Origin of the sequence: Litoribrevibacter albus (assembly GCF_030159995.1) — a bacterium.
Classification (GTDB): Bacteria; Pseudomonadota; Gammaproteobacteria; order Pseudomonadales; family Litoribrevibacteraceae; genus Litoribrevibacter; species Litoribrevibacter albus.
The window spans coordinates 634,386-691,065 of sequence record NZ_BSNM01000016.1; the positions used below are offsets into that span (position 1 = coordinate 634,386).

Annotated in this window: 60 protein-coding genes (2 of these 60 only partly in view); 30 read left to right on the forward strand and 30 right to left on the reverse strand. The window is 46.7% G+C overall.

Annotated elements, in window-relative coordinates:
- Both ubiA and QQL66_RS17465 read right to left on the reverse strand, forming a co-directional pair.
- Positions 1–531: the 5' portion of a 4-hydroxybenzoate octaprenyltransferase gene (ubiA, locus tag QQL66_RS17460; RefSeq protein ID WP_431356924.1), read on the reverse strand. The gene continues 351 nt to the left of window position 1, outside the view; 531 of the gene's 882 nt are visible here — the first part of the coding sequence; it begins with the start codon at positions 529–531; its stop codon lies off the left edge, out of view.
- A 43-nt stretch (positions 532–574) separates the two neighbouring features.
- Positions 575–1,093 carry a chorismate--pyruvate lyase family protein gene (locus QQL66_RS17465; RefSeq protein WP_284383162.1) on the reverse strand — a complete coding sequence of 173 codons (519 nt, stop codon included), beginning with the start codon at positions 1,091–1,093 and terminating at the stop codon, positions 575–577.
- 248 nt (positions 1,094–1,341) lie between these two features.
- Here QQL66_RS17465 and QQL66_RS17470 point away from each other — a divergent pair, with 248 nt between their 5' ends.
- From QQL66_RS17470 to QQL66_RS17480, 3 genes are all read left to right on the forward strand, one after another.
- Positions 1,342–1,509: a rubredoxin gene (locus QQL66_RS17470; RefSeq protein WP_284383163.1), complete on the forward strand. Its 168-nt coding sequence runs from the start codon at positions 1,342–1,344 to the stop codon at positions 1,507–1,509.
- A gap of 129 nt (positions 1,510–1,638) precedes the next feature.
- Complete coding sequence (locus QQL66_RS17475) at positions 1,639–2,796, forward strand: NAD(P)/FAD-dependent oxidoreductase (RefSeq protein ID WP_284383164.1); 1,158 nt, start codon at positions 1,639–1,641, stop codon at positions 2,794–2,796.
- Between the two features lie 231 nt (positions 2,797–3,027).
- Positions 3,028–3,300, forward strand: coding sequence for an HU family DNA-binding protein (locus tag QQL66_RS17480; RefSeq protein ID WP_284383165.1), 273 nt, complete (start codon positions 3,028–3,030; stop codon positions 3,298–3,300).
- A 48-nt stretch (positions 3,301–3,348) separates the two neighbouring features.
- On the opposite strand, the gene QQL66_RS17485 is transcribed toward QQL66_RS17480, so the two are convergent.
- From QQL66_RS17485 to ectA, 8 genes are all read right to left on the reverse strand, one after another.
- Positions 3,349–4,905 carry a BCCT family transporter gene (locus QQL66_RS17485; RefSeq protein WP_284383167.1) on the reverse strand — a complete coding sequence of 519 codons (1,557 nt, stop codon included), beginning with the start codon at positions 4,903–4,905 and terminating at the stop codon, positions 3,349–3,351.
- An 82-nt stretch (positions 4,906–4,987) separates the two neighbouring features.
- Positions 4,988–5,941 (reverse strand): tetratricopeptide repeat protein, encoded by a 954-nt coding sequence (locus QQL66_RS17490; RefSeq protein WP_284383168.1) that lies wholly within the window; start codon positions 5,939–5,941, stop codon positions 4,988–4,990.
- Entirely contained in the window at positions 5,926–7,365 is a 1,440-nt protein-coding gene (locus QQL66_RS17495) for an aspartate kinase (protein ID WP_284383169.1), read from the reverse strand. Before QQL66_RS17495 ends, QQL66_RS17490 begins: the two co-directional genes overlap by 16 nt.
- Positions 7,362–7,730, reverse strand: a complete 369-nt coding sequence (locus tag QQL66_RS17500; protein ID WP_284383170.1) for a hypothetical protein — start codon at positions 7,728–7,730, stop codon at positions 7,362–7,364. The genes QQL66_RS17495 and QQL66_RS17500 overlap by 4 nt, the downstream gene beginning before the upstream one ends.
- Before the next feature lie 8 nt (positions 7,731–7,738).
- Complete coding sequence (locus QQL66_RS17505; protein WP_284383171.1) at positions 7,739–8,656, reverse strand: phytanoyl-CoA dioxygenase family protein; 918 nt, start codon at positions 8,654–8,656, stop codon at positions 7,739–7,741.
- A gap of 108 nt (positions 8,657–8,764) precedes the next feature.
- Complete coding sequence (locus tag QQL66_RS17510; RefSeq protein WP_284383173.1) at positions 8,765–9,166, reverse strand: ectoine synthase; 402 nt, start codon at positions 9,164–9,166, stop codon at positions 8,765–8,767.
- A gap of 92 nt (positions 9,167–9,258) precedes the next feature.
- Positions 9,259–10,572 carry a diaminobutyrate--2-oxoglutarate transaminase gene (gene ectB, locus QQL66_RS17515; RefSeq protein ID WP_284383174.1) on the reverse strand — a complete coding sequence of 438 codons (1,314 nt, stop codon included), beginning with the start codon at positions 10,570–10,572 and terminating at the stop codon, positions 9,259–9,261.
- A 39-nt stretch (positions 10,573–10,611) separates the two neighbouring features.
- Entirely contained in the window at positions 10,612–11,130 is a 519-nt protein-coding gene (gene ectA / locus QQL66_RS17520) for a diaminobutyrate acetyltransferase (protein WP_284383175.1), read from the reverse strand.
- Between the two features lie 254 nt (positions 11,131–11,384).
- Here ectA and QQL66_RS17525 point away from each other — a divergent pair, with 254 nt between their 5' ends.
- From QQL66_RS17525 to QQL66_RS17535, 3 genes are all read left to right on the forward strand, one after another.
- Positions 11,385–11,822 (forward strand): chemotaxis protein CheW, encoded by a 438-nt coding sequence (locus QQL66_RS17525; protein ID WP_284383176.1) that lies wholly within the window; start codon positions 11,385–11,387, stop codon positions 11,820–11,822.
- A 77-nt stretch (positions 11,823–11,899) separates the two neighbouring features.
- On the forward strand, positions 11,900–12,451 hold the full coding sequence (locus tag QQL66_RS17530; protein WP_284383177.1) for a MarR family winged helix-turn-helix transcriptional regulator: 552 nt from the start codon (positions 11,900–11,902) through the stop codon (positions 12,449–12,451).
- A gap of 7 nt (positions 12,452–12,458) precedes the next feature.
- Positions 12,459–13,355, forward strand: coding sequence for a hypothetical protein (locus tag QQL66_RS17535; RefSeq protein ID WP_284383178.1), 897 nt, complete (start codon positions 12,459–12,461; stop codon positions 13,353–13,355).
- On the opposite strand, the gene QQL66_RS17540 is transcribed toward QQL66_RS17535, so the two are convergent.
- From QQL66_RS17540 to rph, 4 genes are all read right to left on the reverse strand, one after another.
- The gene (locus tag QQL66_RS17540; RefSeq protein WP_284383180.1) at positions 13,273–13,854 is read right to left on the reverse strand and encodes a MarR family winged helix-turn-helix transcriptional regulator; all 582 of its coding nucleotides are present in this window, start codon (positions 13,852–13,854) and stop codon (positions 13,273–13,275) included. The two genes, QQL66_RS17535 and QQL66_RS17540, sit on opposite strands and share 83 nt — an antisense overlap.
- Before the next feature lie 19 nt (positions 13,855–13,873).
- Entirely contained in the window at positions 13,874–15,271 is a 1,398-nt protein-coding gene (locus tag QQL66_RS17545) for an HDOD domain-containing protein (RefSeq protein WP_284383182.1), read from the reverse strand.
- 79 nt (positions 15,272–15,350) lie between these two features.
- Positions 15,351–17,258 carry a methyl-accepting chemotaxis protein gene (locus QQL66_RS17550; RefSeq protein WP_284383185.1) on the reverse strand — a complete coding sequence of 636 codons (1,908 nt, stop codon included), beginning with the start codon at positions 17,256–17,258 and terminating at the stop codon, positions 15,351–15,353.
- A 287-nt stretch (positions 17,259–17,545) separates the two neighbouring features.
- On the reverse strand, positions 17,546–18,265 hold the full coding sequence (rph, locus tag QQL66_RS17555) for a ribonuclease PH (protein ID WP_284383187.1): 720 nt from the start codon (positions 18,263–18,265) through the stop codon (positions 17,546–17,548).
- A 204-nt stretch (positions 18,266–18,469) separates the two neighbouring features.
- Between rph and QQL66_RS17560 the strand changes: the two genes are divergently transcribed.
- The 4 genes from QQL66_RS17560 (at position 18,470) to QQL66_RS17575 (ending at position 21,350) form a co-directional block, all read left to right on the forward strand.
- A complete protein-coding gene (locus tag QQL66_RS17560; RefSeq protein ID WP_284383189.1) occupies positions 18,470–19,336 on the forward strand; it encodes a YicC/YloC family endoribonuclease in 867 nt (288 codons plus the stop codon).
- A gap of 186 nt (positions 19,337–19,522) precedes the next feature.
- Entirely contained in the window at positions 19,523–20,764 is a 1,242-nt protein-coding gene (locus QQL66_RS17565; protein WP_284383192.1) for a tyrosine-type recombinase/integrase, read from the forward strand.
- On the forward strand, positions 20,761–21,111 hold the full coding sequence (locus QQL66_RS17570; RefSeq protein WP_284383193.1) for a hypothetical protein: 351 nt from the start codon (positions 20,761–20,763) through the stop codon (positions 21,109–21,111). Before QQL66_RS17565 ends, QQL66_RS17570 begins: the two co-directional genes overlap by 4 nt.
- A complete protein-coding gene (locus QQL66_RS17575) occupies positions 21,111–21,350 on the forward strand; it encodes a hypothetical protein (protein WP_284383194.1) in 240 nt (79 codons plus the stop codon). The genes QQL66_RS17570 and QQL66_RS17575 overlap by 1 nt, the downstream gene beginning before the upstream one ends.
- A gap of 122 nt (positions 21,351–21,472) precedes the next feature.
- On the opposite strand, the gene QQL66_RS17580 is transcribed toward QQL66_RS17575, so the two are convergent.
- Entirely contained in the window at positions 21,473–23,050 is a 1,578-nt protein-coding gene (locus QQL66_RS17580; RefSeq protein WP_284383195.1) for a hypothetical protein, read from the reverse strand.
- A 282-nt stretch (positions 23,051–23,332) separates the two neighbouring features.
- Entirely contained in the window at positions 23,333–23,599 is a 267-nt protein-coding gene (locus QQL66_RS17585; RefSeq protein ID WP_284383196.1) for an AlpA family phage regulatory protein, read from the reverse strand.
- A 120-nt stretch (positions 23,600–23,719) separates the two neighbouring features.
- On the opposite strand from QQL66_RS17585, the gene radC (QQL66_RS17590) reads away from it, so the two are divergent.
- Together radC (QQL66_RS17590) and QQL66_RS17595 are read left to right on the forward strand one after the other, a co-directional pair.
- A complete protein-coding gene (gene radC / locus QQL66_RS17590; RefSeq protein ID WP_284383199.1) occupies positions 23,720–24,196 on the forward strand; it encodes a RadC family protein in 477 nt (158 codons plus the stop codon).
- Between the two features lie 186 nt (positions 24,197–24,382).
- On the forward strand, positions 24,383–24,943 hold the full coding sequence (locus QQL66_RS17595; RefSeq protein WP_284383201.1) for a site-specific integrase: 561 nt from the start codon (positions 24,383–24,385) through the stop codon (positions 24,941–24,943).
- Between the two features lie 97 nt (positions 24,944–25,040).
- Here QQL66_RS17595 and QQL66_RS17600 read toward each other — a convergent pair whose 3' ends face one another.
- Both QQL66_RS17600 and QQL66_RS17605 read right to left on the reverse strand, forming a co-directional pair.
- Positions 25,041–25,727: an inovirus Gp2 family protein gene (locus tag QQL66_RS17600; RefSeq protein WP_284383203.1), complete on the reverse strand. Its 687-nt coding sequence runs from the start codon at positions 25,725–25,727 to the stop codon at positions 25,041–25,043.
- 358 nt (positions 25,728–26,085) lie between these two features.
- Entirely contained in the window at positions 26,086–26,505 is a 420-nt protein-coding gene (locus tag QQL66_RS17605; RefSeq protein ID WP_284383206.1) for a hypothetical protein, read from the reverse strand.
- An 88-nt stretch (positions 26,506–26,593) separates the two neighbouring features.
- Between QQL66_RS17605 and QQL66_RS17610 the strand changes: the two genes are divergently transcribed.
- The 7 genes from QQL66_RS17610 (at position 26,594) to rrtA (ending at position 33,470) form a co-directional block, all read left to right on the forward strand.
- Positions 26,594–27,508 (forward strand): hypothetical protein, encoded by a 915-nt coding sequence (locus tag QQL66_RS17610; protein ID WP_284383207.1) that lies wholly within the window; start codon positions 26,594–26,596, stop codon positions 27,506–27,508.
- A 210-nt stretch (positions 27,509–27,718) separates the two neighbouring features.
- Positions 27,719–28,333: a guanylate kinase gene (gene gmk, locus QQL66_RS17615; RefSeq protein WP_284383208.1), complete on the forward strand. Its 615-nt coding sequence runs from the start codon at positions 27,719–27,721 to the stop codon at positions 28,331–28,333.
- Between the two features lie 149 nt (positions 28,334–28,482).
- Positions 28,483–28,704, forward strand: a complete 222-nt coding sequence (gene rpoZ, locus QQL66_RS17620) for a DNA-directed RNA polymerase subunit omega (protein ID WP_284383210.1) — start codon at positions 28,483–28,485, stop codon at positions 28,702–28,704.
- A gap of 157 nt (positions 28,705–28,861) precedes the next feature.
- On the forward strand, positions 28,862–31,006 hold the full coding sequence (gene spoT, locus QQL66_RS17625; protein ID WP_284383212.1) for a bifunctional GTP diphosphokinase/guanosine-3',5'-bis pyrophosphate 3'-pyrophosphohydrolase: 2,145 nt from the start codon (positions 28,862–28,864) through the stop codon (positions 31,004–31,006).
- A 166-nt stretch (positions 31,007–31,172) separates the two neighbouring features.
- The gene (locus tag QQL66_RS17630; protein WP_284383214.1) at positions 31,173–31,586 is read left to right on the forward strand and encodes a RidA family protein; all 414 of its coding nucleotides are present in this window, start codon (positions 31,173–31,175) and stop codon (positions 31,584–31,586) included.
- 163 nt (positions 31,587–31,749) lie between these two features.
- Positions 31,750–32,808 carry a PLP-dependent cysteine synthase family protein gene (locus tag QQL66_RS17635; protein WP_284383215.1) on the forward strand — a complete coding sequence of 353 codons (1,059 nt, stop codon included), beginning with the start codon at positions 31,750–31,752 and terminating at the stop codon, positions 32,806–32,808.
- Between the two features lie 89 nt (positions 32,809–32,897).
- Positions 32,898–33,470 carry a rhombosortase gene (rrtA, locus tag QQL66_RS17640; protein ID WP_284383216.1) on the forward strand — a complete coding sequence of 191 codons (573 nt, stop codon included), beginning with the start codon at positions 32,898–32,900 and terminating at the stop codon, positions 33,468–33,470.
- 79 nt (positions 33,471–33,549) lie between these two features.
- Here rrtA and QQL66_RS17645 read toward each other — a convergent pair whose 3' ends face one another.
- A complete protein-coding gene (locus QQL66_RS17645; RefSeq protein ID WP_284383217.1) occupies positions 33,550–34,410 on the reverse strand; it encodes an NAD-dependent epimerase/dehydratase family protein in 861 nt (286 codons plus the stop codon).
- Positions 34,411–34,629: 219 nt separating this feature from the next.
- On the opposite strand from QQL66_RS17645, the gene QQL66_RS17650 reads away from it, so the two are divergent.
- The 3 genes from QQL66_RS17650 to QQL66_RS17660 all read left to right on the forward strand — a co-directional run bounded on the left by QQL66_RS17650 (position 34,630) and on the right by QQL66_RS17660 (position 38,301).
- On the forward strand, positions 34,630–35,535 hold the full coding sequence (locus QQL66_RS17650) for a hydrogen peroxide-inducible genes activator (RefSeq protein ID WP_284383218.1): 906 nt from the start codon (positions 34,630–34,632) through the stop codon (positions 35,533–35,535).
- A 14-nt stretch (positions 35,536–35,549) separates the two neighbouring features.
- On the forward strand, positions 35,550–37,670 hold the full coding sequence (gene recG, locus QQL66_RS17655) for an ATP-dependent DNA helicase RecG (RefSeq protein WP_284383219.1): 2,121 nt from the start codon (positions 35,550–35,552) through the stop codon (positions 37,668–37,670).
- Between the two features lie 121 nt (positions 37,671–37,791).
- On the forward strand, positions 37,792–38,301 hold the full coding sequence (locus QQL66_RS17660) for a hypothetical protein (RefSeq protein ID WP_284383220.1): 510 nt from the start codon (positions 37,792–37,794) through the stop codon (positions 38,299–38,301).
- A 160-nt stretch (positions 38,302–38,461) separates the two neighbouring features.
- Here the strand turns inward: QQL66_RS17660 and QQL66_RS17665 are convergent, their stop codons facing one another.
- A complete protein-coding gene (locus QQL66_RS17665; protein ID WP_284383221.1) occupies positions 38,462–39,763 on the reverse strand; it encodes an NAD(P)/FAD-dependent oxidoreductase in 1,302 nt (433 codons plus the stop codon).
- Between the two features lie 135 nt (positions 39,764–39,898).
- Between QQL66_RS17665 and QQL66_RS17670 the strand changes: the two genes are divergently transcribed.
- Complete coding sequence (locus QQL66_RS17670; RefSeq protein ID WP_284383222.1) at positions 39,899–40,870, forward strand: 2Fe-2S iron-sulfur cluster-binding protein; 972 nt, start codon at positions 39,899–39,901, stop codon at positions 40,868–40,870.
- A gap of 124 nt (positions 40,871–40,994) precedes the next feature.
- A complete protein-coding gene (locus QQL66_RS17675; protein WP_284383474.1) occupies positions 40,995–42,059 on the forward strand; it encodes a GGDEF domain-containing protein in 1,065 nt (354 codons plus the stop codon).
- Between the two features lie 49 nt (positions 42,060–42,108).
- Here the strand turns inward: QQL66_RS17675 and QQL66_RS17680 are convergent, their stop codons facing one another.
- Positions 42,109–42,909: an exodeoxyribonuclease III gene (locus QQL66_RS17680; protein ID WP_284383223.1), complete on the reverse strand. Its 801-nt coding sequence runs from the start codon at positions 42,907–42,909 to the stop codon at positions 42,109–42,111.
- Between the two features lie 177 nt (positions 42,910–43,086).
- On the opposite strand from QQL66_RS17680, the gene pyrE reads away from it, so the two are divergent.
- A complete protein-coding gene (gene pyrE, locus QQL66_RS17685) occupies positions 43,087–43,728 on the forward strand; it encodes an orotate phosphoribosyltransferase (protein WP_284383224.1) in 642 nt (213 codons plus the stop codon).
- 85 nt (positions 43,729–43,813) lie between these two features.
- Here pyrE and QQL66_RS17690 read toward each other — a convergent pair whose 3' ends face one another.
- Positions 43,814–44,587, reverse strand: a complete 774-nt coding sequence (locus QQL66_RS17690; RefSeq protein WP_284383225.1) for a sulfite exporter TauE/SafE family protein — start codon at positions 44,585–44,587, stop codon at positions 43,814–43,816.
- A 112-nt stretch (positions 44,588–44,699) separates the two neighbouring features.
- On the opposite strand from QQL66_RS17690, the gene QQL66_RS17695 reads away from it, so the two are divergent.
- Entirely contained in the window at positions 44,700–45,347 is a 648-nt protein-coding gene (locus QQL66_RS17695) for an ABC transporter ATPase (protein ID WP_284383226.1), read from the forward strand.
- 85 nt (positions 45,348–45,432) lie between these two features.
- Here the strand turns inward: QQL66_RS17695 and slmA are convergent, their stop codons facing one another.
- The 5 genes from slmA to coaBC all read right to left on the reverse strand — a co-directional run bounded on the left by slmA (position 45,433) and on the right by coaBC (position 51,626).
- Positions 45,433–46,032, reverse strand: coding sequence for a nucleoid occlusion factor SlmA (gene slmA, locus QQL66_RS17700; protein WP_284383227.1), 600 nt, complete (start codon positions 46,030–46,032; stop codon positions 45,433–45,435).
- A gap of 172 nt (positions 46,033–46,204) precedes the next feature.
- Entirely contained in the window at positions 46,205–47,110 is a 906-nt protein-coding gene (gene argB, locus QQL66_RS17705; protein ID WP_284383229.1) for an acetylglutamate kinase, read from the reverse strand.
- Positions 47,111–47,178: 68 nt separating this feature from the next.
- On the reverse strand, positions 47,179–49,734 hold the full coding sequence (locus QQL66_RS17710) for a phosphomannomutase/phosphoglucomutase (protein ID WP_284383230.1): 2,556 nt from the start codon (positions 49,732–49,734) through the stop codon (positions 47,179–47,181).
- 108 nt (positions 49,735–49,842) lie between these two features.
- The gene (gene dut / locus QQL66_RS17715; RefSeq protein WP_284383231.1) at positions 49,843–50,301 is read right to left on the reverse strand and encodes a dUTP diphosphatase; all 459 of its coding nucleotides are present in this window, start codon (positions 50,299–50,301) and stop codon (positions 49,843–49,845) included.
- A 110-nt stretch (positions 50,302–50,411) separates the two neighbouring features.
- Positions 50,412–51,626 (reverse strand): bifunctional phosphopantothenoylcysteine decarboxylase/phosphopantothenate--cysteine ligase CoaBC, encoded by a 1,215-nt coding sequence (coaBC, locus tag QQL66_RS17720; protein ID WP_284383476.1) that lies wholly within the window; start codon positions 51,624–51,626, stop codon positions 50,412–50,414.
- A gap of 152 nt (positions 51,627–51,778) precedes the next feature.
- Between coaBC and radC (QQL66_RS17725) the strand changes: the two genes are divergently transcribed.
- The 4 genes from radC (QQL66_RS17725) to QQL66_RS17740 all read left to right on the forward strand — a co-directional run bounded on the left by radC (QQL66_RS17725) (position 51,779) and on the right by QQL66_RS17740 (position 53,819).
- Positions 51,779–52,453, forward strand: a complete 675-nt coding sequence (gene radC / locus QQL66_RS17725; protein ID WP_284383234.1) for a RadC family protein — start codon at positions 51,779–51,781, stop codon at positions 52,451–52,453.
- A gap of 229 nt (positions 52,454–52,682) precedes the next feature.
- Entirely contained in the window at positions 52,683–52,919 is a 237-nt protein-coding gene (gene rpmB, locus QQL66_RS17730; protein ID WP_284383236.1) for a 50S ribosomal protein L28, read from the forward strand.
- Between the two features lie 12 nt (positions 52,920–52,931).
- Positions 52,932–53,087 (forward strand): 50S ribosomal protein L33, encoded by a 156-nt coding sequence (rpmG, locus tag QQL66_RS17735; RefSeq protein ID WP_284383238.1) that lies wholly within the window; start codon positions 52,932–52,934, stop codon positions 53,085–53,087.
- A gap of 135 nt (positions 53,088–53,222) precedes the next feature.
- Positions 53,223–53,819: a YhgN family NAAT transporter gene (locus QQL66_RS17740; protein ID WP_284383239.1), complete on the forward strand. Its 597-nt coding sequence runs from the start codon at positions 53,223–53,225 to the stop codon at positions 53,817–53,819.
- A gap of 48 nt (positions 53,820–53,867) precedes the next feature.
- On the opposite strand, the gene QQL66_RS17745 is transcribed toward QQL66_RS17740, so the two are convergent.
- From QQL66_RS17745 to QQL66_RS17755, 3 genes are all read right to left on the reverse strand, one after another.
- Positions 53,868–54,482, reverse strand: coding sequence for a trimeric intracellular cation channel family protein (locus tag QQL66_RS17745; RefSeq protein ID WP_284383240.1), 615 nt, complete (start codon positions 54,480–54,482; stop codon positions 53,868–53,870).
- Positions 54,483–54,503: 21 nt separating this feature from the next.
- Positions 54,504–56,489, reverse strand: a complete 1,986-nt coding sequence (locus QQL66_RS17750) for a hydantoinase/oxoprolinase family protein (protein ID WP_284383241.1) — start codon at positions 56,487–56,489, stop codon at positions 54,504–54,506.
- A 176-nt stretch (positions 56,490–56,665) separates the two neighbouring features.
- Positions 56,666–56,680: the final stretch of an HDOD domain-containing protein gene (locus tag QQL66_RS17755; RefSeq protein WP_284383242.1), read on the reverse strand. Its footprint extends 972 nt past the window's final position; only the last 15 of its 987 coding nucleotides appear in the window; the start codon falls outside the window, past its right edge; the stop codon is at positions 56,666–56,668.

The window sequence follows — 56,680 nt, forward strand, 5'->3', positions numbered from 1 at the left end:
CACATACAGCAGCCAGGTAACTTCCGACACTGTGTTGGTTTCTGCGGTGAATGCCATAGGAACCGCCCAGCCAAAGGCGGCACCGAGAAATGCTTGTGGGAAATAGGTGTAACGTTTCATGAACGGGTACAGAGAGGCTAAAAATAATGCCCCGAACGACATGTAGATTGTTTCTACATTCGTAAATAGCACCAGTACAAAGGATACACCCACTAAAAAGGCGAACAGGTATAAGGCTTCTTTGGCGGAAACTCTGCCGGAAGTCAGGGGTCGATCCTTGGTACGTCGCACATGCAAATCAAAATCACGGTCTGCGTAGTCATTGATGACACAACCGGCAGAGCGCATACAAATAACACCCAGGGTAAAAATCAGCAGGTTTGAAATGTGAGGAATGCCTTCAGCGGCCACCCAGAGTGCCCATAAGGTTGGCCATAGCAATAATAGAATGCCAATGGGCTTATCCAGTCGCATTAAACGCGCGTAGTCTGGTAATTGTTGACGAATATGAGGGGCTATTTTTTCCATCATGTCCTATCTGTACTCCATTTCGTTCAGGGGAATACTAGGTGGATTATTTTGAAAAGACAACGGGCATGAAGGTCTCTGTTACCAGCAATGTTTTTCGGCTAGCGTTGCAGGTAAAAATGGATCGCCGTCCCCAGTATTCCTGATGGTCCTGGCGATAGCGTCCGATTTCAAACTGGCTGCGTCGATAACGGGGATTGCTGAACAACAAGTGGCCCAAAGGTTTATCTCCCAGGTAGCGCAACTGAAGATCAGGACCATTTAATGTACTTAACGGCACAGCACTACGAGCAGACACCCATACAGTGCCGTCTACGACCAGGTCTACTTCCCGAATCCAGGCAAAGTGGGCAGCACAGCCTAATGATTTTCTTTCATGTGGAAACAGCTTGGCAACGCCTTCATAGCGCACGTTGACTGAGAAGGAATGCTGGCTACATCGAATCAGGCGCTTGGTTAATGAGTCTTTGTTGAGCAACCAGTCGCGTTGTGAATTGGACCAACGGGAGGCGAATTTCCTATATGCTGATGTCCAATGATGTATGTAGAGAGGTGTTCCTGGCATATATATCGATTGCCGATCCATGAAGATATAGTACAAAGAAGAACGGATTATACTGACTTTTATAGAAATTATCCTTTGTAGGATTGTAGGACAAAAGTGAGTGAATTAGAATGCGCTTACCAATTCCTGGTGATATAGTGCGGTCACTGCTTAGTCAGTTCCCTACTCTTGATGTTTAAAATCAAGGTAGAATGCGCGGCACTGTATCTCATAGAACAACATAATTACTAGAAGTTTGAGGAAGCTATATGAAAAAGTGGCAATGTGTCGTGTGTGGCTGGGTATATGATGAAGAGCTTGGGTGCCCTGAAGAAGGGCTTGCACCAGGCACTCGCTGGGAAGATGTACCGGACGACTGGGAATGTCCAGATTGCGGAGTTGGTAAAGAAGACTTCGAAATGATTGAAATTGCTTAACCCGCTACCCTTGGTGCAATTTCAGACACAAAGGAATGTTGCCAAAAGCAACCAGTGTCTTACTTAAAGATCCTCCTTGGAATGAAGCCTAATTTGAGGCTTTGTTTTTTTCTAACTAAGGGTGACTCCATGACAGACAAGAAAGAATTGCCGATCGTAATCCTGGGTTCTGGCCTAGCAGGATACGGCGTTGCTAAAGAGTTTCGGAAATTAAATACCGAAACACCGCTGCTGATTATTACCAATGACGATGGGCGTTCCTATTCCAAGCCTATGTTATCGGCGGGCTTTACCAAAGAAAAAACGGCTGCTGCGCTGGCGATGGCGACAGCAGGCGACATGGCTACCCAATTAAAAGCGTCTATTCGTACTCAAGCGGAAGTAACCTCCATTGACCCTGACGCGCACACCATTTCATTGGGTGAAGACACCATTGAATATTGCAAGTTGGTTATTGCTACTGGTGCTAAACCTCATAAAGCGCCTATGGAAGGCGATGGCTGCGACCTGGTCTTCTCCGTTAATGATCTGGTGGACTACGATCGTTTCCGCCAAGCGGCAATAGGTAAGAAGAAGGTTGTTATTGTTGGTGCCGGGTTGATTGGTTGTGAGTTTGCAAATGATCTGCGTAACGGTGGCTATGAAGTCGATGTTATTGCACCAAGCCAAACGGTATTGCCTTCCATGCTTCCAGAGCAACCGGCTCAAGCGTTGAGACAAGGGCTTGAAGAAGCGGGTGTTCGTTTTCATCTTGGAGCACTGGCGAATCGTGTTATTAAGAATGAAGATGGCGTAAAAGTATGCCTTTCAAATGGTGAAGAAATTGAGGCTGATCTGGTGTTGTCTGCCATTGGTCTTACACCGCGCGTTGAATTGGCAGGTAAAGCCGGATTGGCGTACCGCAAAGGTATTCTTGTTGACCGTACCTTACAGACATCTGAACAAGACATTTATGCACTAGGTGATTGTGCCGAAGTTGATGGTTTAGTGTTGCTTTATGTGTTGCCTTTGATGGCATCAGCACGAGCATTGGCTAAGACATTGAATGATGACATTACCGAAGTTCAATATGGTGCCATGCCGGTAGTTGTGAAGACTCCAGCGTGCCCTACTGTGATTGCAACACCGACGAATCAGGACGGTGAATGGGTTGTTGAAGGTGAAGGTCAGGATCTTAGCTGTAAGTTCCTTGATGCGGACGGCAAGCTTAAAGGCTTTGTGCTGACCGGAGCAAAAGTGGTGGATAAGTTGGCTTTGTCCAAGGAATTGCCGCCTATGCTGGGATAATTACCAGAGCGAATTGTCCTGCCGAAAAAGGGAATATCTGTGTAAGATGTTCCCTTTTTTTATTGCAATATTCCCCTCTCAGCCCCATGGCTAGGCCATTTTTCTAATTTTTTCTGGCAATTGAATCTTTTTGTTCTAGGCTCTATACATTCCATTTGGAATGATGTGTAATCAGAAATACTTAATTGATTGATTAAGTGCTACTTTGATAACAATAAAGAAGGGAACATTATGCGTAAGCCAGAACTTGCAGCTGCGATTGCAGAATCTACTGGACTATCTAAAACTAAAGCAAATGAAGTACTTACTGCCTTGACCGATGAGATTACTCGCGCAGTGAGCGATGGTAATGCAGTTCAGTTGATTGGCTTCGGGACGTTTGAAACACGTCGCCGTAACGAGCGTACCGGTAAGAATCCACAGACAGGTGAAGCAATTAAGATTCCAGCAAGCAACTATGTTGCGTTCAAAGCAGGTAAAGCATTGAAAGAAGCTGTGAATTAATTCGCGGTCGAATTCAGAAAAAGCCGGGCATTTGCCCGGCTTTTTTGTTTATGAATGCTTTAATTCAGCACTGAGTCCTTTATATAAACTCAAACACATCAGTAGTAGCACGACAGTAAAAGGTAGCCCAGTGGTAATGGCGCCGGCCTGTAAGGCGCTCAGCGCTTCTTTACCGCCTCCGTACAACAGTGCAATCGCGATTGCCCCTTCCATTGATGCCCAGAACACGCGTTGTGGAACTGGCGGATCAAGCTTCCCGCCCGCTGTAATGCTGTCGATCACCAAAGAGCCCGAGTCTGATGAAGTAATAAAGAACACCAGCACCAGTACGATGGCAATGAAGGATGAAATGGTGGCCAGCGGTAGATTTTCCAACATCTGGAACATCGCCAGACTGACACTGCTGATACCGCCAGCTAATTGACCAACGTTATTCATGGTCTGTTCAAGAGCAGAACCACCAAATACGGACATCCACACGATGGTGACTGCCACAGGCACCAATAATACGGCGGAAATGAATTGACGAACGGTACGGCCTTTCGAGATACGGGCAATGAATAAGCCCACAAACGGTGACCAGGAAATCCACCACGCCCAGTAGAAGACCGTCCAGCCGTGGAAGAATTTATCATCGTCACGACCGATCCAATTACTTAGAGGTATAATATTTTCAAGGTAGCCTAAGCTGGTGGTTCCCATATAGCTCAAAATAGTCAGCGTTGGGCCAACGATCAGTACAAACAGTAATAAGGTCAGTGCTAGCAGCATATTGATGTTGCTCAGAACTTTAACCCCGCCTTCCAGGCCACGGACAACAGAGATAATGGCGACACTGGTCACCGCAACAATAATGAAGATCTGGGTGGTGATGGTGTCCGGTGTATCGAATAAGAAATGCAGGCCGCTTGATGCTTGTTGGGCACCCAAGCCGAGTGACGTTGCTAAACCGAAGATGGTGGCGAGTACTGCCAGGACATCGATTACATCACCGAGACGACCCCATACGCGTTCTCCAAACAAAGGATAGAAGGCGGATCGAATGGTCAATGGCATGCCTTTGTTGAACGCAAAGAACGCCAGTGAAAGACCGACAATGGCGTAGATGGCCCAAGGGTGAAAGCCCCAGTGGAACATGGTGGCTGCCATTGCCATGCCTGCCCCTTCAGGGGTTTTGGCATCCACGTTTAAAGGCGTTCCCCACCAGTCGGTGTAATAGGCGACTGGCTCTGCGACGCTCCAAAACATCAGGCCGATACCCATACCGGCAGCAAAGAGCATGGCGAACCAGGAGGTCACGGAGAATTCTGTTTCGGCGTTTTTGCCACCGATTTTAATTCGGCCTGTAGGTAACAGCATGATGGCAAAGCAGAAGAGGATGAAGAGATTACTGGCGGACATAAACAACCAGTCGAAGTTGTTTATGGAAAAGGATTTAGCCGATTCAAGCAGGCTTTTGGCTTCCGTGGGCATAAACAGCGTGCCCGCGACGAATAGGATGACCAAGAGTGCGCTGACAACAAACACAGGGTTATGGATATCAAATCCTAACACTTCTATGTTGTTCTCACCGATCTCATGGTCGGTTTCAAATTGATTGGACATGACTCCCCCGATGTTTAGTCTATTTATATAGTGTACTAAACAATTCAGTTCTATGCATTTATGTAGAGGGAGTCAGGCTTTTTTACGCAGAAGGCGTCAGGGTTTTAAACTCCTCCAAATCGTGAAGAGGAACCAGTGCCTCATCGGACAGCATGTAGTCTTTATAGGTATCAGAGCGCTTTAATGCTTCCTGGAGGTATTGGATGGCTTCTTCTTTACGATCGAGTGCCGTATAGGCACAAGCCAGTTGATAAAAGGCGTGTCCGTTTTCCGGATCGATGGCTAATGCCTGATGACAGAGATTTGCGGCCCATTGGGGTTCGTTTAGCTCCAGAACGGCATCGGCCTTATAGGTAATGGCTTCGCAGTCTTCGGGTTTAAGCTTCAGGATTTGGTCATAGATGGAGATCTTATTGTGAATATTGTTATCTTGACCGGCTCTTAGCCACAAGGATTGAATTTCCTGAGTGAGTTCAATCTCGGCCTTGTTTTCCTTGATGTGGCGGGTTTTTTGGTTCAATTGCTTCTCGATGTAATACAAACGCTCTTCGTATTGTTTCACCAATTTGGCAATTTCTTCGTCCGCTAGGGAATGCACCTTGTCTTTGATCTCACGAATCGAGTTCCAGCCGACCAGAACAAGTACGGAACTGGCTGCCGCGATGAGGTAAAAGAAATAGGTAACGGTGTCGGTGGCGTAAGTCACGCCCCGATCAATCGAGTTGATTTCCCGATCGACGATTTGTTGAATTAACTCAGCCTTTTGTGCGCTGAGATCCACCCGCAATTGTTTCAGCTCATCCAATACATAGCGCTCAATGAATGGGCTGTAGAGTGGCTTTTCCAGCGATTCAACGGTTTCCTTCAAGGCTTGTTGCTGGTCTTGTTGCTGGTTTTGTTGGCTGTCCTGACGATTGGCTTGATGTTCCGGGGGTTGATCAGGTGTTGGGGCAGGGGCGGTCTCTGGGAGCGCCGGATTGGCGCTTCCCAGAGTAGAGATAATGAGCGTTAAGGTAAAAGCTATGATGCGAGGCATATGGCCTGTCCGTGGTCGTGAATTTCTACCAGTCGACTGTGAAGGGCCTGAATGGCTTTGTCGTAATCGGATTCGTTCAGAATGAATTGCATATCGACCTGCCTCATGGATTGATGCATCGCCAGCACCGAAATGTCTTGTTCAGCCAATGCATTAACGGCTTGAGCAAGAATGCCTGGTACTTGCATATCGCTGCCTATAGCTGAAACTATAGCAATCTTTTGCTGATTGATTTCGGCATCGGCGAACTCTTCTTGTAATGTTTTAACAATTCGCTTCACGGTTTTCAAATTAGTGGAGACATAATGGGTGATGGTGTTGGCGTTGATGTCCTTAGCCACCAGACCAGCTTTGAAGCGCTCTAGAACACTCAAGATACGGGTGTCGTAGTCGGCTAGATTGCCCGCCATGTCTTGGTCGAAGAGTTCAATGCCATATACGCCTTTACAGCCGGCGATGATTTCAACACGAGGAATGTCACTGACATAATCGCTGGTGATCAGTGTCCCGGTGTGTTCCGGTTCAAAGGTGTTTTTTACCCTAAGCGGAATATCGTTTTGGCGTAACCCTTTTGCAGCTTTCGGATGAATGGCTTCCATTCCTAGGTTAGCCAGTTGATCGGCGACGTCGTAGTTGGTGCGACCAATCGGTACCGCATTTTGCTCGCCCACTAAGCGAGGGTCGGCGCTACTGAGGTGGAATTCTTTGTGAATGATGGCTTCGGCCGCTTGCGTGACGACGGCGATACGACTGAAGGTCATTTCGCTGTAGCCTCGGTCAAAGGTCGACATTAAGCCAGTTTCAGAATGTGCGTAACCGGTTACGATAGGCAGTTCTTTGGTGAGATCAATCCCTGTGAAAGCTGCTGCAATGCGTTCATCCAGATCAACTTGTTTGTCGCTGTCCCAGCCGGTGAGATCAACAAATCGGGCATTAAAGCCGTCTTCCTGAAGCAAGTGTGCCATGTTCCAGGCGCTGTGTGCTTCGCCGATGCTGGCAAGCATTTCTCGTACGGTTGTCAGGTGCTCACTGAGTGAAAAGTGGCCATGCTGACAGAGGGTTTGCAGATTGCTCAGACATTCTCGGACATCAGAGATCCGACTTTCAATAAATGCATTCGCAGTCTGACGCAATTGAGGATTGATGAATAAATCCTGATTGATGGCAATCAGTTGGTACTGAAGGGTTTCCAGTTGGTCGAGCCAGTTGTTGTCATTAATGCTGTCGGCAAATAAGGCATAGATTCCTGGTTGACCGGTTTTCTTGTGTTCCAGCAACTTGTCGGTGATGCCGCCGTACGCCGAGACCACAAAAATACGACCATAAGGTGAATCCGATCCGTGCTTCTTGATGATGTTGTCACGCACGGCCGAATAATCGCTCATCGAAGTGCCGCCAATTTTTTCTACACTGTGTTGATTCATTGTTCACCTGTTTGTTCTGTGCATGCCAGTTCGATGCACTTTTGTTCTATGCACGACTCACAGCAACGGTTTGCCGGAGCGGACTTTAACTTGTACATGTCTATGGGGCTGCCGCACTGTTCACAGCGGCCAGCCTGATCGGTCTCAAGCCACACCAGAGATTGAGTCAATTCCAAAATCTCAAGTTGTGCGGTTTCGATGACTTTTTCTTCGACGCTTTGTCGCTCCTCTTTGGGAGACAAAGGCCAGCCTTGTTCAGGTTGGATCTGGCCAGCAGACTGAATGTTTTCGTTAATAAGCGCCTGTAAAAACTCAATCCTGAGCTCGATCAACTCCCTTAATTCATTGTGTTCGTTGGTTGTCATGGGAACCTCTACGGGATCGGGCGAATCGACCTCCTGGCTGCCAGAAACTCTGGGCGTGGAGGCGCTTCGTCAAACGGAGCAACCACTTTGTTGCTCAGTGCGTTGTAGACAAAAAACACATTGGATCTTGGGTGTGGCGAAATATTACTGTTTGATCCATGCAACGTATTGCTGTCAAACAGAATAAGACTGCCTGGTTGGCTGAGTGCCTGCACCATACCATATTGACTGACCAACCCCGAAATATTGGCGGGGTTCGGAATGCCTATTTGCTGCTCTTTAAGGGAGTCAATGTAATGGTGGGCAGGTGTTTGTTCGGTACAGCTGAGATAATGATGATGGGATCTCGGAACAAACATCAGTGGGCCGTTGGTTGACGTGTTTTCGGTCAGTGGAATCGACATACTTAATGCACGCATTCTGGGCATGCCGTCTTCAGTGTGCCAGGTTTCAAAATCCGAATGCCAGTTGAAGCCGTTTCCGTTGAAGCCGGGTTTGTAATTCACCCGGGACTGGTGAATGTAGATGTCATCGTTCAGTAGGTAGCGTGCTAATTCAATCAGGCGTGGATCTTCACTGAGCTCTTCGAAGCGTTTACTGAGAATATGCACTTCGAAAATAGAACGGACGTCCTGTTGGTCTTTTTCCAGAATGAATCGGTTATCAGCTGTCCGGGTGGAGAGTGAGCAAAGGTGATTGAGTTCATTCTTAAAGTCAGTGATCTCTTCGGGTGGAAATACATTCTTGATGATCAGGAAGCCGTTCTGTTGATAAAACTGAATGTCCTCACGGGAAATTGGAGGACGAACGGCATCATCAGAATATACACAAGGGTCTTGTCGTGGAATGATCTTCGCTGGTTGCCCTTTACGTGAAGGGTAAAGATCAAGATTAGAGTTCAGGGGGCTGAGCTCTGTGACAGACATAAAAATAATATCTCCTATGGTATGGTTTGGTTTGGTTTGGTTTGGTTTGTGTTGTGTTGGTATGGATCTCAATTCTTCCAGACTGATCGTCGTGGCTGACAGTAAAACCTAGTCGATGGTTTCTGCGGTCAGCTCGTAAGCGCCTTCTGCGTTATGGACTTCCTTGCCGTTCAGTGGCGGATTAAAGACGCAGGCCATTTTCATTTCAGAGAAAGCACGCAAAATGTGTTTGTCGTTCTTGTCCAGAATGTAAATCGTCCCTGGTGAAATCGGGTATACCTTGCCATCGGCGAGGGTCTCTACTTCTCCTTCCCCGGACATACAGAACACCGATTCCAGATGATTCTGATAGTGCATTTGGAAATCCGCACCTTTATAAATGGTGGTGATGTGGAATGAGAAGCCCATGTTGTCATCCTTCAATAACAAACGGGTGCTGTCCCAATTACCTTTTGGGTCTTTAATGAAACGGTTGTTTTGTTCTGCTTCTTGTAATGTTCGTACAATCATAATGTTCTTTTCATATCGAGATTAAAGTGAGTCACTGCCTGGTGGGTAACCCATTCGGCAGTGATTTACTTGATTTAAGGGGAGGAAGAGAATCAGGCCGCGTTGGTATTGTGGCTCTGATCGAAGTAATCGTACTCTTCAGGAATTGAATCCTCTTTCGCACACACCTCTTTAATGGCTTGCTCAACGATGTCGATGCCTTTCTTGAGGTCTTCATCGCTGATGATCAGCGGGCAAAGGAATTTCACAATGTGATCGTCGGCACCACTGGTCTCAATGATCAGGTTGCTTTGGAAGCACTTTTTGGTGATTTTGCTGGCCAGCTCGCCGTTGACGCAGTTAATGCCACGGAACATGCCTCGACCTTTTGCAGTGAAATTGCCTTCACCGTATTGGGAGGCGATGGCTTCAAGGCGTTGACCTATGTATTCGCCCTTGCGCTTAATTTCTTTCGAGAACGTGTCGTCCGCCCAGTAATGATCCAGGGCTTCTTTGGCCGTAACGAAGGCGAGGTTATTACCACGGAAAGTCCCGTTATGTTCGCCCGGTTTCCATTGATCAATTTCCGGTTTCATCAGTACTACGGCAAACGGTAAGCCGTAACCACCCAGTGATTTAGAGAGTGTGATGATGTCCGGCTCGATACCAGCTTCTTCAAAGCTAAAGTAATCGCCGGTTCGACCACAACCCGCCTGAATGTCATCAACAATAAGCAGGATGCCATGCTTACGACAGACCGTTTGAAGGTTTTGAAGCCATTCGACGCTTGCCGCATTGATACCACCTTCGCCCTGAACCGTTTCAACAATTACGGCCGCAGGCGAGTTAATGCCACTGCTGGAATCGCTTAGTACTTTATCCAGGTAGGCAGTGGTGTCGATGTCTTCGCCCAGATAACCGTCATATGGCATGCGATGTACACCGTTGAGGCTCACACCTGCGGCATTACGGTGATGAGAGTTACCGGTTGCAGCCAGTGAACCCAGGCTCACGCCGTGGAATCCGTTGGTAAAGGTGACAATGTTGGATTGACCGGTCACGTTACGGGCAATTTTCATCGCCGCTTCCACGGCATTGGTGCCTGTCGGACCGGTAAATTGAACGACGTATTCCATGCCGCGTGGCTTCAGAATGCGTTCATTAAAGGTTTCCAGGAACTCACCTTTTGCCTTGGTGTGCATATCCAAACCGTGGCTGATGCCGTCGTTTTGGATGTAGTTAATTAGCGCATCTTTGAACTTAGGGTTGTTGTGCCCATAATTCAGTGTTCCGGCGCCGGCCAGGAAGTCCAGGTATTGATTGCCCTCTTCGTCCCACATGTGTACGCCTTGTGCACGGTTAAAAACTCGTGGAAAAGAACGTGCGTAACTTTGTACTTCTGACTCAATCTCATCAAAAATCTTCATTTCTTAACTCCTTGGAGTGTCTTGATTCTGTTCAACTGCTTATGAATTCAGTGTCGCAACGTGTTCGGTTTGAAACGGCCCGATATGGACCAGGTGTTCCGTGTCGTGCTCGTTGTTCAGGTGACGAGCGCGATCAAATAAAACGGATCTCTCAAGCGGAGCGTTGAGTTCTCGTGCCAGACGTTCGAATAATTTCCAGGAGCCGGTATTCGACGCTGTGATTGATGTTTCGAGATGACTGATGTGAATACATTGCGGTCGTTGCAAGATGTGATTCAGCATCTTGGATGCCAGGCCAATGCCTCTTGCAGATGATGCAACGGCAACTTGCCAGATGAATAAGGTGTCAGGTCGTTGCGGGATGATGTAGCCGGAAATAAACCCAACCAGTTTTGAATTGTAGGTGGCAGCGACAGAGGTCGCAGCAAAGTGATGACTTTGTAATAGATTGCAGTACATGGAGTTTGTATCGAGTGGCGGACACTCAGAAACAAGCTTGTGTACGAGAGCACCCTGTTCTGCATTAGGTGCTTCAAGCGTAATGTTATCGATTTCCATTTTTATATGTCAAATATTTAGATTTCTAAATATTTAAATCCTGTGTTTTTGAAGAATTCGCGATATATTGTATGTAATTTACACTATTATGTCTAATTTGCTCGGATTTAGTGCAAATATAGTCGTAATTTTGATAAATTTCATTCGGGTTATAAATATTGTGTACTAAGTAAAATTAAGAAGTATAAGATTTATTAAGCATGAAAATGCTTATGATTGAAGGTTTTTATTTGTAGGTTTGTGGTTGAAATTTTATGGCTGAAAATAATTCTGATGGGCAATGGCTCAGCTTTATCATTGCTGATGAATGCTATGTGCATGATGTGACTTACATTAAAAGCATTGTGTTGTATGACGTACCGCAGGAAGTGCCGGGTGCGATTGATGGCATGGAAGGCATTCTCAATGTCCGTGGTGAGGCGATTTCCATTTTCTCCGGTCGACGTGTGTTGGGGATTCCAGCTGGTGAACCGAATGATCAGTGGCGGATTATTTTGTTCGACTACCCTGGCGGCAGTTTTGGCATCATCGTGGATGCTGTGGATTCATTGGTGAACTTCTCTGAGCGTGATATCGACAGAAATTCCCAACAATCTGAATCTGAACTTATACAGGGAACGATTCATTTTGATCAGCGGCTGATGATTGTTCTGGATTGTGGCAAAGCCTGTGTTCGTTGGTTAAATGAATAGGGCGCAATCCGTTATGGGCGGATCTGGGGGAATTGATTGTTTTTTACTTACCTCGGTAAATGGCTGAGGTATACTTCGTGAAACTAGAGAGAAGCGCTGTTTCAGAGGTTAATGAGTTGAAAAACATTGACGAAGTGTTGGTGGCACTGCGCCGTGTCATACGAGCAACGGATTTACATTCCAAGTATTTGTCCAAGACAACAGGTCTTACCGCCCCCCAGATTTTATTGCTGCAATCAATTCGCGATAAGGGTCAGGTGACGATCGGTGAGTTAGCGGCGGAAGTCAGTTTGAGTCAGGCAACGGTTACTACGATTTTGGATCGCCTGGAGAAGCGAAATTTCATCTATCGTGAACGTTCATCCACTGATAAACGTAAAGTGCATGCCTTTCTGACCGATCAGGGCAGCGAAGTGCTGAAAGATGCTCCGACCCCTCTGCAAGAAAGTTTTGCCAAGCAATTCAACGATCTTCATGAGTGGGAACAGACAATGATTATTGCTTCCCTGCAGCGAGTTGCATTCATGATGGATGCACAACACATCGATGCGTCTCCGGTATTGGATGTAGGAACCCTGGATCGCCAGATCACCAATCAAGATAAAATAGACGCTTTCGAATCTAAGTAATGCCTCAATGATCTTCGCGCAATGGATGCACCGACGTTGGCTGTTGATTTTTTCCCGGTTATTTTGGCTGGTGTTGGTCTCGGTTGTCTGGTCTTCGCCTTCGGTGTCGTTTGCCGGGACTGACTGTGATCGGTTATGCAAAGCGCAATGGGCGGTTCGTTTGTCGCCCAGTCCTGCCATTGTTGACCAGTTTGGTGTGCAAATGGAGGCTTGGGCAAGCCTGTTAATGGAGATCAGTGATGCGCCCACCTACCTCACTTATATGGACAGCTATCAGTTGATGGCGGCCAAAGACTTGAGTCAGTATGGTGCCCGTTACCTGAGGCGAAAGTTGAGGGGTAAAGAGCTGACGGAGTTATTTGACCATCTGAAAGACCAACAGGCGAAAGGGTTGGCAAAACAATTGAGTAACACGCTGACCGCTGATGAGGCGGAGGTCGATGCCTACATTCGGAAGTTGATGTGGGTTCGGATGCGTGAGGCGCGACGCTATCTGATTCGCCGGTTGGATGAGGTCTATGGCTTGTCCCGTCTTAGTTATCTGTTGCGCTATGAGAGTCGGGAGTTTGTTGGACAGTACATGCTTCAGCAAGCCGAACGCTGGAGTGTTGGTGTCGACCGCGCGGAACTTAAGTCCTTTCAGGATCAGATCAACGAATGGTTGATGTCAGAGATTGATGTCGACCCTAGTCAGTTTCAAACCAAGAATTATCATCAAGTGATCAGTCGATTAACCTATGTGCTGCGTAACGTCAGTGATCAGGAATTGAGAGAGGCCATTTCGTATTATCAGCACCCGAATTATCAGGTCATGCTGGAGCTTATTGAGAAGGCGTGGACTCTTCACTTTCAGCGTTTGAGGGTAAAAAACAGCCTTTCTGACCAAGACTCACCAGTTCAGTAAGTACTTCGCAGAAGTGCTCCAACTTTTCCTGACCAAATTTATCGAGCATGTGCTCATTAAACTGATCCAGCATCGGCTGGACTCGTGCTAACGCGTATCGCCCTTCCTCGGTAAGATGCAGAGTAAAGGCTCGCTTATCGACTTCTGAACGCTGCTTTTCGATAAGCCCTTTTTTGGCGAGACGCTCAACCATACCGGTGATAGCCGAGGTGTCGAGTCGCAGTCCTTTGGCCATGTCTTTCTGCTGACAACCGTCGTGCTTTTCCAAATAGAATAAGGCGCCAGCCTGTGGGCCGGAAATACCGGAGACCTGCATTAAGGCGCGGTCTACCTGTAGGCTCATCTTGTGTTGAGCCTGACTCAGTAAGAAATAAATACGTTTATCGTTTGCCATGAAGGGGTTAACTGACTCGTGATACTGCTGGGTCGAAATTGATAATGGATTATATGTTACCGAGCTTGCAGGAAGCTCAGCAACACAACGATCCGGTTGCTTCATGAGTATTACTTCATAAGTACTACTTCATGAGAGCTTGGGCCATATTCTTCAGATCGTTACTGGATTCAATGACCTTCTCAATGATTTCGTCTACATTCTCTGCTTTGAGGCCCAGTCTATCATAGAGCTCGGGTGGCACATAACCAGACGCCGCATTTCCGATGCCCCGCTCTTTCAATTTGGCTTTAGCCAGATAAATCAGATTGGCGTAAGCATGGAATTTTCCATCGTAGTTCGGGTCCAGTTGGTGTTTCAGGCCACAGCAAATTTCTTCCGGCATTTGCCAGTAATTCATCAGCCAGCTGCCAATCTGGTAACGGTTCACGTTCACTACTTTGTCATCAATGGCCACGTCAGGCAGGTGGCGGTTGACCTCCAGGTGACGGCACAGTTTTTCAAAGTGTGGTGGGAAAACATAGGCCAACACCAAATAGCCAATCTCATGCAACAAGCCAGAGAGGTAACTTAGACCGAACGACGGGCGTTTCTCACGAGGAATCGCGGTAACTAAACCACCGATGCAAGCAGCCACAAACACCGACTCGTACCAGAACGGGGTGTAGCCATTTGGTCCGTCTTTCGGCATCGGTAGGGTTTTGCCTAATGACAAGCCGAGCGACAGGTTCAGTACCATGTCGAAGCCCAGTACGCGCATACAGGCATCATGAACAGATCTTACTGTCCCCGGCGGGTTATAAATCGGTGACGAGGCCCAGCTGACGATTTGTGCCGCCAAACTTGGATCGGTTTCGATAATGCCGGTCAGCTTATCAATGTCTGCACTCGGATCGGTTCTCAAGCGGATAATTTGCTGAGCCGACGTTGGCAGGGGTGGGATTTCCATTGTTTCTTCCAGTCGTTGCTTCATTCGCGTTGGATTGAAGGCAACTACAGCATTTTGAATGCTGGCGCGATCCTGATCTGTGGTGGTGTTTTGGATACCACAGTTACGGATGTCTACTTGAGCGGTAATTTCTTCCGGACGGGCTTTCGGGCACAGCTTCATAAAGTCCCGGGTGTCGAGGCGAATCCAGTTGTTGTCTTTACCGGATTCAATGTACAGATACGGTAGCTCAAGTAGGCTTTTATCAATAATGACTTCAAGGCGTGTCAAGGCTGGCACAGCGGGCAGCGTTTCAACATTGATGGTCTGACAGATCCGGGTAATGGTGTCTTGCTTGGAGGGCGTCAGCGCACGGCCTGTTGCATTATTTAACAGTGTGAGGTCGAGAAAACTGTTGTATGGGGTAATGACCTGAACCTTGCCAATCTGATCGCCTAGTATGGTCGAGCGAGTACAATGGCGTAAAACTTGGTCTTCTTGAGTGAATCCATCGAGATTTTGTAATTCTTCTTCGATTGTGTATTCAATCTGATTCTTGGTAAGTAACAGCTTTAATGAGGCTGCAATTGACATATAAGCTCCAGCAAACAACGTCTTATGATCAACACCTGATCAAAAAAATAACTTACCTTAGTTTAGACCAAATCTTCAATTAGTTTTGGCTGGTATCGGTGATTATTCGCTGGATCTGCGTTTTTAGTTGCTGAATCGTCTCTTCAACGCGACGATTTTGCTCTTGAAAGGGGATATCCGATGGTGTGGTTTTCTGCAACTCGCCAATCAGTACGGTAAGTTCATTCACTAAGGCATGAACAGAGACAAAGTCAGTCGCATTGATGGACATCGGTGTAGATGCTTCTGACACCTGTTCTTTCAAGGCCGTCAGTTGCGTGGTGATGATGTCATTAACCTGGTGGGTGGCCGATAGCAGTTGCTTGATGTGACTTTCGACCGTTTGTGCCGCTTCGTGAGATTTATACGCCAGTTTGCGTACTTCATCGGCTACTACTGCAAAGCCCCGCCCTTGATCGCCTGCGCGTGCCGCTTCAATGGCGGCATTTAAAGCCAGCAGATTGGTTTGATCAGCGATTTCCTGAATGGTTTTAAGCTCGGTTTCCATGCCGGAGGTGGGTTCCAGAATCTGGTTCCAGGTATCGGAAAAGTCCATCTCGGTAACGCGTGAGCGCAGTGCCTGGATATAACCATCCTGCTCGGCTTCCCGTTCAGCCTGTTGGCTAAGCAGGTTTTGTTGTTCTGTTTCTATGCGAGTGATGTCCTCTGACAGCAGTGTTAAGGTGCGTTTGAGGTCTTGCTGCGCTTTCTGAAGTATGACCTGAGGCGTACTGTTTAACTCAGCGGCAGACACCGATTGTTGTTCTTCAAGTTGATCAACCAGTGATGCCAAATTATCGAGAGCTTCCTCTGTGACCACTGGTTCTGGGGGGGCTATAGAAACGGCGGTTGCTGTGCTCAATGTTTCATGGTCGTTAACTGCCGGGAATCGACTTCGATTGATTAGCCACAGAGCCACTATGATGGTAATCAGAGTGGCCATCAGACTGATTAACCAGGTCCAGACATTGGTATCGGCGCTAATCGGTTGCGGTTGGTGGTTTGCGGTCAGATCTACATTCCAGGTATTAAAAAAACGAACGCTGTTTGAAGCTGCATTCTCTGCAAGAGTTAGCTGGTACTGAGTGTCAGGCATGGGATGCGTTGAAATGGCGTTGGTCAAAGCGGTCATTGAAAAACTTAATGCAATGTAACCGAGGGTCTGACGATCCTGTTCCAACTTGGTCAGAATAAACGCTTGAGGCTGATTTCCTGCTGGCAGATAGTCGCCGAACGGAATGTTATGTACCTTCAAATTACTGTGTTTTTTGAGTCGTGTCTGTACATAATCGGCCAGATTGTTTTGCGCGGTGGTGACAGTCGAAAGATTCGTCCCCAGGTCGATGCGTTTGCTGGCGGAATAAATCACCCGCATGTTCTTGTTGATCAGCAATACGTCACTGGCACCGCTGAGTTTCACCATGCGTTCAAAGGCCGGATGGAAGGTACGATGAACTTTGTCGTAATCATCGCTGCCGCTGGGACCTTCGAAGCTCATAGCTTCTTTGGGTGGATAGATATTCCCGGCGAGGTAACGAATCTGTAATTGCTGGCCTACGTCATCCAGTGAGCTAAGCCATTGACCCGAGGAAACACTGGCGCTGCTGAACAGCGATGCTTTTTCTCGGCGATAAAAGGCATCCAAATGCTGGTCTTCACTGAGCTTCATATTTCTGAGAAACGATACGCCCATTTCAAAATGGGTGAAGGCATCTTGAGTCCAGCTTTGGTCGCTCAGTTCGGCAAGTGTTTGGGAGTAACGATTGAGTTGATCGGAGACTTGCTGAGTGATCAATTGATCGAAATGTGCACGTTCTTTCTGTTTACTCTGCTCAAGTTGTTCGGCAACAAACGTTGACTGGAAATGATTAATCGCCGTCGCTGAGATCGCTGCCGCAATCAGCATAACAATCGCAAGAATAAAGCTAATGCGCCAGCGTTCGGTCATATACAGTTCACAACCCAAAGAGTATCTAATTCGTCAGAAATTAAGTTTAGCTTGTTAATTCAGTGGTTTAGACGTTATCGGCCATCTAGGCGCGAAAGTTTAATGAAATGTCTGAAAGAAAAGTGTAGTTCAAGAGTAATGTTTTGTAGCGAGGGGAGGTCAGAGCACTGCCGGGCAGTTGCGCTCTTAGGCGAAGCTCAGGGCTAAGGTGGATTGCACCTTGGCCCTGCATCGCGTTGATTTGTTTGGCTGTCAGGCGCTGATGCGCGATATGTTCTGTATGAAACTTATTGCGCGTCTAAGGCTTGGCGTTGAACAGCGATGATTTCGCTGATGCCTTTCTTCGCCAGTTCCAACATAGCGGTTAACTCTTCAGGACGGAACGGCTCGCCTTCGGCGGTGCCCTGAATCTCAACAAAACCACCGTCTTCCGCCATGATCACATTCAAGTCGGTTTCCGCGTTTGAATCTTCCGGATAATCCAAATCCAATACTGCGTGCTCATTGTAGATCCCCACAGACACGGCGGCGATCATTTGCTTGATCGGGTTCTTCTTGATCATGCCTTCTTTCAGCATGTGGTTAACAGCGTCCATCATCGCCACACATGCACCAGTGATGGATGCTGTACGGGTGCCGCCGTCGGCCTGAATAACATCACAATCGATGGTGATGGAGTTTTCGCCCAAGGCTTCAAGATCGACTGCTGCACGAAGCGAACGACCGATCAAACGAGAAATTTCAACCGTACGACCGCTTTGCTTGCCTTTCGCCGCTTCACGCATCATGCGGCTGCCGGTAGAACGTGGCAACATGCCGTATTCTGCGGTAACCCAGCCTTGGCCCTGACCTTTCAGGAAGCCAGGAACGCGAGATTCCACGCTGGCGTTACAGATAACTTTGGTGTCCCCGAACTCAACCAAAACAGAGCCTTCCGCGTGACGGGTAAAGTTACGAGTGATTTTGATGTCTCTCAATTGGTCGGTAGAACGTCCGCTTGGGCGCATAGTGAATTCCTATAGTTGACTAAAATGAATCGATGAAAAGCGAAGCATTATAACATTGACCTGAAGTGTTGCCAGAAAAGCGCTACAATTCAGCTCACACTTTCTCCCTGATCTACTTATTTCCGGATCAGGGCGCTACGAATTATTGCTCGGAGTCGATCCACCGGATGAGATCCGACTCAGGTAAACACATTGGGAATCACTATGATACGCAGTATGACCGCCTTTGCTCGTGCCGAAGGCACCTTTGACTGGGGGACGCTGACTTGGGAACTAAAGTCGGTGAACCATCGTTATCTGGAAGTTTATCCAAAACTGGCGGAAGGCTATCGCGATTTGGAACAAGTGGTTCGTGAAACCGTAAGAAAGAACCTCAATCGAGGGAAGGTTGAGCTGCAATTAAAGGTTCAAACCAATGTGGATGCCAGTGCGGCTATTGAAGTGGACAGCGAACGGGCACAAGAAGTGATTAATGCCCTCTCCAAAATCAATGAGATGATGGACAAGCCGGGGTCGATCAGTCCTTCCGTGATTCTTAACTGGCCGGGCGTTCAGGTACTGCCGGAGCTGGATCGCAAAGCCATTCTGAACGATGCCGCGCAGGTGCTGAAAACGGCGTTGAATGAATTGACCGAAACCCGAGCTCGTGAAGGTGCGGAGCTGAAAACCTTCATTAAAACCCGTCTCGACAGTGTCTCTGACATCACCGCGCAAGTACGCGTCAAATTACCCGAGATTTTGCAAAAGCAACGCGAAAACCTGCAAGACAAACTCAATGAATTATCTGGCGAACTAGACAACCAGCGAGTCGAGCAAGAGATCGTTTTGTTGGCCCAAAAAGCCGATGTCGATGAAGAAGTAGATCGCCTCGACGCACACGTTGCGGAAGTCAGCCGTGTGCTGGATCAAAAAGGTCCGGTGGGACGTCGTCTGGATTTCTTGATGCAGGAAATGAATCGCGAAGCCAATACGCTTTCATCTAAGTCTATCGTCACCGAAACCACCCAATGCGCGGTGGAATTGAAGGTGTTGATCGAGCAGATGAGAGAGCAGATTCAGAATATTGAGTGATATCTACTTTAGTCTATGCTTGTATTTAAGTTATTGATTTTAAATGATTTAATTTGGTTTTAATTCTATCGGAGTCTATTGGGTTTTATCTGTTTCTATGAATTAATGGTGGGTATAGTGGTGGGTTTTTGTGTGATATGCTTTATTTAATTGGTGGGTATAATTAAATGAGCAAGAGTTACATAAATGGGAAAGCTAACTACTAAGGAAATAAACGCTAAGGCTAAAGGTGAGCCAGGACGTTTTGCGGATGGTGACGGGCTTTATTTCGTTGTCCCTAAGTCAGGCAAACCCTATTGGATGCTTCGCTATACATCCAACAAGAAACGGAAAGAAATGACGCTTGGTAAGCTAATGGATCTATCATTAGCTGAAGCTAGGCTAGAAGCTGCTACGCAGAAAAAACAGCTTAGAGATGGTGCTGACCCTCTCCTACTCAAAAGACGCTCTGATCAAGCTAAGATCTCTACTGTTGATGATCTTTTTGCTGATTGGCATAAAGGCTTGGTCAAGCGACTTAAATACCCCACTATTCCTGAGCGCATCTACCGTAAAGATATAGCGCCTGTAATAGGCGATTCAAAAGTTAGCTCCATTTCCCCAAGAGATATTCGAGAGATCATCCAGAGAGTGGTTGATAGTGGCCGCCCTACGGTTGCTAACGACACACTTATGTACTGTAAGCAGCTATTTAATCACGGCATAAAGCTAGATGTTGTTAACTCTAACCCTGCTGCTGCATTTTCTGTTGATGATGCTGGTGGTATGGAAAAAAGCAAGAGTAGAGCCCTATCCATAGATGAGCTTAAAGCGGTGTTTAAAATCTTTAGGGAGAACAGCGACAGCTTTACTCGTGATAATTATCTGGCGTGTGCTCTACTGGTGTTGTTGGGGGTAAGGAAAGGTGAGCTTACAGAAGCACCTTGGTCTGAGTTCGATCTTCAGGAAGGCGTTTGGTCGTTGCCTGCGGAAAGAAGTAAGTCGGGGGTGGGTATTGATATTCCGCTGCCTGAACTAGCTGTTAAATGGCTTAAGGAATTACAGGTCAGAGCTTGTGGTTCGGACTATGTCTTCCCTAATAGACGAAGCAGTAAGAGGCCTTATATGGGGTCTGATACCCTGAACAGAGCTATTACCAAGCTATTTGGGCATGAAGCAGGCAAGGACAAGCAGCCGCCCAATATGATGGGGGATATAGAGCACTTTACTGTCCATGATCTTCGTCGTACTTGTCGTACCTTACTTGCGGCACAAGGAACGCCCGGCCATGTGGCCGAGCGCTGCTTGAATCATAAGCTTAAAGGTGTTGAAGGTATCTATGATCGTTATGATTATTTTGAGGAGCGTAAAGAGGCTCTTTTGAGAATGTCTGAGTTATTTCATCGGGTTTTGCCTGAGGTTATTGATTTAGGGGGAGTAGAAAAGTGAAACAGTGGGTACATAGAAAGAGCTTAGTAATATTTTGGTTAACGCTATCCTCATATCTGATTACTCTGTTTTTTGCTTCTTATGTTGGTGTGTATCTTACATATGTGGCGGTACCTGTAATAGTAGTAACTGGTTCCCTTGCCTGGTTCTCTAGGTCTAATGAATATTCTAATTTTATAGGGGAGATTGAAGAGGAGTTGCAGATCGATAAAATTAATGGACTGCTGAAAAAGAAAGAGGACGTAAACAGCCTCGATATATCTAATGAAGAGAAGTTGGAGTTAAAAGCAATGCTTGATGCAAAGATACAAGTATTAGTTTCGGGTTCTAAAAGTCCGAGATCCTAATGACAGTATCGTTAAGAGAAAGGATTGCTATTGACTGTCAGCATGGTGGTGCTTGGCATATTATGAAAACAAGACTTGTTAGTGAGGCGTTAATGCCTGAATTCTTGGCTGAAGAATTCATATCTGATTTCAGGAGGTATTTGTGTGCCAAAAATTCAGAAAAAGCTTTGATTATTTTTGATGATTGGTTGAAGTATAAAGATGTTTCTAAGGCTAGGCTTCTTATGGCTATGATTTAGGTGTATATATTAACAGGTTATCTCAAGAAGCTGGTTTTTCAGATTCGTTTCTTTGGAGTTCACTTGGTGCGGCATGGTTTTTTTCATGCCACACAACTGAAGGTTCTCTTCTTGTGAGTGTCTCAGTAGGTAAAGACATTTACGTTGTAGGTTTTGGGTATCATATTATTCATTTTCTCTGTAAAGTTTGATATAGCAGCTTGTTTTTCTTTGGCTTGATTATGTCGTTTTAATTCATTTAATCGTGCAGCTTCTAATGCAAGCGCCTGTTGCCTTGCTCTCTCTTGTTGCTGCTGTGATTGTTGATACTTTAGGTTTTCAAGAGCTTGTATTCTTTGCTTTGTAAGTCGTTCAAGCTTGGATTTAATCTTTCTAGCTTGTTCCTGAGTTTTTGATTCATTACAAATATCTTTGTATTCCGCTAGGCTCATAAAATCAACAGTTACTGAGTCCAGACAAATTTTGTTCTTATATTCGCTCATAATTGATTGAGATTTCTTTTGTGCAATTAATGCTTTCTGATGAGATGCCATTGCATCCTTTACGATTGTGTCGGCTTTATTTATGTAGTGATTAGGTAAAGTGATAGGGGTGAATGAGTTATTAACATTTAATCCTGTTAAAAGAGCATTGTCGTTTTTCGATAGGCCTATAGACCACCCATTCTTTATACCTTGATTCTCCATCCAAATTGCTTGCTTCAAGCTGCTGGATGTGTCGAATTCATAGTTTTGATAGACGTACTGAAAGTTAGTATAAGCCTTATAAATCGCATAGTTTGTATGAAAGGGCGATCTCATTAGAGTCAGGGTTTCTTGATTCTTTTTGTCCATGGAGCCAGATTGTGATGTTAGGTTTATATCATTATCAGACTCAGTAATTGTAGTAACGACCATATAAGTTATAGAATCAGACTTAGTATCTATTATACCTTCAGATAACTTATTTTGTGTCAGGTCTAGATTTGAGTAGTAAACTGGATGCTTGTCTTTATAGACGGCGAGGCTCCAACTGTTCAATGAGGCCGACTTTACAAACTCCCTGCCAAGGCCATATGCGTAACCGTCTTTGCATTCTCCATCCCAAAAAAACTCTAGGTTAGTTCCTTTGTATGTAGGATTGTCAAATCCATGTGTGTAAACCTTACATTCAACCTTCTTGTTTTTAGCTTGTCGAAAAACGGGCTGCTTTGATGCGGATACATTAGTGTTATTTGAATGCTCAGATAATAGTTTTTCTTCAATTTCTTTTATTTTTGCTAATCCGTCGTTATTTATTTTTTGTTCTATCTTAGCGTATTGAGCATGAGTAACTTTCTTCTCTAGGTAAAAGAGATAAAAAAAGTTGTTGTAATATAATGGTTCTTGTGAGTATGAATCTTCATCTAAATTAAATATATGATTGCCCACATATGGAGTAATAGACATCGTATCCGCCCAATGTGCAGTGTCTATATTTGTGGCTTTTCCATTTACAGGTTGAGAATACTTAACCTGTATTTCTCTGAATTTATCAAAATGGTTGCTAGCGGAATTAATTTGATAAATCGCTGATTCTGCCTGGTATTTTTGCTGAAAAGCAATCGTTCTAACGTAGTATTTATAGTTGGATAAGTTCTTTTTATATGTGAGATTTGATACCCGATCATTTCCACATCCAAGAATAAGCAGGCTGAAAATAGCAATAATAAAATACTTCATTGAGTTGTCCTTGTTTTAATATATTTGCTAAATATCAAGATATGGAGGTTTCAGCTAATTTTTTGAGATCTGAGAATGACTTGTGTTAATAGGCTGCTTTTGTATCGACACGTAGCCCGCTAGCGATAGGGTAAAAAAGGGAATAATTAACTTTTTTTCTGCCATGTTTATAAAGTCCTTGTGCAGCTAGATATCCTTCTAATGAGTCTACCTGCTTCTAAGGACTCAGGTAAAGAGTGAGGGCTTTGAGAAGAGCCTTTCGGCTCTTTCGCTTTGGTTTGGCTATGGGGTGCTTAAGGCATCTGAGTCAGTCTTTCGTTCATCAGAAGATTCGATAGAATCAAAGTCTCGATCAGATATTTTGGTGGCAATCCACTCTTCCACTTCCTCTTCCACCCATGCAACAAAGTTTTTGCTGAGCTGTACTGCTGGTGGAAATTCGCCTTGCGTCATGTATTTGTAGATGGTTGATTTTGCAAGGCTGGTTTTGTTCATTACTTCGCTGATTCTGATTAGTCTCATGATTTTTAACTCCGTAGTTAGTGTCATGAGATTTCCGGGATCTGTAAAAGTCTACATGCTTACAGACCAAGAAGAGTCGATTGCAAAAAATTTCAGATACATATCATCAATGCGAATACACATCGATGAAAACTAAAGGAGACTGTTATGCGTAATCACTCCACACAAATGTACTTACTTGATCAGCCTGCTTCAGAACATCAGATCCTAGAAGAGGCAGCGATGATCATTGAGCAACGCCACCTCAGAGAAGGTATTTATGAAAATCCGGCTGCTACCAAGGAATTTCTTAACTTTAAGCTCCACCAGCATGAACGTGAGGTATTCAGCGTTATGTTGCTGGATAACCAACATCAGTTGATTGATTATCGTGAGTTATTCTTCGGGACTATCAATGCTGCAAGCGTCTATCCCAGAGAAGTGGTGAAAGCAGTAATAGATGCCAAAGCCTCTGCTGTAATCTTTGCTCATAATCACCCTTCAGGCATTACTGAGCCTTCGCAAGCAGATATCCAGATTACAAAGCATTTAACAGATGCGTTAAATCTGATCGATGTCCGGGTACTGGATCATATCGTCGTCGGTAAGGACTCTGTTTCATTTGCAGAGCGCGGCCTGCTTTAGGTCGATTAGTAACTTATATTCATTAATTTTCAGTGCGTCGATATCTCCCTTCAATATCAGTGTAAAGCTTAAATGCACAATTCATTGTTATGTGAACTTACGAAGCCCCGTTCTATGGGGCTTCGTTGCTTATGCTGTGCTTGAAGTGCCCATATCGGTGTATCTGACTAAAATAGGAGCTTTGCTATGTCTGAAGTAGATGCGGTGAAAGATTTAGATACGGTTCGGTTAATAGGTCTCTTATTAGAACGGCGCTTTAGTAAACAAGTCTCAGATGTTTGGCATATAGGGTTAAACCTAGCGCTGAGAATCTCTGATTTGTTATCAATTCGATTTGAGGATATTAGTGACGATAGATTGATTATTAGAGAAGGAAAAACTGGGAAGACTGCAAACATCCAGCTAAACCCCAAAGCTATAAGCATCATTAATAGGATTCAACAGGAGTACCCTAATCACGAATATATTTTTCAGTCTTATAGAAATCGCCAGTCGATTAACAGAGCTCCTCACCCTATCTCACGAAGGTATGTATCTAGAGCTTTTGCAGAGGTAGGTCAGGAACTAAAGTTGAATCTCGGAACCCATTCAATGAGGAAGACCAGAGGCTATCACTTGTATCAAAATACCAAAGATATTGGTCGGGTCATGAAAATGCTCAGGCATTCTTCGGAAGGTGTAACTCTGAGGTATATTGGAATCACTCAGGAGGACGTTGATAAGGATTTTGTGGAGCTGGAAATCTGATTGATGTTTCTTTTCACACCACATAGAACGAGGGCTCCGTTGCCCTCGATTCTATTTTTTTTGATGCCTACATTATCTTTAAAAAAGGCTTGTTTGGTTACTTTTGACTATAACCAATATTTCGTCCAGGATAGCCAAAAGCTTTCGTATCGGCCTTAGCAAGATAAGCTACTCGCCTAAAACATTCCCTTAGGCTTACCATAAAAGCATCATGCTCTTCTTGCGTGGGATTGGTCTTTTTATAGTTGATTGAATACGAACAATTCTTAGGAAAATATACTAAGCCGTCATACCACATGGTCTGCATTCCCAATGCGCTAGCCCAAGCCCTATTGATACGATTAGCCATATTCTCATCAATAGCTCCATATTTACCTACATTACGATAAGCGTCTCGATTCAAAAAAATTGCTACATGGAAATGAGGTTTGCGACTTTTATCTATCTCTCTTACCCATACAAATCGCATATAGCAATTATGGGTTCTTGTATTCATGCGTCCCTTCCGAATAAGGTCTGCTTCAATTATTTCCCTCATCGACTTCACAAACCGAGTCATCAATCCATTACTAAACAGATCTCCTGTGAAATGTTCAGGTATGCGAAGATCAAATCGAATAACCTGACTTCTTGGATACTCTTGGAGAGCCTTACGAAACACTTCGCTGATAATTTCTAGATATTCTCTTATGTAAGGCTGATGCTTCAACAGAAGAGGAAGTCCTAAGAAATCATTGCCTGTGAACTGGTTAAGATTACGGTTCTTTGGATGCTTTGTGTTCATGTTTAGCCTCTATGTAAATTAGAATCTGTACTTGTTGTACATAGAGGCTCTGATGTATGTATCTTTCTATGTGTCTGGTTAATAGCTTATCTAAATTTATTATTTCCTAAAGATGGCTTCTAAAAGAGCCATCTAGATTATAAAAAGACTAAACAATACTATTACTAACCGACAATTTTTGAGTCGTGAAGAGGCTTAAGGTATGAGAGTTTTGAGTTTAATGTCCTTCAACCCAATGGTTTGGATTACCCGATAGTTAGAGGCTGATATAACTATCGGGTATGGCGTAGAGGCCTTCCTGTTCTAGTGATGTGGTCGAAGCTAAAAATGTGTTCACTTGGACTGTGTGAAATATCAGCTAATACGCTGTAGATTGTCCTCTATAGCGCTTTTCGTATAGATCGCCTAATTCTTCACACAGCTTATTATAAACCTCGGTTAGCTCTTCACTTGTCAAAGGAAGAATTAACTCAGGCATCTCTCTTCTGTCTTTATTTGTTGAGCCGCGCATAATTCCTCCAGTTATTGATCTAACTTTTAGAATCATTTCATTCTGTCTTGTTAAGTCGTGAAGGCTGCTTAGTGCTCTAGGCAAGCGGCGAGCGCTGATTTTTTTGCTGAGCTTTCCTTGATCCCTAACATACTTAGCTAGGAACTCAGGTTCTAATGCAGAACCTTCTCCTGTCGCGTCCCAAAAAATATAGTTATCAGTCTGTATGAAAAATTGTGATTGTCCAGAAATTTTTCCTATAATTAGATTTACAGTAGCTTTTTCCATTTATAAGCCTTAAATAACAAGTAGTTATGATTTGTTGTATCTACGAAATTACTACGTTTTTTTATTAAATAAAAGATGAAAATAACTAATGTTTACTAATGATAAATCATCAATAAACAAACAAAAAGATAGCTCAATTCCAACGGATATTATATCTAATAGTAATGATATTAGAGAATTAATATGGCTATATCACGAGTTGTTTAGGTCTCGGCCGTATCGTCCAGTTGTGCATGTAGAGGCTAGAGATGAGTATTTTCAGGCTATTAATGAGGAGCTGCTGTCTCGGCACTTTAACTCTATTGAGGATAGGAATTTCTTTGTTAATGATGTTCGGTCTAAGTGCAGGAAAAGTCTCGTTCCGGATCATGCTTTGTCATGGATTGGAAAGAAAGATGAAAGGCTTAGTTTATGGTTGTGGTTTAGGCTGCGTTCTTCGGAGGGGCTTGAGTTTTCAAGTGAAGAAGTTGTATCTCAACAAACTCGTTACAGGAAGATAGTGACGTACTTTGATCGGCTGGAGGTGCCAAGGGCTGAAAAGCTTCGTATAATCTCTGACTTGAATAAGCAGTGGTCTACTAAGTGTAGTTTTAGTCAGGGACATTTAAGTTGGTTGGTTGATGGAGGAAAAGAATTAGGGTTGTGGGCTGTCAAGTATCTCAAGAAAAGAGATTTGGTTGGTGATTGTTATTTTTGTGCTCCAGAAATTTTAGTGCATTTCAAATCGCCTAGTCAGCAGGCTATTACAATAATGGATCAGCTTGAGTTACCCTTAGAAGATCTAACGGTTTTAGTTGAAAAAATGCACCGTGCATGGGTGCAAAAGGCTAGTAGGGATAGAAAAGTAAAGAAGCTTTCAGGAACTAAGCTTAAGGTATCTAAAGGTTCGTTAGCTAAGCTGAATGAGATATCTGAATTTTTAGGACATAATGATCTTAACCGAACCATTAATAGTCTTATCGATACGCAGTATGCGATTCTCAAAAGCGGGTGGAAAAAGTGAGTTCTTTATAAGTGCTTAATGAAATTCATATGGTGAGTGTATTGGTGGGTAATTGTTGTATTTTTCTAAGTAAAGATCATTTAACTAATTGAAATTATTTGTATTTGCTCTAAGTAATCAATATTAAGATTCAGAATATTGAATAATCACTATAGTTAAGCTGTAAGTATAGTTAAGTAGTAAGTTAGATTAGGTACGTTAGAGAAGATCATGAAACGCGGATCGTTATTTATTATTTCAGCGCCGTCAGGTGCAGGAAAAACCAGTTTGGTGGCCAAGCTGGTGGCAAGTCAGCCGGAAATTGAAGTCTCGGTGTCTCACACCACTCGTCCAATGCGCCCGGGTGAAGAGAACGGGGTGCATTATCATTTTGTGTCGAAAGCTGAGTTTGAGGCAGAGATTAACAACTCTAATTTCCTGGAGTTTGCCGAGGTATTTGGTAACTACTACGGAACCTCTCAAAAGGTGGTCGAGCAGAAGCTTGCCCAAGGCATTGATGTGATTTTGGAAATCGATTGGCAAGGCGCTGAGCAAGTACGTCGTTTGGTGCCTGAAGCGATTAGTATTTTTATCGTTCCTCCGTCGATTGATGAGTTGCGTAGTCGTTTGACCAATCGCGGTCAGGATGCTGACGATGTCATTGCTCGTCGTTTGTCGGAAGCGCAAACGGAAATGAGTCATTATCTGGAGTTTGATTATCTGGTGGTGAACGATGATTTTGAAACTGCATTGAGTCAGTTGCAGGCCATTTTTACGGCCAATCGTTTAACCATTGATAAGCAGCAATCGGCGCAACAGGTCCTAATGGCGGATTTGCTGGCTTAAAATGACATGGATCGCTCCCACTCTTAGCTAATTGTCTGGTATTTGTGCAATGGCTTAGATAAAATGTGGGGTCTTTCAGAATTTAGTCGATCACTGTGATGTAGCAAGTGGTCGATATTAACGAATCCAATAGTGGAGATTGCCCGGAAATGGCTCGAGTTACAGTAGAAGATTGCTTGGATCATGTAGATAACCGTTTTGAACTAGTGATGGTAGCGACCAAGCGCGCTCGCCAACTAGCTACAGGTGGTAAAGAGCCTACGGTACCTGAAGATAACGACAAGGTAACCGTAATTGCATTACGTGAGATTGCCGAAGGTACTATGACACCTGCGATGATCGAGGCAGAAGAACGCGCTTCTGCTGAGTAAGCATTACCCAACGCCGACTTCTTTAAGTCGGCGTTTTTGTCTCTGTTTTATATAGACTTTTCTAGACTCGTCACTGTAAATAGGTTATTTAAATAGGTCTGTTATATAGATTGATTTGTTTAGACAAGTTACACGCCGCATTTGAAGGTTTTCCAGATTGTTAACGATAGATGACTTTGCTACCCAACTAACCAGTTATTTACCGTCAGATAAGATTAATCTGGTTCGCAGAGCCTATTATTACGCAGAACAAGCCCACGAAGGCCAGAAACGCCGAAGTGGCGAGCCCTACGTTACCCATCCTCTGGAAGTTGCCCAGATTCTCTCCGAAATTCGCATGGACCATCAAAGTCTGATGGCGGCGATGTTGCATGACGTTATTGAAGATACCGAAGTGCCTAAAACGGCACTGTTAGAACAGTTTGGTGAAGAAGTCACCGAGATCGTGGACGGTGTTTCCAAGCTGACTCAGATTCATTTCGAGAGCAAAGAGCAGGCCCAGGCCGAAAATTTCCAGAAAATGGCGTTGGCGATGTCACGCGATATTCGTGTGATTCTGGTGAAGCTGGCCGACCGTATGCACAACATGCGGACGCTAGGCGCGCTGCGTCCGGACAAGCGTCGTCGAATTGCCCGTGAGACGCTCGATATCTATTCGCCGATTGCTCATCGTTTGGGGATCAATGACTTCCGCATCGAGTTGGAGGATCTCTGCTTCCAGGCGATGTATCCGATGCGCGCGCGGATGATTCAAAAAGCGGTAAATAAGATTTCCGGGCATCGTAAGGAAATAGTTGCCGACATTAAGCACGACATTGAAGATCGTCTTGAACGTGAAGGTTTGATCGGTCGTGTTGAAGGGCGTCAGAAACATCTCTACAGCATCTATCAGAAAATGGATCGGCACGAAAAGTCGTTCCATGAAATCATGGATGTGTTTGCGTTCCGGATTGTTACCGATACTGTCGACAGTTGTTATCGGGTCTTAGGGGTCATTCATAACCTTTTCAAGCCGGTTCCCGATCGTTTCAAAGATTACATTGCGATTCCGAAAGCCAACGGCTATCAGTCGCTACATACCACTCTGTTTGGTGTCTATCGCATTCCTATTGAAGTGCAAATCCGCACCGAAGAAATGGATGCGGTGGCGAATATGGGGATTGCCTCTCATTGGCTGTATAAGAACGACAATGAGGTGGATGAAGAAAATGGCCAGTTCCATAACCACCATGCGCGTGCCCGTCAGTGGGTCAAAGGGCTGCTGGAGATTCAGAAGAATGCCGGCAATCCGCTGGAGTTTATTGAGAACGTTAAGCTGGATCTGTTTCCTGACGAAGTCTATGTGTTCACTCCGAAAGGCGACATTCTTGAAATGCCGACCGGCGTAACGGCGGTCGACTTTGCGTATAACGTGCATACTGACATTGGCAACAGTTGTGTGGCCTGCCGGATTGACCGACATCTGGCACCGTTGAGTCAGCCGTTGCAATCGGGGCAGACGGTGGAAATCATTACCTCTCCGGGCGCACAACCGAATCCGGCGTGGTTGGACTTTGTGGTCACCGCCAAAGCGCGCAGTGCCATCCGACATTTCCTTAAGAATCAGAAACGTTCCGAGTCGATGGAATTGGGTCGTCGTCTGCTGAACAAGTCGTTGTACCATTTCGAATTGAATCTGGACGAACTGTCGACCAAAGTTATCGACAGTTGGTTGGATCAGGCAGGCATCAAAACACTGGATGATCTGCTCGAAGAAATCGGCCTGGGTAATCGCATGGCCTATCTCGTTGCCCGTCAGTTAATGGAACTGACCGAAACCGAGATGAATCAGCCTCAGGACGGAGTCGAGAACATTCCGGCTCCGCTGATGATTACCGGCACCGAAGGCATGGTCATCAAGTACGCCAAGTGTTGTCGTCCGATTCCTGGTGATCCGATTGTCGGTCATATGAGCTCAGGTCGAGGTTTGGTTATCCACAACGAAGCCTGTAAGAATCTCAACGAATTCCGAGGTAATACTGAGAAACTGGTGTCGCTGACCTGGAAGAAACAGTTGGAGCAGGAATTCTCGGTTGAGTTGAAAGTGGGCGTGGAGAACGTGCGTGGCGTGGTTGCCAGCATTGCGACGTCGGTCACTGAGGCAGATGCTAACATTGAATCCATTACGCTCGAAGATCACGATGCGCGTATCCGAGTGGTGGATCTGGTGATCAATGTTCAAGGCCGGGAGCATTTAGCGCGAGTGATGAAACGCCTGAAAGTAAACAAGGCCGTGGTCAGTATTTCACGCGAACGGGCCTAAACCAGATACGGCAATAGACGCGACGTATTGACGTACTGAAGAATCGAGTTGTTGAATAACCGAATCGCTGTATAACCGAATGAGTAAGATGCCTAGCCACAAGTGAACGTGAGAACGAGAGTGTGCTAGGTTGTGTTGAATTCTTTCAATTGTGAGAACGGAAATCATGTCAAACAAAGCCATCATTAAAACGGACAAAGCGCCTGAAGCCATTGGTACTTATTCACAGGCGGTGAAAGTGGGTACTACGGTGTATTTGTCGGGTCAGATTCCTCTGATTCCAGAGACTATGGAATTGGTTGATAGCGGGATCGAAGATCAGATCGAGCAGGTATTCAAGAACCTAACCGCCGTTGCTGAGGCTGCGGGTGGTACTTTGCAGGATATGGTGAAGTTAAACATCTTCCTAACTGATTTGGGTAACTTCGCTAAGGTTAATGAGATTATGGCGAAGCATTTTGTCGAGCCTTACCCTGCGCGTGCGGCCATTGAAATTTCGGCCTTGCCTAAAGGTGCTGGTGTGGAAATGGACGGTATCCTGGAAGTGGGTAGCTCGTCGTCTGATCACTTTTCAATGTAAGTAATTGAATGTAAGTGATTGAATATAAGAGATTGGTTCATAAACCTAATGAATTTGAACGCATGAGTGTCAGATGTTTAGGGTTCCAGAGAAGGGTGCTGAATTTCAGCGCCCTTTTTTGTTTCTATACTGTAGTCACACTTAATGAATGAGGGAGTCAGACATGGATGCGTGGGGCCAACTGGCAATTCAGGCGATTAATGCGGATTTCAATCGCTCTGCAGACACACATTTGATCAAACTGGATTTGCCGGTATTTAAAGACATAGACATTTATCTAAAGGACGAATCCACGCACCCTACCGGCAGCTTGAAACACCGTTTAGCGAGATCGCTGTTTTTGTACGGTCTATGTAACGGCTGGATCAAGGAAGGGACGACCATCATTGAGTCCTCCTCCGGCAGTACTGCCGTGTCTGAGGCCTACTTCGCCCGCTTATTAAACCTGCCTTTCATTGCGGTGATCCCCAAAACCACCTCCAAAGAAAAGATCGATAACATCATGTTTTACGGCGGGAAGTGCCATCTGGTTGAGCCCAAAGAAATTTATGACGAATCGCGCAGATTGGCCAAGGAACTGAACGGCCATTACATGGATCAGTTTACCTACGCCGAGCGGGCCACCGATTGGCGGGGAAACAACAACATTGCTCAGTCTATCTTCACTCAGATGGCAGCAGAGCCTTACCCGGTACCTCAATGGATTGTAATGAGTGCGGGCACTGGCGGCACCACCGCCACCGTCGGGCGCTACATTCGCTATGGGTGTTTTCCAACCAGACTGTGTTTGGCGGACCCGGAGAACTCGGTGTTTCTGGATTACTTTCTGACCGGCGACCCTGAATTGACGATTCCGACGGCGTCGAGGATCGAAGGCATTGGCCGGCCCCGGGTGGAGCCTTCTTTTATTCCATCGGTGATCGATCACTGCATGCGGGTACAGGATGTGGATGCCATTGCCACGATTCGGGTGTTGGAGAAACTGATTAATCGCAAGTGTGGCGGCTCCACCGGCACTAATCTCTACGCCACGTTAAGCTTAGTGGCTGAGATGCAGGCTAAAGGTGAATCGGGCAGTGTCGTGACGCTGATCTGTGATTCGGGGGAGCGCTATCTTGATACCTACTATAACGATAGCTGGTTGGAGCATTGTGGCTTGGATTTAACCGACAGTATCGCTAGAGTAGAACACCTCATTCATACGGGACAGTGGCCTTCGTGAGCCGTTCCTGTCTTTAATTCTGTCCCGAGCTGACTCTTGAGTGTAATTATTTAATGATGACTTTTGCGACCCAATTTAGGCTGTGGTTGATGGCGGCGCCTGTCTGTGTGCTGTTGTCTGCGTTGGTGATGTTTGCCGAGGCAAATTACGGCGCGGATTTGGCCTGGAAAAAAACGGCGATCCTTCAGGGCGAGTATTGGCGCTTACTGACGGGGCATTGGTTGCACCTGGGGTGGGTGCATTGGGCGATGAATCAATTGGGGTTGATGTTGATTTTGTGGTTATTTCCCCAGTTGTTGATCAAAGGCCGATGGGTGACCGGCGTTGTGGTGATCGGGCTCGGAGTGGCCGGCGGCTTGATGTTCACAGAGCTAGACGGCTATGTCGGGATGTCCGGAGTGTTATATGGCCTGGTTTTCTATGGATGCATGATCGATAACACCCTGCCCTTTAAAATCAAATGTTTGGTGTTAGCGGGCGTGATCTCCAAGGTGGTGGTCGAGCAACTTTGGCCTGAGGTCAATGCAGCTACCGCAGAACAAATTGGCGGTATGGTAGCCATTGATGCGCATCTCTTCGGGAGTCTATCCGGGTTTGCGTTAGGTGGTTTGGCCTGGTTTAAGCAACATCGCACGGAAGCTGCCCCCAAGCCTGTGACCTAATTTAATTCGCTGGTTTCTCAGACCGTTTTAACTCGCGGCTTAAAATCGTTGCATTAAGTGGTTGTGTTTATTGATTGTGTTAAATAGCTGCCAGCAAGGTGGGCATACCGTCTTTGTAGCTGGGGTAATGAAACTGAAAGCCTGTGCTCTTCATCAATTTATTGGAGATTCGTTTACTGCCGGTGCGTCCGGCGGCAATTCGTTCGGTAATCTCCACATTCAATTGCTTGGCCATCCATTTCTGAACTTCATGAATCGCTACCGGCTCATCATCACAAGCCAGATACACAGGCGCTAATGGCATCTTGTGTTGATGATGCTGAAGGATTAGATGGGCATAGAAACGAGCCAGATCATCCACATGAATCCGATTGCTGTAACAGACGGGCTCAGGCTCTGCGACCTTGCCTGATAACACCTGACCTATCATGCGTGTTCGACCAGGGCCATATAAGCCCGTGGCGCGAATCGCTGTGGTGGGCCAAGGAGAAGATTCGGCGACGGCTTCTGCGTCGAGCATCTTTTTGCCAGTAAATCGGGTGGGTTCTGTGGTGCTGCTCTCGTCCACCCATTCGTGCTGAGTCTGACCATAGACACTGGTGCTGGAACAGAAGAAATAATGAGCGACCGGAATCTGTTGTTCGATCAAGGCATTAATAAGCTGTTGTTGTGCATCGATGTAACTGGCTTGATAACCGGCTTCGGTGAGTTGATCGGCGGAGACACAGAAGATCACGTAATCCACCGCAGGCAATGAGATTGCGGGAGACTGCATATCCCAATTCAAGACCTGGACCGTCTTGTGCTGCTCAGGGCTACGACGAATGGCATGTAAAGCTAGTGGTTGCTGTGTTTCCTTTGCCGCTTCGGTAAGAGCGTCCGCAATGCGGTGCCCTATGTCACCAAACCCTGCAATTAGAACGGACAGTGGGGCTGCCATATCTGAACTCCTGCGTAATCCCTGATAATTGTGTTGCAGGTTATCTTAGAACGAAAGATTGCGCTTGTCTCTTTATCTATCAGAACCGATACTTCAATAGATTTTTTTAATATTTTGGCTTGTCTCTCTTTCTAAAACTGGTTATATATACAGTTTCGGCAGGCATTGTGTGCCTGATGATGAGAGCTTCCACCAAACCCGGTAAATGGACGAGCGACAATGACACTGACTGAGTTGAAATACCTAGTAACCCTCGCGCAAGAGCTGCACTTCGGTCGTGCTGCCAGTAAGTGTTTTGTGAGTCAGCCGACGCTCAGTGTGGCGATTAAGAAGTTGGAAGATGAGCTTGGGGTGTCCTTGTTCGAACGCAGCTCAGGATCGATTCGCCTGACCGAGGTAGGTCAGCAGGTTGTTCAGCAATCGGAGAAGGTACTGGCGGAAACCAAGCGTGTGCAGGAACTGGCACATGCGGGGAAAGATCAACTCAGTGGCCCGCTAAAAGTGGGCGCGATCTATACGGTCGGGCCGTATTTATTTCCGCACCTGGTTCCGGAGGTAAAGCGTCTTGCGCCGAACATGCCGTTGTACATTGAAGAGAACTACACGGCGGTGTTACGAGAGAAGTTGCGTCGGGGTGAATTGGATGCGATCTTCATTGCCTTGCCATTTCATGAACCCGAAGTCGTTACCCAGACCCTTTACGATGAGCCGTTTGAAGTGCTGATGCAGTCACAGCATCCGTTAGCGAAGAAGAAATCGTTGGCCATCGAAGACTTAACCAGTGAAGACGTAATGCTGTTGGGAGAAGGCCATTGTATGCGTGATCAGATTCTGGAGTTTTGTCCGAAGTTGATTGAGCGTAACCGCGATACCAACACGCGCATTGCCGAAGGCAGCTCCATTGAAACTTTGCGTCACATGGTGGCGTCTGGCATTGGCATTACCTTGCTGCCGTACACCGCCACCGGCATCAGCAGCTATTCGGAAGACGTCGTCACTACCCGCCCCTTATCGAATCCTCAGCCGTATCGTTCGATTGCCTTGGCCTGGCGAGTGAGTTTTGCCCGTCCGAAGGCGATTGATATTTTGACACAGGCAACGCGTCAGTGTCGGGTGGTTTCCTAACGGGAAAATACGTCATGTCTCAGCCACTCGCTTCGATTTCGGTAAGCCAGTTAAAAGGGGTTGGCCCGCAACTGGCTGAAAAGCTCCAGGGTTTCGGGTTATCAAGTTACGAAGATCTGTTGTTTCACCTGCCGTTGCGCTATCAGGATCGGACTCGTGTTTATCCCATTGGCAGTTTGTCTCCTGGTATGGATGTGGTGATTGAAGCGGAAGTGGTGTTGGCCGATGTGATCATGCGACGTCGCCGGAGCCTGTTGTGTAAAGTGCGCGACGGCTCAGGATTTATGACCTTACGTTTCTTTCACTTTTCCGCCGCACAAAAGAATCAAATGGTGCCGGGTGCCAGAATGCGTTGTTACGGTTCGGTTCGACCTGGGCCGAACGGTTTGGAGATGGTGCATCCTGAATACCAGATCATCAAAGATGAGCAGAGCAAGCCTGTTGAAGACCATCTGACGCCGCTTTACCCTCTCACCGAAGGCATTCAACAGCCAAGAATGCGGAGCTTCTGTGAACAGGCTCTGATGAAGCTTAACCCCTATTCGATTCTTGATTTCCTACCGGATGAGTTACTGCAGCACTGGAATCTGCCCAGTCTCCATGACAGTCTGCGATTGCTGCATACCCCACCGCCGGACGTGGATCAGACTGCCATTCAGGACGGCATGCATCCGGCTCAGCGTCGTTTGGCCTTTGAAGAGTTACTCGCGCAACATTTGAGTTTGCTGCGCTTGCGTCATAAAACGCGAAAAGATCAGGCCAAGGTATTAGGAATTGTCCCTGAAACCCGACAAGCCTTTATGAATCAACTGGGCTTTGCATTCACCAATGCTCAGGCCCGAGTGATTCAGGAAGTGGCAGAGGATCTGGCGTCGGGTCACCCGATGCTGCGTTTAGTGCAAGGCGATGTAGGCTCTGGAAAAACAGCGGTGGCGGCGTTGGCGATGCTCTATGCGGTCAGTTCTGGACAACAGGCGGCAATTATGGCGCCGACCGAGATCTTAGCCGAGCAGCACTATCAACAGTTCTGCGAATGGTTTGAGCCGCTCAATATCAAGGTGGGCTGGCTGGCCGGTAAGGTCAAAGGAAAGAAACGCGAAGCAACGCTGGCGCAGTTAGCGAACGGCGAATACGACGTGATGGTTGGCACGCACGCGTTGTTCCAGAAAGACGTGGTCTTTGATCGCTTAGCGTTGGTGGTGATTGATGAACAGCACCGCTTCGGAGTTGATCAACGGATGGCGTTACGGGATAAGGGCATCATGAGCGATCAGCAACTGGAGGACGATCAGAGTCATCACATTCAGCACCTCCGCCCCCATCAGTTGGTGATGACGGCAACGCCGATTCCTCGAACTCTGGCCATGGCTGCGTATGCGGATTTGGATGTTTCCGTGATTGATGAGTTACCACCGGGCCGAACGCCGGTTGAGACTGTGGCGATCTCTGATCAGCGGCGGGATCAGGTGATTGATCGATTGCGTTCCAGTTGTCAGCAAGGGCGACAAGCTTATTGGGTCTGTACCCTGATTGAAGAAAATGAAGAGATGGAAGCGCAGGCGGCGGAAGACGCATGTGCCCTCTTGCAGCAGGCCTTGCCGGATGTCTCTGTGGCCTTGGTGCATGGCCGTATGAAACCGAAGGAGAAAGCCGAGGTAATGGCGGCTTTCAAAGCGGGTGATATTCAGGTGCTGGTGGCCACCACAGTGATTGAAGTGGGGGTGAATGTGCCCAATGCCAGTGTGATGGTAATCGAAAATCCTGAACGACTGGGCTTGGCGCAACTTCATCAGCTTCGAGGACGGGTTGGGCGTGGTGCCACGGAATCCTTCTGTGTGCTGCTCTATCATGCGCCGTTATCCAATCATGGCAAAGCGCGTCTGCAAGTGATGCGGGAGACCAGTGACGGCTTCAAAATCGCTGAGAAAGACCTCGAAATCCGAGGGCCGGGGGAGGTCATGGGCACCCGTCAAACGGGTTTGGTGAGTATGCGTGTGGCGGATTTATTGCGCGACAAAGACATGCTCAATGATGTTAAAACGGCGGCCGATTGGCTGATCCGCAATGCGCCTAATCGAGTGAACCCTCTTATTCGCCGTTGGCTTGGCCATGGGGATCGTTACGCCGAGGTGTAGCCATTAGAACACCAAATCAGCAAATATGTGCCATGCTTAGAGAATAACGTGACAAAATAAAAAATATTGGTTGAAGCTGATGTAGGAGGAATTGCCTTCAATACGCTAGAGGCTGAAGCTCATGGATGAGAAAGAATATTTAGAAGTAACGGCAGCGAACACCTTCTGTAAAGCCTATTCGGGTTTGTATCAGGTGCAAGCCGCGTTCGACCATTTAAACATGCCACGCAAACCGGATGTCACTGTCTGTATTGATGGTGAACCGCAAGATCTGGAAATCGCTCATCTGTACAGTAACGAAGAAGAAGCCAAACAACTCAAGAGTTTGGTGGATTCATCCTTCTCCACCGATACATTGCTGTCGGCTCGGAGCATGGTGCCATTGTCACCCTTGCAAACCAATTTACTGGATGCCTTGTCTGAACTGCTCAATAAGAAATCGAAGAAGTATTACCGAAGCCGTCAACCCTGGTTGGTAATCAGGAATGCTTCGCCAAAATGGAACCGACGGGATTTTGAAGTGGCCATGGCGGCGCTGAAGGTGCCTAAGGTACACCCCTTTCATGAAATCTGGCTGATCCCTGATTTGGCGGGCAAGCAAGGTTTGATTCGTCTCTACCCTAAATCCTGATATCTGAGCGTTCTTTCCTGACGATATATTATTTAGTGTTCAGACTTACTGTATCTGCGAGCTTGATTGCTCAGCAGCCGCTTTCCAGCAGCTGATGAGCTTTAATCACTAAACGATACGTCTATGCAAACTGAGTTGGCTCAGCTATTTGACCGATGATCTAGTGCAGCTTCAAGCGAGGGCGAATCACGCGATTGATTCGACCAGAAAGGCCAATCAGCAAGGTCTTAAAGTAACCGTGCAGGGCAATCTGGTGCAGTCGATACAAGGAGATATACACAATGCGTGCAATGCGTCCTTCAACCATCATTGAGCCTTTGGTGAGATTCCCCATCAAGCTACCTACCGTTGAATAGCGACTCAACGACACCAGCGAGCCATGATCATGGTAGGTGTAATCGCTTTGTGGCTTATCTTTGTAACGGTTCATGATGTTCTTGTAGACATGGCTGGCCTGTTGGTGAGCGGCCTGGGCACGTGGTGGTACGGGCTTGCCATTGTCCTGTAAGAGAAAGGAACAATCGCCGATGGCATAGATGTCGTCATCGCGAGTGGTTTGCAGCGTTGTTTTAACGTGCAATTGATTGACTCGATTGGTTTCTAAGCCGGCAATGTCTTTTAAGAATTCAGGGGCCTTAACGCCGGCGGCCCACACTCTCAAGTCAGACTTAATCAGCGAGCCGTCTTTGGTTTCAAAGCCTTGATCGGTGATTTGAGTAATCATGGTGTTGGTGGAAACCGTAACCCCCAAACCTTCCAACTCACGATGCGCGGCAGAGGAAATGCGTGGCGGTAATGCCGGCAGAATGCGTTCACCTGCTTCAATCACAGTGACTTTCAACTGCTCTTGTTTGAGGTTATCCAATCCATAGGCGGCTAACTGTTCTGCGGTGTTGTGCAGCTCTGCGGCAAGCTCGACACCGGTGGCTCCGGCTCCGACGATGCCGATATTCAAGGTGAAATCGTCACGGCCTTTGGCTTCGGCGTTGGCTTTCAGATAGGTGTTGAGGAGTTTCTTGTGGAAGCGCTCGGCTTGAACACGGCTGTCGAGGAAGTAGCAGTTCTCTGCAGCGCCTTGCGTGCCAAAGTCGTTGGTAACACTGCCAATGGCCATCACTAACAGGTCGTAATTGAGGCGGCGTTCGGGAAGAACTTCTTTGTCGCCTTCCATGATGGGGGAAAGAATAATTTCTTTCTTATCTCGGTCTAGCCCGGCCATGCGTCCGAGGTGAAAGCTGAACCCGTGGTTATAAGCGTGTGCTCGATAACTGAGTTCGTCGATCCCTGAGTCCATGGAGCCGGTGGCGACTTCGTGGAGGAGGGGTTTCCATAGGTGGGTATCGCTGGCATCGACCAGCTTTACGGTAGCGTGCCCTTTTTTGCCTAGCTTGTTACCAAGTTTGGTTGCTAGTTCGAGGCCGCCTGCTCCACCACCGACAATCACTATCTTTTGTTTTATCATGGTGATATCCCAGTAGAAAATTTGGGGTCATTATATCTGAGATCCAAACAAACCAGAATTAAAATGCACTCTTATAGTGCTGATTGTTCTTAATGTGTCTGGAAAAGTTACATTTATTTCGATAGGAAGAGCCTCATGCCTAAGCTGACTTTCCAACAAGAGACGTTTGAAATCACCCCTTCAAAGAGTGTGTTGGAAAACTTGTTGGATCGGGGATATTTGATTCCGAACTCGTGTCGGGCGGGGATTTGTCAGGCGTGTAAGGTCAAACTGGTAAGCGGTGCTGTGTTGCCCCAAGCACAGCAGGGGTTGCCTGCCACACAAGTGAATGCCGGCATATTTCTCGCCTGTTGCTGTTTTCCTTCCGATGATTTGGCCGTTGAGCTGGTGGATGCGTCGAGTGTCAGTCATGAGGCTGAAGTACTGGATCACTTCATGCTGAATCAGGATGTGCTTTGCGTTCGTTTGGAAACGGATTTCAAGTGGCAGGCCGGTCAGGTTATTAACTGTATCAAAGACGATACCGTGATTCGCAGCTATTCCATTGCCAGTCGGTCGGCCGATGGCATGATTGAGTTACATATACGCATCTACCCGCACGGTCGGTTTGGTCAATGGATTAAACATAAGGTTGCCATCGGCGATTCACTTCGGATTGAAGCGCCGTTCGGCGATTGCGTCTATGACCCCGCCAGTTATCAACAGCCTCTGGTGATGGTCGCTACCGGCACCGGATTAGCACCGATTTACGGCGTATTGAAAGATGCGCTGGCTAATCATCACCAAGCACAGATCGATCTTTATGTGGCTTCCGGTGATTACGAGGGCTTTTATTATCTGGATAAGTTAGATGCATTAGCACAGAAGCATCCTCAATTAAAGTTACATAAAGTTATGCGACGTGGTGGCGAAGCTTCCCCTGCCAACGACATTGACATCGGTAATGTGGAAGAGATCGTGTTGGCGAGACATGCATCGTTAAAAGACCATCGTGTCTATTTGTGCGGTGCACCGAGCATGGTGGCGCAATTGAAGAAAGCGAGTTTTATGCGTGGAGCGAAAATGCAGGATATTCTCTGTGATGCGTTCGAAGCGGCTCAATCCTGATAAATGTTCCTAATATCTGGAAACAGTGTTTTACATTTGTTCACTAAAACCAAATGGAGTGTGAAATAGGTCACAAAGTATATTCAATAGGGTCGGATATGTTGTTTTAATTGGAGACGCTTTGGTGGTATCCCATCTCGATAATCTGGTCTCGATTGAAGATTATGAAAAAAGAAACGACCGCTTTTGTTTGGCGGTGTGCATTCTGGGCAGTTTTTTTCTCTGCCTGTTTGCAGTGAAGTCTTTTTTCTCTGGTTTGTATGCCTATGCGCTCACGCTGACCTTGTTTGCGGTGGGGGCGTCTCTGTTGGCTCTGTATTTCTGGCGCAGTAACAATCGCCGGGTGTTGCATCTCACCATCGCCACAGGCTTTACCGTCATTAATTTATTTCTGCTGTATACCGGAGGTGAAGATAACACCGGTATCTTCTGGTTCTATACATATCCTTTGATTGTGTTTACCTTACTTGGTGCACGAATCGGTCTGATTCTTTCTGTAAGTGTTTATGCGGTTTCTGTGTTCTTACTTTTCTATCCTGAGTTGTCGCACTTGCTGGCGACCTATTCACTAAATACCAAGCTTCGATTCACCGGCTCGATGCTGTTTGTTATTGCGCTGGGCTATTTAATGGAAGTTTCGCGGGTTCAGGCGCAACGTTCCAGCCATCGAGCGAATGCGATGCTAAAAATGATGGCGACGAGGGATGAATTGACCGGCTTGTATAATCGTCGAGCCATTCGCGATATTTTTGAACAGCGCATAGAAAAGCAGACCACACTGGCGATCTGTGATGTAGATTTCTTTAAGAAGATCAATGATCGGTACGGCCATGAAATCGGCGATAAAGTGCTTAAAAAGGTGGCTATTTCATTACAGCATTCCCTGCGAGAAACCGATGTGGTGGTTCGTTGGGGCGGCGAAGAGTTTTTAGTCTTGTTGCCAAATACAGATTTGAAGGAAGGCATTAATATCATTGAGCGTATGCGCTATGAGCTGTCGGCTTCTTCCTTTGAAATCGCTGGTCACGCACTGAATTTGTCGATCAGCGCCGGGATTGTTTCTGCCGATGAACATGAGAGCTGGGATGATATGATCACGATGGCGGATAAATATTTGTATCAGGCCAAGGAGAGTGGACGTAACTGTTCATTTGCGGACATTGATGAACAGTTATTGGAAATTGCCTAATAAAAAGGCCAGAACGTGAGTCTGGCCTTTTCTATAGAACGTATATCGATCAGAAGAAGTTGAAGTCTTCTTCACCATTCAGCTCATAATCATAATCAATAATTACCGGACCGTGATCACTGAATCGTTTGTTTTTGTAGATTTTGGCTTGCGCCGCACGACGTTTCAAACCCGGTGTGCCCAGCTGGTAGTCAATACGCCAGCCTTCGTTGCGTTCCCAGGCACCTTCTGTCTGAGGCCACCAAGAGAACTCATCCTGGTCGTAATTGGCTTCGCGGAAACAATCCACATAGCCCATCGGGCCAAGGATGTGATCCATCCATGCGCGTTCCTCGTCCATAAAGCCGGACTTGCCTTGCTGGTTTTTCCAGTCATGTACGTCATGCGTTTTATGGGCGACATAAAATGTGCCGCAAAACAGAAAATCACGACGTTTACGTAAGGTCTTTTTTAAATGACCCATAAAGGCTTTCATGAATTGAAATTTGTGCTCTTGCAGCGGTGTGCCTGCGACCCCAGACGGGAACAGTACCGATGCAATGCTTACTTTTTCAAAATCTGCCTGAATAAAGCGCCCTTCCATATCAAATTCTGGGTTGCCTAATCCAAACATGATGGCTTTCGGTGGTTCTTTACAATAAACCGCTACACCAGAGAAACCATCTTCGTCAGCGTCGAAGAAGTAACCCGAATAATTCCCCGGATTAATCATATCTTCACTGAGTTGATATTCTTTAGCCTGTAAATCCTGTACGCAAACTACATCCGCATCTTGTTCGATCATCCATTCGAAAAAGCCTTTTTCGGCTGCTTGTTTGATGCCGTTTACGTTAAGACTGATTATCCTCATTGAAAGCTCCCAATTTCGAGAGTGCGTATAATACCTGACTCGTTGCCCGAGATTAATAATGACAAGTCAAAAAAGCTTATTTTTATTGTTAATTAATTGTATCCCAACCTTTCTATACTTGCTTGTGGGGCTGGAATCACCATAATACGCTCACAGCAAAAAAGAGGCCTACTTCTCATGCAAGACTATCAGCAGGAATTTATCAAGTTTGCGATCGACCAGGAAGTACTAAAATTTGGTGAATTTACCTTAAAATCCGGTCGAATCAGTCCATATTTCTTTAATGCCGGTTTGTTCAATTCAGGTGCGTCTTTGGCCGCGCTGGGCAAATTCTATGCACAAGCCATCGTTGATTCCGGGATTGAGTTTGATGTGATCTTCGGTCCTGCCTATAAAGGCATCCCTCTGGCGGCTGTAACTGCATTTGCGTTGGCTGAGTTCCACGGTCGCGACGTGCCATACGTGTTCAACCGTAAGGAAGCCAAAGATCATGGTGAAGGTGGCACTTTGGTTGGTGCAGAATTGAAAGGTAAGGTGTTGATCATTGATGACGTAATCACGGCGGGTACTGCCATTCGTGAAGTGATGTCGATCATCAAGGATAATGGTGCAGAGCCTGCCGGTGTAGTGATTGCTCTTAATCGTCAGGAGCGAGGCAAGGGTGAATTATCTGCGATTCAGGAAGTGGAACGCGACTATCAAATGCCAGTGGCGAGCATTGTTAACTTAGAACAAGTGTTAGCATTCGTTGAAGATGAACCAGCGTTGGCCGGTCACGTGGATGCTGTACGCGCTTATCGCGATACCTATGGTGTATAGTCGATAGTGAATTCCGTAAAAAGGCCGATCATTAGATCGGCCTTTTTTGTGTCTGTTTGTTTTATACACGTTCAGCCGTTAAGGTTTAAAACCAGAGGGCTTTCACGATTAAGCTCAGACCTGTGGCAACCGTCATCAATTCAAAAGCTCGTTTGATCATAGTGTTACCTTTGGCAATGGATAAGTGCGCTCCGAGGTAGCCGCCCAACAATGAACCAAGCAGCAGACTTGGTAGCCACAGCCACTCCACCGGCGCCTGTAAGGCCAGCGTCAGTGCCCCTGTACCATTCCAAAATAAGCCCACCAGAATCAAGGTGTAGGTGACGGCGCGTAAGTAATCCAGGCCAAACCAGCGAACCAGCCATAAGGTGACAAACAAACCGGTGCCTGAGGTCAGAGATCCGTTCAGAAAACCGATAAAGGTGATCACGGCGCCACCTAATGTGTAATGGCCTAGGCTGAAGGGAATGAGTTTCGCTTCTTTTCCTAATTCCGGTTTAATGGCCGAGTAAATACCGAGCCCAACCGTTAACAGTCCAAGCGCCAGTTGTGCATAGAAATCCGGGATGTGAATAATGACGCTGGCACCAAGAATCACTCCGGGCAGTCCACAGGCGAGGATAAACGCGGAAAACCGCCAGTTAATCGAGCCTTCTTTGATATGGCGGATAGTGGCCCCAACCCCCAGAGCGACACTGGCGATCTTATGGGTTGCTAAGGCGGGCGTGAATGCCAGTCCCAAGAACAATAAAGCCGGCAACTGCAACAATCCGGCACCGCCTCCGGCCATCGCTGAAAAGGCGTTAGCGATCAAAGAAATAACAAACAAAGCGATAATTAAGGTTAGGTCAATAGTCATAAGGTATTGGTATTGCTATAGTATTGAGTATGTATAAAGTTCTATTGTTGACTGGCGACCGCAAGTCTATCACGCAACCTGTGTATAACGTTTGATTTCTTATTTTTCGATTATGAATAACTTGCCTACTGGTATTAAAAGCATCCTTGTTGTATTACTGGTTTCGATCAGTGCTTGGGCGGTATCGGCTGAGTATTACCGTTATAAAGATGAAAACGGCGTACAGGTCATTAATACCTATATTCCGCCCGAATATGTGAAATTTGGTTATGAAGTGATTACTTCCAGTGGTCAGGTGCTTAAAAAAATTCCTCCTGCACCGACTGAAGATGAACTGGCTGAGCGAGATGAAGCGAAACGTTTAGATGCTGAAAGACGTAAACGGGCGGCTGAGCAGCGAGTGATCGATGAACGTCTGAAGAAGTTGTACAGCCACCCTGACGATGCGAAACGGGCCCTTGAGCGTAAACTCTCTGAGCTCGACTATCAGATCAGTCGTAAGCGAGGTCAGCTAGCGACACTGAACAGCAAGAAAGAAGATTTGGAAACGTACGCGGCCGAGCAAGAGCGTTCGGGGAAAAAAGTGCATGAACAAACCGTGGAAGAGCTTGAGCGTTACGAACGACAGATTCAGGATATCCAGAACAATATTGATCAGATTGAACAAAGCAAAGATGTGATTCGTGTAGAGTTTCAGCGCGATATTGATCGTATGACGGAAATCTACCAGGAACGGGGCAAGAACAAAGCGGTGCAATGATTGGCTGTACCCTGAGTCAATTCATCTAATGCAATCAAGAAGGCCGCTCATAGAGCGGCCTTTGTGTATTCAGCAGAGGGTGTGATTAAGCAACCACTAATAACCCTTGTTGAATGACCAGCCATTGTTGTTCGAAACAGGTGGTTGGCTTTTTCTTGAAATTACTGCGGACGTAGTGATTAATTTGTCCATCCGCAAACGACAGCAAAAGTTGCGCTGTTTCCTGTACGCCGATGCGAGTGGTTTGTTGATCTCGAATCTCGGCTTCTCTCAGAACCTGTTTAAACTGTGTTTCCAGACGGTCATACAGTTGTTCCAGGCGCTCCCTGAGTCGGGGTTTTTCGCCTGCGAGTACTTCCCCATTGAGAATGCGGCACATCCCAGGGTTGCGCTCTGCAAACATCAAAATAAGACTCAGAATGCGTTCACACCGGACTAAGGTGTTGGCTTCATTTTGCATAATGCGATTGATGTTCGAGAATAAGGTTTCTTCGATAAACTCGATCAGTCCTTCAAACATTCGCGCTTTACTTGGAAAGTGGCGATAAAGCGCCGCTTCGGAAACCCCTACTTCTTTCGCAAGTGCAGCGGTCGTGATTCGCTGGCCTGGGCTGCTTTCTAACATAGAGGCCAAGGCTTCCAGTATCTGCAACTTGCGAGAAGGTTTCTTTGCGTTTTCGGTCATAGAAAAGCTTCCTTGATCGGAAAATAAAGGTTACAGCGGAACCTATTATGGTTGGTTGTCGTGCTTCAATTGGGGTCAGGCCCAGGAATCATAGCGTTGGGACAGTCTTCCAGAGAGAAGTACACCAGAGCGACATTCATAGGTTCCTGATGAATGCCGCCAGGTTGATATGTTAATCAAGCTTTTCGTTAGTGATTAAGGTGCCGACGCCTTGATCTGTGAAGATTTCTAACAAAATGGAGTGTGAAACACGGCCATCGATAATATGAGCGCGTTTTACACCTGCACGTACAGCATCCAGCGCACACTGAATCTTTGGTAGCATACCGCCATAAATGGTGCCGTCAGCGATCAGGTCATCCACCTGTTTGGCATTTAAGCCTGTTAATACTTCACCTTGTTTGTCCAGCAAACCGGCGGTGTTGGTGAGAAGCATCAGTTTCTCTGCTTTAAGAATTTCAGCTACTTTACCTGCTACCAGGTCGGCATTGATGTTGTAGGATTGCCCTTTCTCATCCACACCAACAGGGGCGATAACAGGAATAAAGTCACTACTGACCAGCATGTTGATCAGATCGGTGTTGACCGAACGAACCTGGCCCACATGACCAATGTCGATAATCTCTGGTTGTTGCATCTCAGGTGATTTGCGGGTCACTTTGAGTTTGTCTGCGGTAATCAGTTTGCCATCTTTACCGGTCAAACCGATGGCACTGCCACCTTGATTGTTAATCAAGTTCACGATGTCTTTGTTGACCTGACCGCCCAGAACCATTTCAACCACATCCATGGTGGCGCTGTCGGTTACTCGCATACCGTCGATGAACTTCGATTCAATGTTCAGTTTTTCCAGAAGGTCGCCGATTTGAGGGCCACCGCCGTGAACTACCACCGGGTTAATACCTACGGTTTTCAGTAATACGACATCTCGGGCAAACTGAATTTTCAGGTTTTCATCGACCATGGCGTTGCCACCGTATTTGATGACTAAGGTTTTGCCTGAAAACTTCTGGATATAAGGCAGTGCAGTACTAAGTACTGTGGCTGTATTGAGTGCTTGTTCTCTGTCGAGGGTCATGATGACTCCTGAAACTCAGGTTAGCTGATATAAGTGTTTGAATCGATTGGGAGGGGGATTAAACCCCCTTAGAACGGAATTTGCAATGATGGATCGACCTGGGCCAGTGCGTCTTTAAACTCTTCGACAATCAGGGTCAGAGCGTCCTGGTCATCCCCTTCGAATCGAAGGGTTAAGGTAGGCGTGGTATTTGAGGCTCGAACCAGTCCCCAGCCGTTATCGTAATCCACTCGGATGCCATCAATTTCGGTGATGGTCGCGGCAGGCGAATTCAGGTGTTCTTTCACTTTGTTGATAATGTCGAACTTACGCTGATCGGTTGTTTCGATGTGATATTCCGGCGTTAGCAGGCCAACCGGGAAGTCCTGAAATACTTCAGATACCGGTCTTGGATCGGTGCTCAGAAGTTCCAGTAATCGGGCACCTGCGTAGAGTCCGTCATCAAATCCATACCAACGTTCATTAAATACCAGATGACCGCTCATTTCGCCGCCTAAGGTGGCGCCGAGTTCCTGCATCTTACTCTTAATGAGGGAGTGGCCTGATTTCCATACCACCGGGCGACCGCCTTGTTGACTGATGTAAGCGCCAAGTTTGTTGGAGCACTTCACGTCATAGACGATGTCGGTGCCAGGGCAGCGGCTGAGCACATCTTTCGCAAACAGCATCATTAGCTGATCCGGTTGGACGATGTTGCCTTCATTATCGACCACCACCAGTCGATCTCCGTCACCATCAAAGGCAACGCCTAAGTCCGCATGCTTGCCCTGAACGGTGGCAATCAGGTCTTTCAGGTTTGCTTCTATGGTCGGGTCCGGGTGATGATTCGGGAAGTTGCCATCCACTTCGCAATACAAGGGAATAACATCACAGCCGATGCTTTCAAACAGTCTCGGTGCGTATTGGCCTGCGACCCCATTACCGGCGTCGACAACTACGGTCAGCGGTTGGGCCACTGCAATGTCTGAAACGATGCGCTCTAGGTAGTCCTGATCCAGATTGGCTTTGTGATAGGAGCCTTCACCGGAGAGTAAATCGTTTTCAATGATGCGGGTGTAGAGATTCCGTATGCCCTCTTCATGCAGAGATTCACCGTCGATCACGATCTTGATGCCATTATATTCCGGTGGATTATGAGATCCGGTGATCATCACACAAGTATTGGAGTCTTGCGTAAAGGCGGCAAAGTAGGCAACGGGGGTGGCTACCTGACCGATATCGATCACGTCACGGCCGGTGGATTTCAAACCATGAATCATCGCATTCGCTAATTCCGGACTGGACAGACGGCCATCGTAGCCGACGTATACCGTTTGTTGGCCTCGTTCGTAGGCTTCACTGCCAATGGCTTGACCGATCAGTTCTATGGTTTCTGGTGTCAGTTGTGAGCCAACTTGTCCGCGAATGTCGTAGGCTCGGAAAATCTGAGCCGGAACCAGCTGGCTGTCCCCTTCTTCCAGTTCCATCGATTCTTCGTCCAGATCCAAGTCCAAATGAAGATCGTCGGTGGCAATGTCCGCTTGATCCTGGGCTGATGAATTCTCAAACACATCAGGCGTTGTTGGAATTAAGGTATCGATCATACCCGGGCCATTTCGGCGGGTCTGCTGATACAGCGCCTGAGCCAGAGTTGCAAACTGTGGTAACGAGAAATCTGGCATCTTAGGCTTGCGGCCACCGGTTAGGGAAAGTGTCAGCTCTGACAGCATATGCATGTTTTTGTTGAGCTTTTGGTTCAGTACATATTGGAAAATCAACATACCAACAATAACAAGCAAACTGGCTATGGCACTGGCAATAAAGGTCTGATTTTGATCGACTAATGGTTGCGATAATTGAGCGTTCGATAGTTTGAAGCTTAATTGAATATGCGGGACGTTTGAGTTTTGAGTGAAGACCAGATTCTGGTTGTTGCCTTGTCCTTGCTGGAAGAGCAAGGTAGGCGAACCATTGGAGAATTGTTGTTGAATAATCAACTCCCCAAGCGATGAGTCCATTAAGAAGAAGCTGCCGATCACGGCACTGCTATCAAACGTAATCAACAGAGAACCAATCATCTTGTCCTGGGCATTATTAATCGGAGCGATGCTTTGCAGATAATAACGCTTATTGAGACGATGAAATTCCACAGGAACGCTCTTCCCTTTTTCCAGACGTTTGACCATATCCAGACCTGCAAACGTCAGTGGAATGTCTGAATGAGTGTCCAATTGAGCATGGCCTACAGGAATGATTCGGGTGCTGACGGCGAATGGCAGAGTAGCCGTAATGCGTCGTTCTGCTTGTTGAATGGCTTGAGGGTCGCGACTTGCAATAATTGAGGCTAAGCCTGCCTGAGTTGCAACACCTTGCGAGGCTTGCTGAGCGTTGCTGAGGTTGTTATTGAGTTGCGATAGGTAATTCGTTCCCAGCGTATGTTGCAGTGTCTTAACGTGTTTTTGGTTCGCGTCGCTGCTTGAGAGAAGTTGGACGCCAGTACTGATGGCGATGGCAATTAAGATAAACACCAGTAATACAAGGGTTAACCCGAACAGACCGTTTTTCTGTTTTGGGTTAGCTGGTTGTTTGGTTGACGCTTTGGGGGCTACGTCGGCTTCAGTGTTTTTCTTTTTAAAAAGGGCCACGTTAGAGTCCTAAATTGCTTAGTTACTGAGTCCATGTAAGGGATAAGCATAGCCTATTATGATCGCACACTATGCTTTCCCCCGATCTCTCTCGTTGAACCGAAGTGATTAGTGTTTGCCTGTACTGCCAAATCCACCTTCACCACGATGAGATTCATCAAAATCACTGACGATTTTAAATTCTGGTTGAATCACTGGCACAATCACCATCTGGGCAATACGTTCACCGATTTCAACCGTAAAACTGGTGTTACCACGGTTCCATACCGACACCATTAACTGGCCCTGGTAATCCGAATCGATCAGACCAACCAGATTACCCAACACGATGCCGTGTTTATGGCCTAGGCCGGATCTTGGTAACAACATCGCTGCCAAACCTGGATCATCAAGGTGGATGGCCATTCCTGTCGGGATAAGATGCGTTTCTCCCGGGTTAATGGTTAAGGCTTCGTCCAAACAGGCGCGTAGATCTAAACCGGCAGACCCCTGAGTCGCGTACGTAGGCATTGGAATAGATTGACCTAAACGGTCATCAAGGATTTTAAGATCTACAATTACAGACATGTATTTACCTTTAAGTCTTGAATTAATAAGTAGTATTTCATTTTGGACGATAAAATTGAATCGTCTAAATTGTGTGAATTTGTAGCCACAAAGTTAGGGGTGGCGTGTGACTAATCCTTTAACTGAGTCTTGATACAGTTAAGAATTTCGCTGGCCATTTGGGCTTTCGACATCAGCTCCAGTTCTCTCTGACCGCTTCCCCAGAAAACAGTGGCAGCATTATTATCGCTGTTGAAGCCAATCTTTGTATTGGAAACATCATTGGCCACTATCATGTCGAGATTTTTACGCGCCAGCTTTGCTTGGGCGTATTGAGCGACATCCTGCGTCTCGGCAGCAAAGCCCACCGTAAATGGTCGTTCCGGGTGTTGAGCCACGGTGGCGACAATGTCCGGGTTCTTGACTAGCTTGATGATCATCTGGTCTTCCCCGTCCACTTTTTTGATTTTGTGTTCGGCGATTTCGGATGGTCGATAATCCGCAACTGCAGCTGAAGCGATGAAAACATCGGTCTCAGAAATACGTTGCAAGCTGGCTTCGAGCATTTGCTCGGCACTTTTCACTTGAATGCGTTCAACCCGGTCCGGGCAGGGTAAGTTTGTTGGTCCTGAAATCAAGGTTACTTGGGCTCCCTGATCTGCCGCTGCCTGAGCTAATGCGTAGCCCATTTTTCCAGAGCTGTGGTTTGAAATGTAGCGCACAGGGTCGATGGCTTCTTGCGTTGGACCGGCCGTAATCACTACGTGTTTACCGGTAAAGGCGCCCTCTTCAAAGTATTCAGCAGTAAGCTCTGTGATTTGTTCAGGTTCGAGCATTCGGCCGGGACCAACATCACCACAGGCTTGTTCGCCCTCAGCCGGGCCCATCCAGATCAATCGTTGCTCATCATAAAGGCTTTTCAATTGTGCGATGTTGTTTTGGGTGGCTGGACTGGCCCACATTTGTTGGTTCATGGCCGGAGCCAAAGCAATTGGGGACTTTGTTGCCAGGCAGATGGTGCTTAATAGATCATCCCCTTTCCCTTGTGCCAGCGTTGCCAGGAAATTCGCTGTGGCAGGAGCAATAACCATCAAATCGGCCCAGCGAGCTAACTCAATGTGGCCCATGCCAGCTTCTGCTTCAGGATCGAGAAGGCTGGTATGTACGGGGTTCCCTGACAGGGCTTGTAAGGTCAGAGGCGTGACAAACTCTTGGGCGGATCGGGTCATGACCACATGAACTTCAGCGCCAGCCTTTTTATAATGACGGACCAGCTCTGCACACTTATAGGCGGCAATACCACCAGTAATACCCAACAGAATACGCTTGTTTTGCAAACGAGACAGAATATTTCCTGAGTTCATCTGTGTGATCCGTCCTTTCAATGCGATAAAAAAGCAGAATATACCACGGCTGACTGCAAATTCAGACAATAAGCGGATGTTCTCTCTGATATGAAGTTGTTACTGAGTAAGGCTCAGTCACAGGAGGACAGAACATGGCAATTAATCACTGGCCATTAGCGGAACGCCCAAGGGAGAAACTGATCGAGCGCGGAGCCACAGCCTTATCGGATGCCGAGCTATTGGCGATTTTTTTGCGAACGGGGGTAAAAGGAAAGACAGCGTTGGATTTGTCTCGGGAATTACTGAATGAATACGGCGATTTGCGCAGCTTATTAAAAGCCTCGGAGCATCGGTTCTGTCAATCGCATGGTCTCGGGCAAGCCAAGTATGTTCAGTTACAGGCTGTGATGGAAATGAGTAAGCGGGTTTTGCAAACGGGCTTGAAACGCGGAACCGCATTAACCTCTCCGGCTCAGTCCAGAGAAGTGATCGGTCGTGAACTGAGAGATGAAGTGCGAGAAGTCTTTGCGTGTTTGTTTCTGGATAATCAACACCGGGTGATTACCTTTGAACGGCTGTTTTGGGGCACCGTTAATGCTGCCAGTGTCTATCCGAGAGAAGTGGTACGACGAGCCTTGGAGTTATCCTCCAGCGCGGTGATCTTTGCACATAATCATCCGAGCGGTGTGGCTGAACCGAGTCGTGCAGACCGTCAAATCACCGACCAGTTGATTAATGCGTTGTCATTAATAGAGGTTCGGGTTTTGGATCATTTTGTGGTCGGTGATCCGGATGTGGTAAGTTTTGCGGAACGAGGCTTACTTTGATGTATAAACTTGCTGTTCATCTTGTATTTGACCCAAACAGCACTGTTTGTATATGAAATATTCAATAAAACTTGCTATTGGTTGGTCGCTCTGGTATAAATGCCCGCTCGATTTATGCCGGTGCCAAAAATATTAATCAGATTGAGTTAAATCTGGTGGCTTAATATACAAGAGCATCATTAGTTAACAGAATTTATTGCGACGAATATAATTCGTTGGAGGCGAAACAATGTCTAGGGTTTGTCAAGTAACTGGTAAGCGTCCAGTCACTGGTAACAACGTTTCACACGCAAACAACAAAACCAAGCGTCGTTTCTTGCCAAACCTGCAGACGCACCGTTTCTGGGTTGAAGGCGAGAAACGTTTCGTAAAACTACGTATCTCTACTAAAGGTATGCGTATTATCGATAAGAAGGGCATCGAGGCTGTACTTGCTGACCTTCGCGCTCGCGGCGAAAAAATTTAAGGAGCCTGAACCATGCGTGATAAAATTAAACTAGTTTCATCTGCTGGTACTGGTCACTTCTACACTACGGACAAGAACAAGCGTAATACTCCAGACAAGTTGGAGTTCAAAAAATACGATCCTGTTGTTCGTAAGCACGTGATCTATAAAGAAGCTAAAATCAAATAAGATTTCTGCTTCCAGCGAGAACCCGGCTTTATGCCGGGTTTTTTCGTTTTGGTACTTTTCAAGCAAACACACCACTGCCCGTACTTTGCCGGCTTCGTCTAAACTTTCCCTAAGAATTAATCGATTGAGGTTACTATGGAATTTCTCAATGCCTTTCTGATGTTGTTTTTGATTATGGATCCATTGGGGAACTTACCTGTCTTTATGTCGGTATTAAAGTCCGTGCCGGAAGAGCGTCGTACTGCAGTTCTGCGTCGTGAGCTATTGATTGCGCTTACGATCATGATGATCTTTTTGTTTGCTGGTCAGGCGATTCTCAATGCGCTAAATCTGAAGCAGGAATCGGTCAGTATTGCCGGTGGTATTATTCTGTTTATCATCGCGATTCGGATGATTTTCCCAGGGCGTGGTGGTGTCATGGGGGCGCAACCCGAAGGCGAACCCTTCGTTGTTCCGTTGGCGACACCTATGATTGCCGGGCCTTCGATTTTGGCGATGTTGATCCTGTTAGTGAACAATGAGCCAGAACGTCAGTTGGAATGGGCTTTGGCCTTATTCTGCGCCTGGCTTTTTAGCTCCATCATCTTGTTAGCCTCTAAGCCGTTGTTTAAGTTATTGAAGCAACGGGGTTTGATTGCTATCGAACGCCTGATGGGGATGATTCTGGTGATGATGTCGGTGCAAATGTTTTTGGATGGCGTGGTGCATTACGTTCAAACCCAAAGCATGTAAGAGACTTGTGCTCGTAGGGCGTCTTCTTCCGTAGGTGTTGTTTATTCGTTAATGCTTGCTGGTAAAGGTAGGCAAGCTCAAGTGCTTGCGTATGGCAATCACACGTAATACACAGGTAATGCTGAGTGTGAGCAGGATGCGCCACTCCTCGTCTAACAGTGATTCGGTCGCAAAGTAGCTGACACCGCCGGCAATGGCGGTCAGAGCATAGATCTCTTCTCTTAAAACCAGCGGAATGTCGTTAGTGAGGACGTCACGGATCATACCTCCAACCGTCCCGGTCATAACCCCCATGATAATGCAAATGGTGGGGCTGGCATCCAATGATTGAGCTACCTGAATCCCGATAAGATTAAACGTAGCCAAGCCGATGGCATCCATATACAACAACCATTGACGTTTTCGGTGAATGTGGTTGGCAAACGACATCGTCAAGATGACCGAAGCTAACACCACAAACACGTAAATGTCATTTCTCACCCAAAACACAGGGGTGTTACCTAACACCAGATCCCGGAAGGTGCCTCCACCCACAGACGTCACTAACGCTAAAACAATAACGCCAAATAAATCGATGCCTTTTCCGCGTGCAGCCAGGGTGGCTGATGCGGACAGCACGGCCACCCCGAATAAATCCAGGCTATAGATAATTAATTCAGTCATGTCGTTGGTATCGATTAGTAATCAGTGTTGCTCTAATAGCAGGTGTCCGTGCTTGCTGACGGTGGCGTGCCAGTTTGGTTTTATCAGTGTAGTGGAAACTTGTTCACTGATCAGTGCCGGCCCTTGAATCACTGCTCCTGCCGGTAACGATTCACGTTGATATCTGGGCACCTGATCCGAAATCTGGAAGAGCGCTACCTCGCCTTCCGGTGCACTTGCTTGATCGCCTGTGTTGCTGATGGTGTTGCTTAATTCCGGCATTGAGATCTGATGGGTGAAAGCAAACACACGTACTCGTAAGGTTACTAACTCCACTGCCAGATTCATGCTATGACCAAAGCGTGTCTGATGGGCTTGATGGAAGCGTTCGATGAGGTCGCTTCTTGGTTCGATGGCGAGATTAATTGTGAAGGATTGCCCCTGATAACGTAAATCCGCAGAAACCTGTTGTTCCAGCTGCTCTGACAGAACACCCTCTGCCAATAGTTGTGATCTGCCCTGCTCGATTAAATCTGTCAGTTGTTGATCGATTTCAGACCACTGTAATTGGGTTGAATCGAGATTGACGGTTTTCGACAGCTGGCGCTCGTGTGGCGCTACCAACATGCCGTAGGCAGAAAGTACTCCGCCGAGGCGTGGTACCAGCGCTGTCTTAATGTTCATGGATTCTGCAATATCACAGACATGCAAGCCGCCGGCGCCACCGAAACAGGTTAAGCGATAGTCTCTCGGGTCTTCACCGCGTTTTACGGCGATGTTTCTTAATGCTCGTGTCATGTGCTCATTGGCAATGGTAATGATGCCTAAAGCGGCTTCTTCTGTGGTTAACCCGAGCGGTTCGGCAATGGTGTTGACGGCTGCTTTGGCCTTTTCCAAATCCAGAGTCATTTGTTTACCCAAAAAGGCCTCTGGGCGTAAGCGTCCAAGCACGGTATTAGCATCGGTGACGGTTGGTCGTGTACCGCCCCGGCCGTAACAGGCTGGCCCGGGAAAGGCACCTGCCGATTCAGGGCCTACCTGCAGTAAACCGCCTTGATCAAGATAGGCGATGGAGCCACCACCTGCGCCGATGGTGTGCATGTCTACCATCGGTACCGCAACTGGATAATCACCAATGTGGCCATCATTGGTCAGACGGATTTCCCCATCAATCACCGCCACATCGGTGGATGTGCCGCCCATATCGAAGGTCAGCAGGCGTTGTTCATTGATATCTTTAGTCAGCGAACGTACTGCTGCCAAGCCTCCTGCTGGTCCCGACAATAATAGATTTACTGCGCGATTGGCCGCTTGAGAAGCATCAATGGTACCGCCGGATGATTGCATGATTGCTAATGGTGACGGTGATACCCTGTCTTTCAGTTGTGTCAGGTAGGTTGATACCAAAGGGCCGAGCCAGGCATTTAGCCAGGTTGCCATCCCTCGCTCGTATTCTCGGTACTCAGGCAACACATAAGACGATCGAGAGGTGTAATAGCTGTCGCCGATCGCTTGCTCGATTTGTTGTTCAAACTGGTCATCCAGAAATGAGAATAGCAAGTTAATTGCTACGGACTCTGGTTGTAATTCAGCCAGTTGTGCTTTCAAAAGCGCAATGTCTTCTGCCGTTAACGGTTCAAATACGCTACCGTTGGCATCTAACCGCCCTCCTGTTTCCAGGCATAAGTTGGCTTCTACTGGTGGTGGCGTTTCTGTGGGCGTTAGGTTGTAAAGCTCTTTACGGGTTTGACGTCCGATTGTGAGCGTATCTTTGAAGCCTCGATTAGTGATGTAGGCGGTTTTGACACCTTTTCCTTCCAGTGCTGCATTGGTAGCGACAGTACTGCCATGAACCAGTATCAATTCACCTCGTTCGATTAAGGGGTGTAAGCCAAGCTCTTCAATACCTTGCAGAATTGCACGGTCAGGGGCATCAGGAGTGGAAAGGACTTTGTGAACTTTTATCTGTTGGCCATCAAATAGAACAAAATCTGTGAAGGTACCACCGGTATCAACGCCTAGAAACATGAGGCTTCCTTATTGTGCGAGCAGACTGAAACGGAATTTTAAGGGGGTGCCAGGTTGGGAACAAGTGAAAAAGCACAGGGTCACGGGATCTTCATGTTTTGGCTCCCGTAAAGCGAGCGCTGACTTATCCAGATACGTTTATCAGGCCAAACCGGAGTTCGGCCAGGAAGAAAGGATTAAGCGCAATACCG

Coding starts and splice junctions, on each gene's coding strand:
- QQL66_RS17480 (WP_284383165.1), top strand. CDS start 3,028: ATGCGTAAGCCAGAACTTGCAGCTGCGATTGCAGAATCTACTGGACTA.
- rpmB (WP_284383236.1), top strand. CDS start 52,683: ATGTCTAGGGTTTGTCAAGTAACTGGTAAGCGTCCAGTCACTGGTAAC.
- QQL66_RS17505 (WP_284383171.1), bottom strand. CDS start 8,656: ATGTCTGTCACAGAGCTCAGCCCCCTGAACTCTAATCTTGATCTTTAC.
- QQL66_RS17465 (WP_284383162.1), bottom strand. CDS start 1,093: ATGCCAGGAACACCTCTCTACATACATCATTGGACATCAGCATATAGG.
- dut (WP_284383231.1), bottom strand. CDS start 50,301: ATGTCTGTAATTGTAGATCTTAAAATCCTTGATGACCGTTTAGGTCAA.
- QQL66_RS17650 (WP_284383218.1), top strand. CDS start 34,630: ATGACACTGACTGAGTTGAAATACCTAGTAACCCTCGCGCAAGAGCTG.
- QQL66_RS17565 (WP_284383192.1), top strand. CDS start 19,523: ATGGGAAAGCTAACTACTAAGGAAATAAACGCTAAGGCTAAAGGTGAG.
- QQL66_RS17545 (WP_284383182.1), bottom strand. CDS start 15,271: ATGTCAATTGCAGCCTCATTAAAGCTGTTACTTACCAAGAATCAGATT.
- QQL66_RS17510 (WP_284383173.1), bottom strand. CDS start 9,166: ATGATTGTACGAACATTACAAGAAGCAGAACAAAACAACCGTTTCATT.
- radC (WP_284383234.1), top strand. CDS start 51,779: ATGGCAATTAATCACTGGCCATTAGCGGAACGCCCAAGGGAGAAACTG.
- QQL66_RS17670 (WP_284383222.1), top strand. CDS start 39,899: ATGCCTAAGCTGACTTTCCAACAAGAGACGTTTGAAATCACCCCTTCA.
- gmk (WP_284383208.1), top strand. CDS start 27,719: ATGAAACGCGGATCGTTATTTATTATTTCAGCGCCGTCAGGTGCAGGA.
- QQL66_RS17580 (WP_284383195.1), bottom strand. CDS start 23,050: ATGAAGTATTTTATTATTGCTATTTTCAGCCTGCTTATTCTTGGATGT.
- QQL66_RS17605 (WP_284383206.1), bottom strand. CDS start 26,505: ATGGAAAAAGCTACTGTAAATCTAATTATAGGAAAAATTTCTGGACAA.
- argB (WP_284383229.1), bottom strand. CDS start 47,110: ATGACCCTCGACAGAGAACAAGCACTCAATACAGCCACAGTACTTAGT.
- QQL66_RS17630 (WP_284383214.1), top strand. CDS start 31,173: ATGTCAAACAAAGCCATCATTAAAACGGACAAAGCGCCTGAAGCCATT.
- QQL66_RS17485 (WP_284383167.1), bottom strand. CDS start 4,905: ATGTCCAATCAATTTGAAACCGACCATGAGATCGGTGAGAACAACATA.
- slmA (WP_284383227.1), bottom strand. CDS start 46,032: ATGACCGAAAACGCAAAGAAACCTTCTCGCAAGTTGCAGATACTGGAA.
- QQL66_RS17560 (WP_284383189.1), top strand. CDS start 18,470: ATGATACGCAGTATGACCGCCTTTGCTCGTGCCGAAGGCACCTTTGAC.
- QQL66_RS17680 (WP_284383223.1), bottom strand. CDS start 42,909: ATGAGGATAATCAGTCTTAACGTAAACGGCATCAAACAAGCAGCCGAA.
- ectB (WP_284383174.1), bottom strand. CDS start 10,572: ATGAAGATTTTTGATGAGATTGAGTCAGAAGTACAAAGTTACGCACGT.
- rpoZ (WP_284383210.1), top strand. CDS start 28,483: ATGGCTCGAGTTACAGTAGAAGATTGCTTGGATCATGTAGATAACCGT.
- QQL66_RS17585 (WP_284383196.1), bottom strand. CDS start 23,599: ATGACACTAACTACGGAGTTAAAAATCATGAGACTAATCAGAATCAGC.
- QQL66_RS17595 (WP_284383201.1), top strand. CDS start 24,383: ATGTCTGAAGTAGATGCGGTGAAAGATTTAGATACGGTTCGGTTAATA.
- QQL66_RS17750 (WP_284383241.1), bottom strand. CDS start 56,489: ATGTTTCTAGGCGTTGATACCGGTGGTACCTTCACAGATTTTGTTCTA.
- QQL66_RS17695 (WP_284383226.1), top strand. CDS start 44,700: ATGAATAACTTGCCTACTGGTATTAAAAGCATCCTTGTTGTATTACTG.
- recG (WP_284383219.1), top strand. CDS start 35,550: ATGTCTCAGCCACTCGCTTCGATTTCGGTAAGCCAGTTAAAAGGGGTT.
- radC (WP_284383199.1), top strand. CDS start 23,720: ATGCGTAATCACTCCACACAAATGTACTTACTTGATCAGCCTGCTTCA.
- QQL66_RS17500 (WP_284383170.1), bottom strand. CDS start 7,730: ATGACAACCAACGAACACAATGAATTAAGGGAGTTGATCGAGCTCAGG.
- QQL66_RS17495 (WP_284383169.1), bottom strand. CDS start 7,365: ATGAATCAACACAGTGTAGAAAAAATTGGCGGCACTTCGATGAGCGAT.
- QQL66_RS17665 (WP_284383221.1), bottom strand. CDS start 39,763: ATGATAAAACAAAAGATAGTGATTGTCGGTGGTGGAGCAGGCGGCCTC.
- QQL66_RS17600 (WP_284383203.1), bottom strand. CDS start 25,727: ATGAACACAAAGCATCCAAAGAACCGTAATCTTAACCAGTTCACAGGC.
- QQL66_RS17490 (WP_284383168.1), bottom strand. CDS start 5,941: ATGCCTCGCATCATAGCTTTTACCTTAACGCTCATTATCTCTACTCTG.
- QQL66_RS17635 (WP_284383215.1), top strand. CDS start 31,750: ATGGATGCGTGGGGCCAACTGGCAATTCAGGCGATTAATGCGGATTTC.
- QQL66_RS17540 (WP_284383180.1), bottom strand. CDS start 13,854: ATGAAGCAACCGGATCGTTGTGTTGCTGAGCTTCCTGCAAGCTCGGTA.
- QQL66_RS17745 (WP_284383240.1), bottom strand. CDS start 54,482: ATGACTGAATTAATTATCTATAGCCTGGATTTATTCGGGGTGGCCGTG.
- QQL66_RS17550 (WP_284383185.1), bottom strand. CDS start 17,258: ATGACCGAACGCTGGCGCATTAGCTTTATTCTTGCGATTGTTATGCTG.
- QQL66_RS17575 (WP_284383194.1), top strand. CDS start 21,111: ATGACAGTATCGTTAAGAGAAAGGATTGCTATTGACTGTCAGCATGGT.
- QQL66_RS17470 (WP_284383163.1), top strand. CDS start 1,342: ATGAAAAAGTGGCAATGTGTCGTGTGTGGCTGGGTATATGATGAAGAG.
- QQL66_RS17740 (WP_284383239.1), top strand. CDS start 53,223: ATGGAATTTCTCAATGCCTTTCTGATGTTGTTTTTGATTATGGATCCA.
- rpmG (WP_284383238.1), top strand. CDS start 52,932: ATGCGTGATAAAATTAAACTAGTTTCATCTGCTGGTACTGGTCACTTC.
- ectA (WP_284383175.1), bottom strand. CDS start 11,130: ATGGAAATCGATAACATTACGCTTGAAGCACCTAATGCAGAACAGGGT.
- rrtA (WP_284383216.1), top strand. CDS start 32,898: ATGGCGGCGCCTGTCTGTGTGCTGTTGTCTGCGTTGGTGATGTTTGCC.
- QQL66_RS17660 (WP_284383220.1), top strand. CDS start 37,792: ATGGATGAGAAAGAATATTTAGAAGTAACGGCAGCGAACACCTTCTGT.
- QQL66_RS17610 (WP_284383207.1), top strand. CDS start 26,594: ATGTTTACTAATGATAAATCATCAATAAACAAACAAAAAGATAGCTCA.
- QQL66_RS17535 (WP_284383178.1), top strand. CDS start 12,459: ATGATCTTCGCGCAATGGATGCACCGACGTTGGCTGTTGATTTTTTCC.
- pyrE (WP_284383224.1), top strand. CDS start 43,087: ATGCAAGACTATCAGCAGGAATTTATCAAGTTTGCGATCGACCAGGAA.
- QQL66_RS17645 (WP_284383217.1), bottom strand. CDS start 34,410: ATGGCAGCCCCACTGTCCGTTCTAATTGCAGGGTTTGGTGACATAGGG.
- QQL66_RS17525 (WP_284383176.1), top strand. CDS start 11,385: ATGGCTGAAAATAATTCTGATGGGCAATGGCTCAGCTTTATCATTGCT.
- rph (WP_284383187.1), bottom strand. CDS start 18,265: ATGCGCCCAAGCGGACGTTCTACCGACCAATTGAGAGACATCAAAATC.
- QQL66_RS17690 (WP_284383225.1), bottom strand. CDS start 44,587: ATGACTATTGACCTAACCTTAATTATCGCTTTGTTTGTTATTTCTTTG.
- QQL66_RS17475 (WP_284383164.1), top strand. CDS start 1,639: ATGACAGACAAGAAAGAATTGCCGATCGTAATCCTGGGTTCTGGCCTA.